Consider the following 54,679-nt stretch of genomic DNA (forward strand, 5'->3'; position numbering starts at 1 on the left):
CTTAGGTGCTGAAATTGGTATTTCGAATGACAAGCTCCATGCCCGCGGCCCTGTTGGTCTAGATGGCTTAACCTCCCTTAAATATGTCGTGATGGGTCATGGCGAAATTCGTACTTAACTTCATCGCATCTAATACACCATTATGAACGCTTACCTCTGGATAAAAACCTTACACATTGTGTTGATCACTTCATGGTTTGCAGGCTTGTTTTATCTCCCGAGAATTTATGTGAACTTGGCTGATGAAAAAAATCCCGAGACTTATGCGCGTCTCTTGGGAATGGCTAATCGCCTCTTTCGCTTTATGACCATATTGGCAGTGCCAGCGGTATTACTAGGCTTAACACTTTGGCTTGTTTTTGAAGTTGGTGCTGGCGATATATGGATGCACGCTAAATTATTTTTTGTAATCCTGGTGATTGCTTATCACCATGTCTGCCTCAGCTTATTAAAGAAGTTTCGTGCTGGTCTAAATACCAAGTCTGGAGTGTGGTATCGCTGGTTTAATGAAGTCCCAGTCATCTTGCTATTGGTAATTGTGGCTTTAGTCATTTTTAAACCATAAGTTCAAAAACTATTCCAAATTTCTTTTTCTACTCTTTTTTCTATTTAAGACTGTTAGCCCCATGAGATTTTTTGTTGTTTGCCCAGGCGGTTTAGAAGTACCGCTTGCACAGGAGCTTTCAGCAATTTCCCAGCGCCCAGATTCCAAAGCATTGGGTGCATGGGTGATTGATCCAACACCGACCAGCCCTACCGGCGGAATTGGTCTTGCGGGTCCGCTTTCTGCAGCAATGGCATTGAATCTTCATTCCAGAATTGCTAGCCGAGTTTTACTGCAGATGGCGCAAGCGCCCTATCGACAAGAAGATGACTTGTATAAGTTAGCCAGTGGTTTGGCTTGGGAAGATTGGTTTACCAGTAAGCAAACTTTACGGGTAGATGTAACAGCGCATCGTTCGCCATTAAAGAGTTTAAATTTTGCGACTCTGAAAATTAAAGATGCGATTGTGGACCGCTTGCGCGATGTCACAGGTGACCGACCAAGTATTGATACGGCCTTTCCGGATATTCGGGTGCAGGCACATTTAACGGCAACTCAAGTCACCATTTATTTAGACACCTCTGGTGAGGCACTTTTTAAACGAGGTTGGCGAGATGAAAAGGGCGACGCTCCTTTAAAAGAAAATTTGGCCGCAGGGATCTTGTCTATTACAGGCTGGAAGCCTGGGCAGACTTTATTTGATCCGATGTGCGGCAGTGGCACTTTCTTGATTGAGGCTGCGCAAATAGCCTTGGCTATCCCGCCAGGCGGGATTCGTGCGGGGATGTATGGTGATGATGCTAAGCCCAGTAGGCTTGCGTATCGCCCATTAGTGAGCTCAGCACATGGTTTTGGTTTTCAGAGGCTAAAGCCGTTTAACGAAGCAGCTGAACAAAAGTGTTGGCTTACTCTAAAAGACTCATCTCTAAACGAGATATTCGAGAGGCGTAAGCAACACCCTCATGCAGAGTCTCTTGGTATTAGTGGTAGCGATATTAATGAGAAGTTAGTTTCTATGTTTCGGGGAAATTGGCAAAGAGCTCAATTACCTGATCAACCAGTAGTGCGTCAGATTGATGCGATGGCAAGTAAGCCACCAACCAATACCAAAGAGGGCGTCATGCTATTGAACCCTCCTTATGGAGAGCGTTTGGTAATCAAAGGAGGTAGAGGTCAGGAAAGAGCTGTGCCCGATGCTAGTTATGAAACTGCAGAACCTGAAAATCGTTTTGAACTCAATCTAGAAACGGGGCGTCAAAGTGCTAAACGCTCAAGCCGTGAGTCTCTCAAGAAACTTCAGGCTCAGGAGGAACAAGACCCCAAGTTTGTAGAGTTCTTGCGTCAGTTTGGGCAACACCTCAAAGATGCATTTAGTGGTTGGAATGTCTTTGTATTGACTGCGGATATGGCTTTGCCTGGGCAGTTACGCATTAAAGAGTCAAAACGAACACCTTTATTTAATGGTCCTCTAGAATGTCGGTTATTCAAGTTTGAGATGCATGCAAAGCGTCCAGCGACCAAAAATATAGACGATGATTTAGAGGATTGATGCGCTTTAAAATAGAAGTTGTTCCTCTAAATGCGTGATTACTGCGGAGATTAGGTAAATGGAATTTAAAACGTATATGTGTCTAATTTGTGGATGGGTCTATGACGAGGCTGCTGGTTTGCCTGATGAAGGGATTGCGCCAGGAACACTCTGGAAAGATGTACCAATGAATTGGACTTGCCCAGAGTGTGGAGCACGCAAAGACGATTTTGAAATGATGGCAATTTAATTGGCTGATAACAGCTAAAAATAGATAAAAGCGATTGAGATAAACATGAGTCAAAACGACGTTTTATTTGAACGGGCACAGAAGACAATTCCAGGTGGAGTGAACTCGCCAGTTCGGGCATTCCGTCAGGTTGGGGGTACTCCACGATTTGTAACCAAAGCCAAAGGCCCCTATTTTTGGGATGCTGACAATAAGCGTTATATCGATTTAATTATGTCTTGGGGTCCCATGATTGTCGGTCATGCGAATCCAGAAGTGGTTGAGGCTGTTCAAAAAGCTGCTGAAACGAGTTTTAGTTACGGCGCCCCAACCGAAGGCGAAATTGAATTAGCAGAGCGTATTTGCGCTGTGATGCCAAGTGTTGAGCAAGTACGTATGGTCTCTAGCGGCACTGAAGCAACGATGAGCGCCTTACGTCTCGCTCGTGGCTACACAGGTCGTGATCTCATCATTAAGTTTGAAGGTTGCTACCACGGACATGCGGATAGCTTATTAGTGAAGGCTGGCTCAGGCCTGTTGACCTTTGCAGACTCAACCCAGAATGCGCCATCTTCTGGTGGTGTACCTCAAGATTTAGTCAAGCACACATTGGTTTTGCCATACAACGATGTTGAAGCGATCGAGGCGGTATTTAAAAAGCAGGGCGATCAAATTGCTGCAGTCATCATCGAGCCGATTGCTGGCAATATGAATTTGATTCAGCCTTCAAAAGCATTTTTGACTGCGATTCGTAATCTCACGAGCAAGCATGGTAGCGTTTTAATTTATGACGAAGTCATGACCGGCTTTAGAGTGGCTCTTGGAGGTGCTCAGTCACTGCAAGGTATTGTTCCCGACTTAACTTGTCTTGGAAAAGTCATGGGTGGTGGTATGCCAATGGCAGCCTTTGGCGGAAAAAAAGAAATCATGTCTAAGTTAGCACCTTTAGGTAGTGTGTACCAGGCTGGCACTTTGTCGGGTAATCCAGTTGCTGTGGCCGCTGGCTTAAAGACTCTGGAGATTATTTCGAGAGAAGGTTTCTATGAGTGCCTGACTGGTCAAACTCAAAAACTCATGGCTGGTTTAAAACAAGCCGCCGACAAAGCAGGCATTCCATTTGCGGTTGATAACGTTGGCGGTATGTTTGGCTTCTATTTTGCCAATGCCGTTCCAAGCTCTTATGAGGCTGTCACGAAAACTGATATTGAAGCTTTTAAGAAGTTTTTTCACTTGATGTTAGATGAAGGTGTTTATCTAGCACCGTCAGCATACGAAGCAGGCTTTACATCCATTGCGCATGACAATGATGTACTTGATGCGATTATTACTGCTGCTGAAAAATCATTCCAAAAACTGAAATAAAGCAGTTGCTTTAATTACATTCGCAAGGGATGGTCATAGCCATCCACTTGAATAATCTCAGACTTCTTCATATCTTTATTGTTGTCTGAGATTTGCATGGCGGTGAGTTTTCCTCCCCACACGCAGCCAGTATCTAATCCTACAACGTTTTGCTGACGCAGTAAGCCCAGAGTGGACCAGTGGCCAAAGTAAATCAAGGTATCTCGGGTTTTTCTCTTGGGAACTTTGAACCAGGGGATATAGCCTTTTGGACCATTCTCTAGACCTTCTTTGCTTTCAAACTCCATTTGCCCGCCTGGGGTGCAAAAGCGCATTCTGGTCAATGCATTGGTAATGACTCGTAGGCGCTCGTAGCCTTTTAGGGAGTTACTCCATTTATTGGGCGTATTGCCATACATATTTCCCAGAAATTCTTTATAGGATTTGCTACGTAAAGCCTTCTCCACTTCTTGCGCACATTCGATCGCTTGCTGTAAATCCCATTGTGGGAGAACACCAGCATGCACGGCCAGTAGTTTTCCATTGCTGAGCGCCATAGGGCGCTTGCGTACCCAATTAATGAGCTCTCTGCGGTCTGGTGCTTTGAGAATTGCTTCCACTGTATCAAGGCTTTTGGTTTTGCGAATTCCAGCATCAATTGCCAGAAGGTGAAGATCGTGATTGCCCAGAATGCATTCAGCCCGACCGGATTCTTGAAGTTTTTTGAGTTGACGCAACGCGCTAAGTGAGTTCGGACCGCGATTGACTAAGTCACCCAAAAAAATCATTTTCGACTGTTTGGGAAGCTTCTTAACGAGGGCTTTGAGTGATGGTGCACATCCTTGAACGTCACCAACAGCATAGATCTTGCTCATACCCTATCTTAAAGCGGATTGATAAGTTATTAGCCGACTTTTTTAACAACGCTATAACGTACCAAGGTCTTCTTGCGTGCCTCGTCGTGATCGACTACAGGTATCGGATAGTCTCGCCCCAGTACGATGCCTGCAGCCTCAAGCTCAATATGACCTGCTTTCCATGGTGCATGAATCGATTTCTTAGAAAGTTTTTCCAATTGCGGCAAGTAACGGCGTATAAATTTTCCTTCTGGATCAAATTTTTCTGATTGAGTAATGGGGTTAAAGATCCGGAAGTAGGGTTGGGCATCGCAACCTGAAGAAGACGCCCATTGCCAGCCACCATTATTGGATGAGAGCTCAAAGTCATTGAGATGTGCTGCAAAATAGGCTTCACCCCAACGCCAATCAATTCCTAAGTCTTTGGTTAGAAAGCTCGCCACTACCATGCGCAGGCGATTGTGCATATAACCACTTTGATTGAGTTGATGCATTGCTGCATCAACTAATGGGTAGCCAGTTTTACCTTCGCACCAGGCTTTATATAATTTTTTAGCATGAGCACCTTCTTCCCAAACAATATTGTCATAGTCTGGTTTGAATGAAGCACCATCAGCCAGACGTGGGTGATTGGCCAGAATCATGAAATAAAAATCCCGCCAAATGAGCTCACTCAGCCAAATGGTAGCGCCCATGCTGCCTGCCAACATTCTGCGATGGGCCTCGCGTACTAGACCCCGAATCGAAAGCATGCCAAAGCGTAAATGGCTAGAGAGGTAGCTCACGCCCTTGATTGCTGGAAAATCTCTCCCCATTTGGTACTGATCAATTCGCGAGAGAAAGTCTTCCAAGAATGCCTGTCCGCCTTCAGATCCGGGTGGAAGATAAGTTTCAATGCCGGTAGGGCAAAAGCCCATAGATTCTAGCGAGGGGAATGGCAAGTCTAATTTTTTAGGAATAGCAGCAATTTGCCCTGGCTTAGGGCTACATTCATAAGAGGCAAGATCTTTTTGTTGAAGCGTTTTTAGCCAATTGTTTTTATAGGGTGTAAAGATAGAAAAAACAGTATTTGAATTGGTGAGAATTTCTTTTTTCTCAAAAATGACTTGGTCTTTAAAGCTGGCAAACTGAATATTTATTTTTTGTAACGAAGTCTTGATAATTTCATCTCGAGCGATGGCAGAGGGCTCATAGTCATGATTAGTCAGTACAGCTTCAACACCTAATTCTTGAGCAATTTGAGGAATACATTCAGCTGGCTTACCAAAGCACACAATGAGGCCGCCACCCAATTGCCGAAGTTCATCATCAATTTGCTTTAGCCCTTGCCAGATGAAATCGACTCGACGGTCATGTTTCAAGCCTCTAGCATCGAGTTCACCTTGCATCAGAGGTCTGAGAATATCTGTATCAAAGATAAAAGTCAGCCAGACTTGCTTACTTTCTTTTAAGGCGTGATGAAGCGCCGCATTGTCATATAAGCGGAGATCACGTCGGAGCCAAACAAGAGCTTTTTGCATAGCTCCTATATTAGGGGTAATTGGAACAATTTGTTGAGGGGGCTTTAGTTAAAAGGGTTAAGATCTTGATTAATGATGGATTCGATCTTTTTTATTCTTTCGAAGGTGGTGCAGCTCTGCATAGAGCCACTGAATTGGGTCATCACTTTTGTTTTTCTGAGCTTACTATTTCTAGCCCTCAGAAAGCTCGACTTGTGTAAACGCTTCTTGATACTGGCTTTACTGGATCTCCTGATAGTGGGGTGGCTACCGACCTCTGAGTTAGGCTTAAGGAGTCTTGAGGATGCCGTTCCTAAAACGTCTTTAGTAAATCTTGCGGGAAATGATATTGGCGGGATCATCATTTTAGGTGGTGCGATTGAGGGTGGAGAAATCGCACTTGATCGCGGAGAAGTATCTATTGGCTCTGCTGCAGAACGTGTCACCAAAGCTTTTGAGCTCATTCGAAAGTATCCAGACCTACCTTTTATTTTCAGCGGTTACTCAGGTCGCATTAATCCAAGAGGGCCTTCTGAGGCTGAGGCATTTAAGCAGTTGGTTGCCGAGCAGGGATTGAGTGAAAAGATGGCGCACTACGAAAATCAGTCGCGAAATACCTATGAGAATGTTCTTTATGTGAAGCCCATGATTGAAGAATTGGGCCTAAAGAATGCGGCTGGAGCTTCAAAGCCTTGGCTACTGATTACCTCTGCTAGTCATATGTATCGATCGGTCAAGATATTTGAAAAACAAGGTATTGATGTCTTGCCTTTACCAGTGGATTACCAAACAGCAAATAGCATTCCATGGACATCATTTAATCTGGGTGGAGGCGCTGATAATTGGAATAACTTGCTACATGAGCTAGTTGGTATATTTGCCTACTGGATTACCGGAAAAATCTAGATATTCGGTAAAATAAGTTTATATGACTACGGCCAAAAAAGCCCCCCGTGATTTAGACCCAGGGTCTTTGATTTCCTATTCTGCCGATCACTTAGCTAATCAGTTTCTCATCTCTATGCCGGGCATGGTAGACCCTAACTTTGCAAACTCTGTCATCTATTTGTTTGAGCATAACGAACGAGGTGCGATGGGTTTGGTGGTGAACAAACCCACTGAAGTTGATTTGGCAACTTTGTTTGACAAGATTGAACTTAAACTTGAAATTGCACCCTTACTCGAGCAGCCTGTCTATTTCGGCGGTCCTGTTCAGGTTGAGCGTGGATTTGTACTTCATGAGTCCAACCCTCATCTTGCTTATAGCTCCTCCTTAATTATTCCGGGTGGACTTACGATGACCACATCTAAGGATGTTCTAGAGGCAGTAGCTATCGGCAATGGCCCCAGAAAATTTTTGATGACGCTTGGTTATGCGGGTTGGGGGGCTGGTCAGCTAGAAGAAGAGATTATCTTGAATGGTTGGATGAACGTCCCTTTGTCACGCGAGCAAATGATGGAAATTATTTTCAATACACCATCGACTCAGCGCTATGAAAAAACTATGAGTCATCTCGGATTTGATTTGGCATCTTTTTCCGGTGAAGCGGGGCATGCCTAATATGACCAACGCTTCACTCACTGAGCCAATTACAGTAATGGCCTTTGATTATGGAACACGTAGAGTTGGTGTCGCAGTCGGAAATTCAGTAACGCAAGCGGGGCAAGCCTTAAAAATAATTGCTGCGCCTAATATTGATGCACTTTTTCAAGAAATCCAGGTGCTGACTAGGGAGTGGCAACCCCAGCAGCTTGTGGTCGGACGCCCAGTCTATCCTGATGGGGCTGAGCATGAGATGACGGCTAAGGCGACTCGATTTGGTAATCAATTACATGGCAGGCTGAATTTGCCGGTTGCTTGGGTTGATGAGCGCTATACGTCCGTTATTTTGGAGGGGGGCTCCAAGATGCGGGACAATCTAGATGCACACTCTGCTGCTTTGATTTTGGAGCAGTATTTTGCGGAACGACCGCTGACTTAAACTGAGAAGTGTTGGAAAACGAATGAACGCTGAACTGTTATACGGAAAATTACTCGAAGAGCTTCACAAAAAGTTGCAGCAAGGCTCTTTTGAGCTTGCTGGCTTAGCAATGGGCGGCGCCTGGATTGCTGAGCGCTTAGCTAAAGATTTGGGCTTGCCTCACTATGGCGTAATTAATGTTGCTTTTCATCGCGATGATTATGCTGAGAAAGGAATGACTGCTCTGCGTACCGCTAGCACCATGACGACTCATTTACCTTTTGATGTGAATGGTGCCAACATTATTTTGATTGATGATGTTTTGCTCACCGGTAGAACAGTGCGCGCAGCCTTGAATGAGTTATTTGACTTTGGTCGTCCTGCACAAGTTGAATTAATGGTGCTTGCAGATCGTGGTAATCGTGAGCTTCCGGTTTGCGCAAACTTTGTAAGTGAACAAGTCCACATCTCCGAAAAGCAAATCTTAGTTTTAGAAAAAGATACCGCTGGTAAATTTAACTTTCAGCTTGAGGAGCATGAATAATGGGCTCGGAGAGTAACTTAGTGAATCAATTTAATTCTGCTGGAGAGCTCACCCACCTCTTAACCTTAGAGGGTTTACCAAAAGAGCAGATCCTTCATATACTCGATACTGCTCAGCAGTTTGTGAGCATTACCGATCCATCAAGAGAGGTAAAAAAAGTTCCTCTATTACGAGGTAAGAGTGTCTTTAATCTCTTCTTTGAAAATTCTACACGTACTAGAACGACTTTTGAGATTGCCGCCAAGCGTTTATCGGCTGATGTGATTAATTTAGATATCTCCACCTCTTCTACTGCGAAGGGTGAGAGTCTTCTCGACACAATTGATAACTTAGTTGCAATGCAGGCAGATATATTTGTAGTGCGCCACAGTGTTTCAAAAGCACCAATTGAAATAGCCAACCATGTGCCAGCACATGTACATGTGGTTAATGCCGGAGATGGAAGTCATCAGCATCCAACTCAAGGCTTGTTAGATATGTATACGATGCGTCACTTCAAGCAGAATTTCAGAGGCTTAAAAGTGGCGATTGTTGGTGACATCGTCCATAGCCGCGTTGCTAAATCGAATATTAATGCCCTGACAACTTTGGGCTGTGAAGACATTAGGGCAATTGGTCCTGAGAGTTTATTGCCTAGCGATCTCAATATGTTGGGCGTAAAGGTCTTTCATAGCATGGAAGAGGGCTTAAAAGATGTTGATGTAGTTATGACTTTACGTATTCAAAAGGAGCGCATGGAAGCTGGTCAAGTCCCAGAGGGTGAGGCCTTCTTTAAGCAGTATGGTTTAACGCCTTCACGCCTAGCACTTGCTAAGACTGATGCAATCGTCATGCACCCTGGCCCTATGAATCGTGGAGTCGAGATTGATTCTGTTGTAGCTGATGGGCCACAATCAGTCATTTTGAATCAAGTTACCTTTGGCATTGCAGTGCGTATGGCTGTAATGTCGATAGTTGCTGGTAATTAGTTAGGCCAAATGGAATCGCTAGTGAGCATTGAAATTCCTGCAGTCACTGAAAAAAGGCGTTGGTTGATTTTGTCTCACGCTTTCAATATGGATGGCCGTGCTGCTAGTCTTACGATTACCGATAAGATCCCTTATTTTCTAGATGCCGGTGTAGAGCCAATCGTATTGAGTGCGATCACAGGCCTAAAGGATGATCGTTTCCCTCATTTCCAATACATAGCTTGGGGGCCATCTGGCTTTCGTTTCGATTTTCGACACTGGATTGCTAACAAATATGGTCGCGGCTGGTTTTATAAGCTGACAACCAGAACAGTTTCTATTTTTCTTGCCCCATTGATCGCAATTGAAAAGCTTTGCTTGGGCTATTCGAGTCAATGGTCGTGGTCTCTGCCAGCTTTTTTTAATGGTTACAGGTTAATTCGTGCTGGCAAGGTGGATGTTGTGCTTTCTGTTGGCAGCGCGTGGTCCGCTCACTTAGCTGGTGTTTGGCTTAAAAAGGCAACAGGAATCGAGCTTATTTCAGAGGTTCATGATCCTTTAGTTATTCGCAAAGATCCAAACGATCAAGGTTTTAATAGGCCAAAGAATCGTGATGCTCGCTTTAGGCACTATTTAGAAAATCAACTCACTCGTTTTCCAGATAAGGTTTGGTGGTTTACCGATGGTGCATTGCATTACGCTAAGGTACGTAATCCCAATTTAAATACTCCAAACAATGCCTATGGTTTCGTAGTGACGCCAGGTGCTCAGCCTCCTGGTAGTCTTAATAATAATCAAGCCCACCAATATGCTGATACATTAAATTTATGTCATTTTGGTTCGTTGGCGAATGATCGCTCCCTATCAACTATTCTTAGGGCTTTGATCCCTTTATTTCAAAAGTATCCTAAGGCGCGGGATTTAATACGCGTACATGCTTACGGAGCACCATTAGATTCGCTATCAGTGGATGCTATTGAGCAATTTGGATTTAGTGATGTGCTATTAGCGCATGGCCGCTTAGAGATTGACCCTCTCACTGGCAAGTCTGGTCGTCAGCGTGTGGCCGAAAAAATGCAAGAGGCCGATATATTGATATTGCTTCACGGCAATGATGAGTGGTGCGCTGAGTATATTCCTTCGAAGTTTTATGACTACCTGTGGACGGGTAGACCTATTTGGGGAATAACCCACCGTAACCCCCAGCTTGATCAGATGCTGCTTGATCGGGGCGCTTATTTAAGCGCTGAAGGCGATTCCGAGGGTATTGCTATGGCGTTAGAGAGAATTTGGTTAGACTGGCAAGCGAAGCAATTAATTGAACCTATTTGGAAACCGATTGGCGTGGATCAAGCAGTAAAAACCATATTGACTCAAGTCCAAGTTCGCGCAAAATAATCACTGGAAAATAGTTTGAAAGATTTCGTTCTCTACTGCAAATCCTATTCTCGGGATTTTCTTCGTCTAAAGCGTTTATTGGGGTCTATAAATCAATTCAATGCTGACCGCTTAAACTTTTATATTTCCACTCCAAAAGCAGATAAAAATTTATTAGAGAAATCGCTTGGTAAGAATGGTTACATTTGGGTTGCGGATGATGATATTGTTGCTGCCAACCCCGATGCAGATCTAGAGAAATACAAGGCCATGCATGGAGGCTTATCTCAGCAAATTATTAAATCAGAATTTTGGCGATTAGGTTTCTCTGAAAACTATTTATGCTTAGATTCAGATAGTTTATTTATTCGAAACTTCTATAAGTCTGACTTCTTATCAAGTGATGGTGTGCCCTATACGGTACTGCATCAAAACAAAGAGTTGTTTCAACTTGCCGCTGATCGTGGACATGAAAAGGTTGGAAGAGATCTAAGGCTAGAAGCTGAGCGTGTAAAAGCCTTATTTGATCGTAAGGGGCCAAATTTTTATTGCGCTCCGGCGCCATTCATTTGGTCGGCTAGAGTATGGCAATCATTGGTCACAGAGTGTCTAGAGCCTAAGGGCATTAGCTTATGGGACTTTATTAGCCCAGATCATCCAGAGACTTTAATTTATGGCGAAACCCTTCTAAGGTATCGCGCTATTCCATTGATTGCAATTGAACCCCTGTTTCGTACCTATCACTATGATTGGCAGTATTTTTTGATGAAACGTTTGGGTGAGACTAAGGCTAAAGTAGCTCAGAATTATTTGGGGATCATTTATCAATCTGCTTGGGAGTCCGAATTGAATTTAGGGTCAACTCAAAAGTCTCTACCCTCTAGATTGCTAAAGCGTATTAAGCGTTTTGGTCGATATCTGCAAAGTTTTATTTAATGTTGCAAACTACTTCAAAATCGATACTAAAGCCAATAGTTAGTGTTTTAATGCCGGCATACAATGTTGAAAAATATATTGCCATTGCTATTGAAAGCATTCTCAATCAATCTTTTACAAATTTTGAGTTCATCATCTTAGACGATGGCTCTAGCGATAGTACAGCTAGAATTATTGACTCATATGCAGATCGAAGGATTAGAAAAGTATTTCTGCCTCAGAATATAGGCTTAGTCAATGCTCGAAATACTCTTGTCACTATGGCTGAGGGTAGGTTCATTGCATTTTTAGACGCTGATGATATTGCAATGACCGATCGTCTAGAAACACAAGTTCAAGTGCTAGAGGCGGACTTAGCAGACATTTGTGGCGCAAGCTATTTCTCCCTGTATGAGGAAATGGGTAAAAAGAAGAGTTCTAGGCAAAGATATTCTGATTCAGATATACGTGCATTGATGGTTATAACAAGCCCGCTTTGTAATCCTACCGTGATGGTAAAAGCTGAAATTTTAAAAAAATATCCATATCAGATTGGAAAAAATTATGCTGAAGACTACTCTTTATGGGTTAAATTAGCTTTGGAGGGGTATCGATTTTTGAATTTACGACAAAAGTTGATTATTTATCGCATTTATGCTGCACAAACTAGCCAGGTTCAGCAGAACGGAATCAATTCAGTATTTTCGCAAAGTCGCAAAGAATATATTGATAGTTTAGGTATACCCTTAAGTATGATTCCAGGGCCTATTAGTATTAAGCATCGAATTACTTTAGCTATTCCGTTTATGGTTATTTTGAATAAAAGAATAGAGGGTATTTCAGTGGCGGCAAATTCTGAAATCTATTCTCGTTATCAATTTCGAAGTAATGGTATGTTAACTCCATTTACTAGAATGGAGAGATGGCTAATTGCGATTTTCGTTTCTTTGATAAGATTTTAAATCTGAGTCCATTCGGCTGGTATTAGATCATCCCAGCTCATATTTAAGTTATTTGTCCATCTTTTGGGGCATATCGTAGTACCTCCTGAATGTTTTTTTAACCATGCACCCCACCAGCTAAGCGAGCTGTTGGCAATTAGATGGTTTTGGCAGTGAGTCATTAATTCTAGCTCTTGTACTGGAGCTGTAATATCTCTCGAAGATTCAATCAGGGTGAGACAATCCTGGTGAGGTAAAAATTTTTTAGCCCAAATAATATCGTCTGAAAATACGAAGAATTGAGTCTTTGGATTTTTGGATAAGAGCCTGAGCATCCCTTCTTGGTAATACTCTAACCCTATAAAGCCGTGAACTTTTGCTGCACTATTAAGTGTAATGTAGTCTCCACGACGTATGTGAATCATCGCAGAGTTTGTGCTTTGAATTTTTTCTAAGTAGTTATGGTAGTGATGGTTTAGAGGATTTCTTGGGGTAACTTCCTGCTTTAGAGTAGATCTTATATGCTCAAAATAGCGAAAAGATTGCCAATAGCCCATTATGTGGAGATTTTGTTTCTTAAAAGGCGGAGGTTTGAGTAGGTTTAAGTCAAATTGATAAGGTAGATTCTCTTTGTAGATATAGGGATTTATAGGGTACAAGCTCTGTATAAGTCGTCGGATTCTTTTGGGAGAAAGAGTGGGTTTAGTTAATGGTAGCTGCCCAGCTTGTATGTTTAGATTAAATGCAAGTAATTCTCTCGGGGTTACGTCATTATAAGTACGCGCGAACCATGTTGAGTCCAGAAGTAGGTTGGCACGATGCTTTAAAGCTAATGCTTTTCCAGTTGCATATTGGAATAATTGATTTCCAAGGCCACCTTGTAGCTGTACGATGATATCCATAATCATATAATTAGAACACTAGACTGCTTCTAAGAGAAATTTTGTTTTTCAACCCCCTTTGCCGACCTTAAACTAATAATGACTTTAAGTAATTTATTTTGTTTTTTAGAAAAACGTAAAATTAAGCTCAGGCGTTCAATTAAAAAGCATCAGTTTAATTTTCTATTTAATGCTAAGACTATTACTAATCATGATACTGTTTTGGCTGAGGCAGAATTTGCATTGCGTAATAAATTTGCCCATGAAAATCTCGAAGCTTGTTTAAATTCTCAAGATCCATTGGTACGCCAGGGCACCCAATTAAAGCGCACTTTAGAGTTGGAATTCAGAGATTCTTTATTGGGATTAAGCCCTGAGCGAATTCTTATTCAAATTCCAAGTCCTGAATTTTCACCAGCAGGTTTTTCGCTATTTTCAAATTTGTTAGAAAGTCTTAATTACATTGGCATTCCAGCTGAGCCATTGGATTGGGATAAAAATACAGAAGATAAGTTGATGCGTTTTTGTCCAACAGTCTTACTTTCAAGTGATCATGAAGATTATCTTGATCGAATAGATTGGCGTGTCATTAGTCAATATAAGAGGAAGCACAATCTTAGGGTTGGCTTAACTGCTGCTCTGGAGGAGTATGGCAATAAGTCATTGTTACCACGTTTAGCTTGGGCTAGACGCCACGAAATTGATTTTTACTACAGCTTTCGTGACGAGGCTTATTTAAAAAACAGAAAAGAATATGAACCCTTCTTTAGTGCAGGCTACAAAATTTTGCACATACCATTTGGTGCTAACATCTTGCACTATTTCCCTGTCGATGGGTTTAGTCGCGATCTTAATTATGTACTGATAGCATCTCGTAAGCGTGAGCATATTCAGTATCTAAAAAATATATGCCACCAATATTCAGGATTTATAGATGGGCCTGGCTGGAAACATGTCAAGAATTTTCAATTTAATCGCGCACGTGATCGATATATATATGCTCGCGCAAAAGTAGCTTTAAATATTCATTTGCCAGAGCAAATTGATTCGGCATGTGAATTGAACGAGCGGACCTATCAATTGGCGGCATGTGGCGTCCCTCAGTTGATAGACAATCCTGGTCTTCTAAGGAAGGTATTTGGGCACAAGTCTTTTTTTATTGCTAAGAATCCAGATGAATATGAAACATTATTCAAAGAGCTTATTCATAATCCACAGTTCGGCGTGGAGAGAGCGCTGTATGCACAACAAGAGGTATTTGCTTCGCACACTACATTCCATAGAGCCAAGTCCCTGATTGATCAGTTAAAATTTCTAGATTAGCTCGCTCGTAGGTGAGTTCTCTCTAATTGTGGAAGGTATCTTTGAGGTGAAAAATCAATGATTTTAGTGACTGGGGGCGCAGGATTTATAGGGTCTAATTTTGTGTTGGATTGGCTCTCTTCATCGAGTGCTGAAGGCGTAGTGAATTTGGATAAACTAACCTATGCGGGAAATCTAACAAATTTACAGTCACTCAAAAACGATTCTAGACATACTTTTGTCCATGGCGATATCGGCAATAAATCCCTAGTTGAAAAAATATTAAATGACTATTGTCCAAGAGCTATTGTGAATTTTGCTGCAGAGAGTCACGTAGATAGATCTATTCATGGCCCTGCTGAATTTATTCAAACTAATGTTATGGGAACCTTCAATTTATTGGAGTGTGCCAGAGAATATTGGACTTCTCTGGAGGGTGCCGAAAAAGAGCAGTTTCGTTTTCATCATGTATCTACCGATGAAGTCTATGGGTCTTTATCTTCATCCGATCCAGCTTTTAAGGAGACAAATCCTTATGAGCCCAATAGCCCCTACTCAGCCTCTAAGGCCGCTTCGGATCATCTGGTTCGAGCTTGGTTTCATACTTATGGATTTCCAGTTATAACTACTAACTGCTCCAATAATTACGGCCCTTATCATTTTCCTGAAAAGCTGATACCGTTAGTTATTCTGAATGCATTAAATAGTAAGCCATTACCTATTTATGGCGATGGCCAGCAAATTCGTGACTGGCTCTATGTTGGAGACCATTGCTCGGCGATTCGCAAAGTATTGGCTAGCGGGCAATTGGGGGAAACATACAACATAGGTGGCTGGAATGAAAAAGCCAATTTGGATATAGTTAATACAATCTGCTCAATTTTGGATGAACTTAGGCCTCGATCTAATGGCAAGTCTTATGCAGAGCAGATTACTTTTGTAAAGGATCGCCCTGGGCATGATCGTCGCTATGCTATTGATGCAACTAAAATACAAAAAGAGTTGGGATGGCGTCCAGCCGAAACCTTTGATACCGGAATTCGAAAAACAGTTCAATGGTATCTGGAAAATCCAGTCTGGGTTGAGGGCGTGTTCACGGGCTCCTATAGAGATTGGCTTGATAAGCAATACCGAAACTAATTTAATTTGCTGATGAATATTCTGGTCTTTGGAAAAGATGGTCAGCTCGGCCGTGCCTTTCAGAACCACTTTAAGCATTCCCAATTTGGGATTGGGAACACCATTTGCTTTGTAGGGCGAAGTGATTGTGATCTTTGTAGCACCACTCAAATTACTCAATTGCTTGAGGATTTCGGACCGCATTTAATTATCAATGCAGCTGCATATACTGCGGTAGATAGGGCAGAGTCAGAGTCTAATATTGCATTTGCTGTTAATGCGATAGCTCCTCAGGTGATGGCTAAATATGCCGTGCAGCATGGGGGAACGCTTCTTCATTTTTCTACCGATTATGTGTTTGACGGAGTTAAGGGCGGTACATATAGTGAGGTAGATAAAACCAATCCTTTGAGCGTCTACGGAAAGTCTAAAGAGGCTGGTGAGATTGCAATTGCCAATGCTTTTTCTGGGACAGCCAACCAAAGAGGTCAATATGCCATTCTGAGAACCAGTTGGGTATATGGCGTTGGCGGTAATTTTATTCGGACTATTTTGCGTTTAGCAAAAGAACGCTCCGCACTTCGCGTAATTGATGATCAATACGGTGTGCCAACTAGTACAGCTTGGTTAGCGGAATTAGCATGTAATTTAACGCTTGAAGATGGCCGACTAAGGAAGTTTACCTCTGGTATTTATCATGCTATTCCGCCCGGGGAAACTAATTGGTATGGCGTTGCACGCCTGGCAATTCAGGCCGCTATCGATTTTGGCTGGCAATTGAAAGCCTCCCCTAATGAAATTACTCCGATTCCTACATCAGAGTACCCGTTGCCGGCTCCGCGGCCAATGAATTCTCGTTTATCTAGAAATAAGCTTCAAATTGAGCTTGAACGTTTAGCTCTTGTGTCAAAATTACCCCATTGGAATACGCCATGGGATGAGCAAGTTCGCGCTTATGTCAAGCATTTAGATGCAAATTAATGTTTTGCTTCATTCTGTTGAATAAGGGTAAAGATGGCAAATAGTCTTGCAAAAAATCGGAAGGGTATTATTTTGGCTGGTGGTTCTGGTACTCGTCTGTATCCAGTTACCCAAGCAGTATCTAAGCAACTAATGCCTGTTTATGACAAACCGATGGTGTATTACCCATTAACCACCTTAATGTTGGCTGGCATTCGTGACATTCTACTAATTTCAACTCCTCATGACACTCCACGTTTTGTAGAATTGCTTGGCGATGGCTCTCAATGGGGTTTAAATATTGAGCACTGCGTTCAGCCTTCACCAGATGGATTGGCCCAAGCATTTACACTTGGCAAGACCTTTATCAATAACCATCCTAGCGCTTTAGTTCTTGGGGATAATATTTTCTATGGGCACGAGCTAGTTGCTAATCTTGAGAGTGCGGATGAGCGCGACACTGGGGCGACAGTCTTCGCCTATCACGTGACTGATCCAGAGCGTTATGGCGTGGTAGAGTTTGATAAAAATCATAAGGCTATTTCGATTGAGGAGAAGCCTCTGCTGCCACGAAGCAATTATGCAGTCACGGGCCTCTATTTTTATGACAATCAGGTTTGCGATTTTGCCGATTCAATTAAACCAAGTGCACGTGGAGAATTAGAAATCACAGATGTAAATCGTATTTATCTAGAAAAAGATCAGTTAAGTGTTGAAATTATGGGTCGGGGTTTTGCATGGTTGGATACTGGAACGCATGATTCTTTATTGGATGCAGCTGGTTTTATTGCTACCCTTCAAAAGCGTCAAGGTCTAATGGTTGCTTGCCCCGAAGAAATTGCGTTTCGTCAGGGTTGGATTGGCGCTGAGGCCTTAGAAAGAGTTGCTTACCAGTTAAGTAAGAATAGTTACGGCCAGTACTTAACTAAGATACTTAGCGAGATGAGGGGCGGCTCGCAGCCAATCTTGTTATCCCCCAAGAGTACTGGCTGATGACGACTCAGAAGCGGCATCCTAAAATTTTAGTTAGCCCAACATCGATTGCGGATGTACTGATAATTGAGCCAAAAGTATTTGGGGATGATCGTGGCTGGTTTACTGAGTCATTTAATGCTCAAGATTTTTCAGAGGCAACAGGTCTTAGTGTCAATTTTGTGCAGGACAATCACTCCTTCTCTCATCAATCTACCCTTCGTGGACTACATTACCAGTTAGAGAAAACGCAAGGCAAGCTATTGCGTGTGGTATCAGGTAGTGTTTTTGATGTTGCTGTTGATTTGAGAAAGAGCTCTCCAACTTATGGTCAGTGGGTAGGTTTGGAGTTAAGCGCAGAAAATCATAAGCAGTTGTGGATTCCAGCAGGTTTTGCTCATGGATTTTTGGTACTTTCTCCAACTGCTGAGTTTTTATATAAAACTACTGACTACTATCATCCACAAAGTGAAGTTTGCTTAGCTTGGGATGATTCATCTGTCGCAATCAAATGGCCTCTAGCGGTAGGAGTCACGCCTAACCTTAATGCTAAGGACTCTGCAGGCCTTTCCTGGGAGCGGACCCCAAAGTTTTAATGGCTAATTTTGGTACAACTCCGAAAATATTATTAGTGAAGCTCTCTTCTTTGGGAGATGTGCTCCATAACATTCCCATTCTTTGGGATATTCGGTCAAGATTTCCTAATGCTCAGATTGATTGGGTGGTTGAGGAAGGCTATGTTCACCTCCTGACTCCACTCCTTGGCCGCGATGGCTTTCGAGGAATTGATCGAATTATTCCTTTTGGTCTACGGCGCTGGAAAAAATCCTTGTTTAGCGGTAAATCTTGGAGCGAGTTCTTTGCGTTCAAGGCTGTGCTACAGGAGGTAAATTATGATGTTGTTATTGAGACGCAAGGTCTATTAAAGTCTGCCTTAGTTTGTACTTTGGTCAAAAAGAATCATGGTGCTGTTGTAGCTGGGCTCGCTAATGCTACTGAATTTTCTGGATACGAACCGCTAGCCCGAGCATTTTATAATCATTTAGTTCAGGTTCCATTCAGGTGTCACGCGGTAGACCGTTCACGTTACGTGACCTGCTCCGCTCTCAATTTACCGCTGATCGATAGATCTGAAAAGGTGCAGTTTTACCCTGTCAGTTACGTAGACGAAATTGGTATTGGCAAAGCGTTGAAATTGCAAAAGCCCTACATTTTATTTTTTCACTCAACTGCACGCGAGGCTAAGCGCTGGGCTAATACTAATTGGGTTTTGCTGGGTAAAAAACTTTCAGACCTTGGTTATCTAATTGTTTTGCCTTGGGGGAGCACCCCCGAGAAAAATATTAGTAATGAGCTCTCAGTGCAAATTCCGGGATCCTTGGTTCCCTCTGCATTCTCTATTGAGGAGGCATTTTCGGTGATTGCAAATTCTGCTCTAGTGGTGGGTGTAGATACAGGACTTACACATATGGCTGCTGTGCTCAATAAACCTACTGTGGAGATTTATTCCGATTCTCCACGATGGAAAACGGAAGGCTACTGGTCAGAAAATATTCGAAACGTTGGGGATATTCAGAAGCCACCAACAGTAGAGGATGTTACAAAAGCAGGCTTAGATTTACTCGCTTAATCAAATTAGCGTAATAAGGAATTTATTGCAACCAAGTCTTCATCAGTTAATGCTGCAGCATGTGCTTTTAATTTGATTGCATTCAGAATGGTACTATAGCGAGCTTGTTGCAATTGAGATCTAGTGGTAATCAAAGTATCGAGAGCTATTAAGACGTCAATATTAATTAAAGTGCCAACTTGGAATCCTAGCTTACTAGATTCGAGTGCTGAGTTGGAAGATCGTTCGGCCGCCTCATAAGCTTTAACGCTGGCAAGACCACCATAGAAACCTGTGAAAGCTGCACGCGTATTTTGCGCCGCAGTACGACGCACATTGTCATAGTTTGCTTTAGCCTGATCTACTAAGGCAGCATTTTGACGGATAACAGAGCTATTGAAGCCGCCTGATACCAATGGTATTGTCATTTGTAGAGCAACTGTATTGTTGTAAACATTAGTGTTAGCTGGAGTGTAGCTAGTTGGTGTTCCGTTAGATGTGTTGTAACCGCTTGTACCAACAAAGTTAATCGAAGGATAGTTCAATGCCTGAGAGGCGCGATAGGTACTCTCAGCAAGACTAACTGTTAGCTGACCCGCAAGGACATTAAAGTTTGCTGCTTCCGCTTGATTAATCCAGTCATCTAAGGTTTGTCCTGGTGGCAACTGTGGGTTCACGCTTTCAGCAATCGGAATCCCTTTGACATCTTTATTTTTAGAGCGCGGATCTTTCAGCACGCCATCAATTTTTGCTTCCTTAATTAATGGGCGAAGAGGGCCAACCGGCCGTCCTACGAGCTGCTCTAGAACCCCACGCTTCACCACCAAATCTGCTTGAGCGGCAATTTCTTGAGAATTGGCTAAATCTAGTGCAGCTTGCGCAGTATTGACATCGACAATGGTTACTAAGCCGGCATCAAATTTTGCTTGTGCAATTTCTAGTTGCTGCTTAATGAGTCCTTTTTTATTGCGATATAGCTCAACATTATCCTGACTAGTCAGAGCATCAAAATAAGCTTGAGAGACGCGAATAATCAAATCTTGTTGCGCTAAATAAAAGCGCATATCTGCAATCTTGGTGTTTAAGTCTCCTTGTTTAAAGGCTTCTAGCGCGCTCACATTGAAAACGGGTTGAGTTAGTGTAACGGTGTAACTTTTTTGATCAAAGACCCTAGAATTTCCTGGTCCAGTAGCAACAACGGTTGTTCCAGCGCCGTGTTGATAGTAGCGCGTTCCGCCCGGAGTTGCATTTGCTTGTGGCAGCAATAAGGACAGACCTTGCCAGAATAGTTCTTTACTGGCTTGGTAATTAAAGCGTGCTGCATTTAATACTGGATCGCTAAATGCCGCCTCTTGGTATAGCTGAATCAAATCAGTCAATTGCCCTTTTTGATCGCCGCTATTAGTGCTATTAACGCTTGATGGCGCAGAATTGCTAGGTAAAGCACTTTTACTTGGTACCGGTGCAATTTGAGGTGGCTGCTCCAAGCCTATTAATGTTGAGGCGCTGATTGAGGTCGGCAAAGCAGGCCTTACCGCACTATTAGGGCTTTGGGCAAAGGTCAAAGAGCTCCAAGAATTTAGGCCGAGCGCCTGACTCAGGATAAGACCTAAGACGGTCAGTCGAGAAAGGCGAAAGCGGGCTGGGTTCATCTAAATCATCTACTATTTAAGGTGCATGAAGTTTAAGGCTAAATCGCTTTAGAAGGGTATTTACCCTCAATTTTGCCAAATAAGCTTTGGTAACTTCATATCCCTATAAAATTTGTTCCATGGATCTTATATTGTTACTAAAAGCAGTTATTTTGGGTGTAGTTGAAGGATTTACAGAGTTTTTACCCATCTCTAGTACCGGACACCTTATCTTGGTCGGAGATTTGCTTGATTTCAATGACGAGCGGGGTAAAGCCTTTGAGGTCATTATTCAGTTTGGCGCTATTTTGGCGGTCTGCTGGGAATTTCGAGAAAAGCTTCTTAAGGTTGCCTTGTCTTTAAGTGATAGTGCTAGCTCCCGTCGTTTTGTTTTGAACCTCTTGATTGCTTCAGCTCCAGCGATGGGTTTAGCTTTTGTATTTGGCAAACACATTAAAGCAGTATTGTTTTCGCCAATCCCAGTTGCCAGTGCTTTTATTGTTGGTGCATTGATTATTTTCTGGGCAGAGCGTTGTCAGGAAAAAACCAGTAATACCAATGGTCAAATATATACAGTCGATGATCTCTCCTACTTCGATGCTTTGAAAGTTGGCATAGCTCAATGTGCTGCATTGATTCCAGGCACATCTCGTTCTGGCGCTACGATTATTGGAGGAATGTTATTTGGCTTGCCACGAGCTGTAGCTACAGAGTTTTCTTTTTTCTTAGCTATTCCTGTTATTGGGGGTGCAACTGCCTATGAATTGCTAAAGCTTTGGAAAAATCCTGTCGCTATCTCTGGAGAATTTAGCCTTGCTGTTGCTATTGGTTTTGTGGCTGCATTTATTTCTGCTTTTATTTGTGTGCGCTGGTTAATTCATTATGTCGCGCATCACAATTTCATTCCATTCGCTTGGTATCGGATTATCTTCGGACTATTGGTCTTGCTGACTTCCTATAGCGGCTTAATTGCCTGGTCAAAATAATTACTGAAAGAATTTAGAAAGCTCAATATGGATGTTTCAATAGACGCAATCACAAATAATATTCAACTGGCTTTAGCACCAGTATTTTTGTTGACTGCAGTAGCTACTCTGATTAACGCCATCTCTGGTCGTTTAGCGAGAACGGTTGATCGTATGCGCACAATTCAGAATGCGTTATATGAGAGTAAATTCAAGGATCAAGAGTCTTTAAAGCATATGGAAGTTGAGGCTAATGAGGCTAAGATTCGTGGACGCCTCTGTACCGCCGCTATCTTTTTTGACGTCTTAAGTGGTATTTTTATCTCTCTTACCGTTCTTGAGTTATTTTTCTTTCAGGCAGGTGCTGTACGTTCCTTGCAAGCAACCTATGTCATTTGGACATTTGTATTGGGTCTAGTTTCTTTTATGACATCATTATCAATTGTTTTAGCTGAAATTGTGTATGCCTATCGCTCAGCTGGTTGGAATACTCCATTTCCAAAATAAATCAGGATCTTGTGACCATTTTTAAAGTCGACCGTATTCGCTCATTTGTACTGAGGGCTGGAAGAACTACTGCAGGACAGCAACGCGCAATCGATGATCTAGGTCCGCGTTTTTTGATTCCCTACCAAGAAAAGATACTGGATTTAGCAGGTGCTTTTGAAGGGTCTACAAAACCCAAGATTCTAGAAATTGGTTTTGGTATGGGCGAGACCACTGCCAAGATCGCTGCCTTAAGAAGTGAAGATGACTTTTTGGCAATTGAGGTACACCCTCCGGGAGTAGGCGCACTATTGAAGCTGATTGGAGAAAACAATCTCGCCAATCTGCGACTCATTCGCCACGATGCTGTTGAAGTTCTGGAGAATATGATTGCTCCAAATGCTTTGGATGGCATTCATATTTACTTTGCAGACCCTTGGCACAAGAGGCGCCATCATAAGCGTCGCCTCATACAAGCAGAATTTGCAAGATTGCTGATATCTCGTTTAAAAGTTGGCGGATATTTGCATCTGGCAACCGATTGGCATAACTACGCAGAGCAAATGCTCTTGGTACTCAATGCCGAACCAATTCTTCAAAATACTTCCAGCCAACTGATCAAAGTTGAAACTTTTGGAGCAGAAGATCTCGCTCAACTAGAAGAGGCTGGAAAACAATTAAATGAATTTAAACCCACTGCTGAGCAATTAAGTGCGCCGCATCTAGGTTATGTTGAGCGTCCAAGCTATCGCCCAGTAACGAAATTTGAAAACCGTGGCATCAAGCTGGGCCACGGCGTGTGGGACTTGGTTTATAAAAAGAAATAAAGCCCTAGGTGTTATAGACCAACGCAGACGTATTTCATTTCTAGGTATTCATCCATTCCGTAGACGCTGCCTTCGCGACCAAGGCCGGATTGTTTAACACCACCAAACGGGGCAACTTCATTAGAAATGATTCCGGTGTTGACCCCAACCATTCCATATTCTAGGGCTTCTGCAACTTTCCAGATGCGCCCAATGTCCCGGCTATAAAAATAGGAAGCCAGGCCAAATTGACTATTGTTGGCTAATGCAATCACTTCTTCGTCTGTTTCAAAAGGAATAATCGGGGCAACAGGGCCAAAGGTTTCTTCATAGGTAATCAACATCTGATTATTGACATTGGATAGGATGGTGGGCTCATAGAAGTTCTTTGAAGCAATACTTCTCTTGCCTCCTGTAACAAGTTTGGCACCTTTACTAATAGCATCAGCTACATGCTTTTCGACTTTCTCTAAGGCCGCCGCTTCAATCAGTGGTCCTTGAGTAATGCCTGGCTCCATACCGTTACCCACTTTGATCGCTGTAATCGCTTTGGCAAATTTTTCAACGAATTGATCTTGAACTTTTTTATGGACATAAAAGCGATTGGCGCAAACACAGGTCTGCCCAGAGTTGCGGAACTTGGAGGAAATGGCGCCAATGACTGCAGCATCAATATCGGCATCTTCAAACACAATGAAGGGAGCATGACCACCTAGTTCTAAGGCTATTTTTTTAACCGTTGGAGCGCATTGCTCCATCAGAATACGTCCAACTTCTGTAGAACCTGTAAAGGAGAGGTGGCGCACTGTTGGAGAAGTGCACAGTGTTTTGCCAATCACAACAGATTGATTGGCATCAGCGGTAATGATATTGATGACCCCATCAGGAATCCCAGCGCGCACTGCTAGTTCTGCCAAAGCTAAAGCTGATAAGGGCGTAAGTTCTGCTGGTTTGATCACAATCGTACATCCCGCCGCTAAAGCAGGCGCAATCTTGCGTGTAATCATCGCAATCGGAAAATTCCAAGGGGTGATAGCTACACATACGCCGATAGGCTGCTTAAGCACCATCATACGTTTATCGCCCCAAGTGGTTGTAGGAATAGAGCCGGCAACACGTTTTGCTTCTTCAGCAAACCACTCAACAAAAGAAGCGCCATAGACTACTTCGCCAGAAGCTTCTGCTAAAGGTTTACCTTGCTCCAATGTCATGAGGGTGGCGAGATCTTTTGTGTTCTCAATAATGAGATCGAACCACTTGCGCATGATGTGGGCGCGCTCTTTGCCAATCTTATTACGCCAAGCAGGAAGTGCTTGCTCAGCAGTTTTGATAGCCAGCTCTGCATCCTTGCTACCCAGGTTGCTTACCGATGCGATTAATTCGTCGGTAGCTGGATTGGTGACTGCAAATGTTTCTTTGGAGTCAATCCATTTGCCATTAATAAAGGCCTGCTCTTTAAATAGGCTAGGATCTTTTAGAAGGCTGCGAATATCAATTTTTTGCATGATGAACTTTTCCGATCAAAAGGGGTATGCACTGTTCAGAATGATTTTATCCCTAGAAGTAAAAAAGCCCCACAAGCTAAGGCTTATGGGGCAGATATCGCCAACTAACTCAATGAGCTGATTTATTTCGCTTGGGTTTCAGCTACCCGTAGTTTTTGAGCTAAGAGGTCTAGGACCCCATTGACATATTTGTGGCCATCAGTACCGCCAAATGTTTTAGCAAGTTCTACGGCCTCATTAATGGCGACTTTGTAAGGCACAGATAGGTCGGCAGATAATTCGTAGGTGCCAATTAAAAGAGCGGCATGCTCTACTGGCGATAGCTCATTGATGGGTCTATCAAGCGCAGGCGTAATGATGGCCTCAAGTTCGTCAGTACGCTCTAATACGCCTTGAAAAATACCATTAAATAAATCAAGTTGACAACGCTTAAAAGCAGGATCTTCAGACAATTGCTTTGAGATTGCTGCACCATTAGGGAGGCTACCTGCACGACGCACAACTAAGCTTTGATACACGCCTTGGAGGGCGTATTCACGAGCGCGACGACGTGGCGTCAGGGAGCGTTTTGGGGCTGCAGACTTGGTATCACCATCCTTAGCAGGGTTTGCTTGAGAAGAGTTAAGAGTCGATTTATTCATATGAATCATTACTCTTCACTAGCATTCATTTCGATATCAATGTCTGGAGTCAACGCTAAAGCAAGGTTAGCCATTTCTATAACTGCCTTAGCGCAATCTGCGCCTTTCACATGCACGCGCACCTTTGCTTGTTCATCGGTATCGCAGGTGAGTACTCCGTTAGCAATTGGTAAACCAGAGTCAATGGAGATGCGCGTAATTCCAGCAGCAGATTCATTAGAGACCAGTTCAAAGTGGTAGGTTTCACCACGAATCACCGCACCTAATGCTACCAGCCCATCAAACTCTCCTGTTTCAGCAAGCTTTTGAAGGGCAAATGGAATCTCTAGGGCGCCTGGTACGGTAACTAAATTAATGTCTGATTGGGAAACGCCCAAGGAAATTAATTCACTAATGCAAGCATTTGTGAGGGCAACACAATGATCTTCATTGAAGCGTGCTTGCACAATACCAATGCGTAAATCTTGGCCATTGAGATCTGCTTCTAAAACGCCTACAAAGTCATTATTTGAATCGGTCATGATCATATTCCAATAGGATAAATACAGATTACTTGGGCTGATACGGGGTACAGCCAGTAACCTCTAGCTTATAGCCCGAAAGACTGGGTACAGGATTTGGGTTTGCTAATAAGCGCATTTTACCGACGCCAATATCTTTCAAAATCTGTGCACCGATTCCGTAACTTCTGAAATCTGTTTTACGAGACAAAGGTTTTTTTACATCATCTGTTGATTGATTCAGTTTCTGAAACTGCGCCAACCAATCTTCGTTGTTGGGTGAGGCAATACCAGCAGCATTCAAAAGAACAGCAACTCCGCTAGGGGCGGCAGCTATCTGCTGCAGGGCTTGTGCTAGCGGCCAAGAGTGATTGCTGACCTTAGCATCTAGAAAATCGAGAACGGTGACGGGTTCATGGACACGTACAAGGGTTTCTAGTCCTTCGGATGGCTTACCGTGAACAAGTGCAATATGAATGCAAGAGCTTGGTGTGTCGCGATAAATGATGCCTTCAAACTTGCCCCATGGAGTAATAAATTCGCGAACGCCTTCGCGCACCACAATGCTTTCATGTTGGCTGCGATACTGAATGAGATCAGCGATGCTGCCAATCTTCAGTTGATGTTCTTTTGCGAATTCTAGTAAGTCTGGCAAACGTGCCATGCTGCCATCATCTTTCATGATTTCGCAAATCACAGATGTTGGTGAGCAACCGGCCATTGCAGCAAGATCGCAGCCAGCTTCAGTATGGCCAGAGCGAATCAGTACGCCACCTGGTTGGGCCATCAAGGGAAAAATATGGCCAGGCTGAACCAAGTCATTAGGTTTAGCATGAGGTGCAACCGCAGTCTTAATAGTGAGGGCGCGATCTGAGGCAGAAATACCTGTAGTGACGCCACTTGCAGCTTCAATCGAGACTGTGAAATTGGTGCCCATTGAAGTACCGTTATCACGCACCATCAGTGGTAAATTCAGTTGCTGGCAGCGTTCACGGGTTAAGGTCAGACAAATGAGTCCACGACCATGTTTGGCCATGAAATTCACCGCTTCAGCACTGACGTGATCTGCTGCTAAGACCAAATCACCTTCATTCTCACGATCTTCTTCATCAACGAGAATGACCATTCGGCCAGCACGTATCTCAGCGATGATGTCTTCTGTAGAGGCAAGGGTGTTTGGCATAGCCCTCTATTTTAAGCTGAGCAGGCGCCCGTCGTTATCCTCTAGCAGTAATCTTCCACTTTTCTGACAGCAAGAGCCTCTAAACGCTGTTTCGGCGTCTATCGAAGCCCTAGAAAATGGTATATGCGCTCAGAATCACCGAATGGATTCATCCTGCTAGAAGTTTTGGTAGCAATGAGCCTCATTTTGGGGGTTTGGATGACTTCCATTGGCGCTTATCAGGGTTTGGCTCTTCGGCTCAATCAGCAAGAAAGCAAGCGTTCACAACTGAGGCAGGATTTAGACGTGTATGAGCTCGCTGAGCAAGTGAGAGCCAATAGCAGTCAAACCAAATCTCCTAGTATCTCTAAAACTTCTTCTAAGGGCTTGAAGAATGAATCTTCTCGAGTGTCTAGTCGGAATCGCTCTTTGCGTTCTGTTGCTAAATCCACTTTTGAAAACGAGCGCTGATCTGTTCGTCAAACAAATTGAGTATGAAAAAACGCAAGCCTTGACTACTGAAGCAGAGCGCGCCCTAGAGTTAATTGGCCGCGCAATTCGAATGGCTGGTTACCAAAATATTAAATCCATCCATCAAAAAATGAATAAGAAAAATTTAAACCTAGTAATTGAAGTTCAGAAAAGAAGTGGTTACCAAGGATCAGATTCTTTAATGATCAGGCATCAGTTATCTGATGGTGTTGATTTTGATTGCATTGGGAATGTTTTAACGAGTGATCGAACAAAAAATAACTTAGCTCTTCAAGGTTTTCTAGTAGATAGACAGGCTAGTTTGCCTAAGGGCGCAAAGACTAATGGCGGCTCACTCCTGTGCCAGTCATTGGATCGTCAAGGACGTATTCAAAATACAACTTTGATGAATGGCATCAATTCCTTTAGGGTTGAGGAGTTAGGAAGCCATTCAAGGCTAGGGCAGCGGGCTTTTAAGATCAAGCTTCAAATGACTGATGGCGCTTCAATTCAGAAGGATTTTGAGCGAATCTTCACCACCAGAAATCTTCCATGATTTTGGCTTGGGTTATTTCATTATTACTTTTGTGTTCGTCTTTGATTGTGTATCTAGAGCGATTGACAGTCTTACGCATGATTGAGGTGCAGACTATCGAGCATGCGCATGAAAGATTTATAGCAGCAGAAAAATCAGTTTTAGAGTGTCAAAGCAATATCACTAACATATCTGCATTAACTGAAAATAATTGCTTCATTCAACCTGCAGGAAAAAACCAATGGTTAATTTCTAGTAAAGAGAAGCCAACTATTCAGGTGCACGTCTTAGTGAATGAAAAATCAGGTGTGGTGATACGACTAAATTGGCGTCAAGCATTTGAATAAAGATCATCACCTTGAATCAGGAGCAAGCTTGCTGGAGTTAATGGCGGTAGTTTTAATCCTTGCCATCTCCGCAACAATCACGATGCCACTGTTACAGGAGCAAATTGCTATTCGTGAAATTGAATCAGTGGCCAGAAGATTTATTGCCTATGCCCAATTTGCTCGTCAGCAAGCCTTACATCTCGGTGAGCCTGTAAAAATAGAGCCTATCTCGAATAGGTCTTGGGAGGACGGGTGGAGTATTAATAGTAGCTGCATTGGTAGGAGCCCCAAATCCACTTGTGTCGATAAAACATGGATCTTGCATGGCAAGACTGATCCTATTTTTTTTAAGGGTGGGGCTAGGCACTTTATTGATCCACATACAAGCAAGATAGGGATTCTTTTTAATGCTGCCGGAGCCGCCAAGACGGCTCAAGGTGGATTTGTTGCTAATCGTCTGATCTTGGGTCATCAGAGGGTTTCTGGCTTAGAGCGCCAGCTGATACTGGGTAGTGGTGGTCGATGGCGTATCTGTGACCCAACTAGGGATGCAAAGCGCTGCCATTGAATGGTTTAATAGACCCATGTATACCGCTGTTGATTACCAATGGATGGGCGAGGCTTTAGCCGAGGCTCAAAAAGCACTTTATTTGGCTAACCCCAATCCGCGGGTGGGTTGTGTCATTGTTAAGGATGGGCAAGTCATTGGTCGAGGTTTTACTCAACGCGTTGGCGGCTCTCATGCGGAGGTTCAAGCTCTAGCTGATGCTAAGGCAAACGTAAAAGATCCTGCAGGCTCAACGATCTATGTCACTTTAGAGCCATGCAGTCACACTGGACGCACGCCGCCATGTGTTGATGCGCTGATTGCTGCAAAGCCAGCTAAAGTGATTGCTGCAATGGGTGATCCAAATCCATTAGTCGCAGGAAATGGTTTGAAAAGGCTGACAGCGGCTGGCATTGAAGTGCAATGTGGATTGATGGAATCGGAAGCCAAAGTCTTAAATCGTGGATTCATATCCAGGATGACTCGTGGTCTGCCATGGGTGCGTTTAAAGATTGCCGCAAGTCTGGATGGAAAAACGGCCTTGCCGAGTGGTGAGAGTCAATGGATTACTGGGCCGCTCGCGAGGGCTGATGGTCACCACTGGCGTGCGCAAGCTTGCGCCATTGTTACAGGCGTTGGTACGGTTAAAGAAGATGATCCCGCCCTGAATGTGCGAGATGTTGAAACCCAACGTCAGCCATGGCGGGTTATTGTTGACTCCAAATTGGAAACACCGTCTCAAGCCAAGATTCTGAATAAGGTAGATCAGTCTGGTGTCATCATTGTTTGCGCAAATCTAGATACACCAGAGGCACAAGAGAAGGTAAAAGCATTTAATGTAAGAGGAATTGAGGTAATTGCTATACCTAATGCTCATGGAAAAGTGGATTTACCAAAGCTCTTTGCTTTTCTTGCGCAAGAGCGTGAGATGAATGAAATCCATGTGGAGTCAGGTTTTAAGCTCAATGGTTCCATGCTCAGAGAAAACTGTGTAGATGAGCTCTTGCTTTATTACGCTCCATTCTTGATGGGTGAAGGTGTTGGTATGGCAAATATCCCTGCTTTATCTTCGTTGAAATCACGACAAGATTGGCACATCATGGATCAGAGTTTGATTGGCTCTAATCTCAGGCTCAGATTAATCAAGTCCTAATTAAGACCTCAATCAGAAGAACTAAAATCACTCTTATGTTTACTGGAATCATCACTGCCGTTGGTCAAATCAAAAGTGCTCAATCTAAGGGCGATGGTCTTCATCTAATCGTTGAAGCTCCATCGGGATACTTAGATGATGTAGTGCTAGGCGATAGTATTGCTATTCAGGGTGCTTGCATGACGGCAACCCATTTAGAGGGTAATACTTTTGCTTTGGATATCTCTCGAGAGTCCTTAAATAAAACGGTTGGCTTAGATAAAGTAGGCCCAGTTAATTTGGAAAAGGCACTCCGAGTCAATGATCGTCTTGGCGGTCACCTAGTCAGTGGTCACGTTGATGGAGTTGGCAAAGTCGCATACTTTGCGCAAGTCGCTCAAGATGCATATGGGTCTTGGTTATTGCAAATTGAGGCACCAAAAGAATTAGCCCCGTTCTTAGCTTACAAGGGCTCTATCGTTGTTAATGGCGCATCACTTACTGTAAATAAAACGAAAGATAGTGCCAATGCTTGTGTTGTTGATATCAACTTGATTCCACATACCTTACAAAGTACAACTCTTGGAAACTTAAAGCAAGGCGATGCAGTGAATTTGGAGATTGATCTGATTGCGCGTTATGTTGCGCGTATGCTTGAGAGTCAATCTCAATAGGCTTAAACAAGCCTATTTTGTTTTTATTTAGTTTTGCGATAGCGCGTTGGGTCGACAACATTAGCCTGCTTAAAGCCCTCTTGTCTTAGACGACAAGACTCACATTCACCACAGGCTTCACCCAAATCATTAGCTTGATAACAGGATACTGTTTGTGAGTAATCTACGCCAAGAGTGCTTCCTAGTTGAATAATTTCTGCTTTAGTGAGCTTGATGATGGGTGCATGAACTCGAAAGCGATTTTCATTATTGATTGACTCTACACCAGCCTTAGTCGCTAGGTTGGCCATCATTTCGAAAGAGGCAACGTATTCAGGGCGGCAATCGGGGTAACCTGAGTAGTCGACTGAATTTGCACCATAGAAGACATCCAAGCCACCAAGTGATTCTGCCCAGCCTAAAGCGAGAGACAGCAAAATCGTATTGCGTGCTGGCACATAGGTAATGGGGATTTCTAAATCTTTGCCTGGAGTAGTTGGTATAGCAATGGATGAGTCGGTTAGGGCTGAACCACCAAAACGGGTTAAATCTAGATTTACTACTTCATGACGAGCGACCCCAATTTGCTTGGCAATATGTTTTGCTGCAGCCAATTCAGAAGAGTGACGCTGACCATATCCTACTGATAGAGCATAGGGTGAGTATCCTAAGTCCTTGGCTAATGCGAGCACTGTAGTGGAGTCTAGGCCACCAGAAAATAAGATAACTGCAGGGGCGCCAGACTTGCGTGGCGCGAGACTCTCAAATGCCGCAGACAACTTAGACATGAAGCTTAGGCATTGGGTTATTTAGTAGCAGCGAGCAGTTGCTGCGCATCCTTGGCTGCATCGCTATCAGGATACTTTGCAATAATCTCGCTAAAGGTTTTCTTGGCCGCTGCTTTGTTGCCACTCTCTAATTGAGAGTTGCCCAATGTCACCATTGCAGCGGGAACACGCGGATGGTTGGGATATCGTTTAATCAGACTTTGAAGTTGGCTAATAGCACCCGCGTAGTTTTTATTTGCGTATTTGCTATTGCCGCTCCAGTACAGCATAAGGGGAAGGAAAGGGCTTTGTGGATATTTAGCGCTAAATACAGAAAATCCCTCATCCGCTTTTTTAAGGTTGCCTGTCTGGAATGCTTTTAGAGCATCGTCATACGCTTTTTTCTCACCAGGTTGCACTGTGCCACTTACACCTTCAATTGTGACTGTACGTGGCTCAAAATTACCTAAGCGGGTATCTAAATCTTGGTAGTAAGTTTTTTGGCTAGATGAGATGTCATCACCTTGCTTTTCAAGCACTTCCACTTTGCCGCGTAGTTCTGCATTCTCAGCCTTGAGCTTATCAATTTGACTTTGAAGTTCAAGTTGCGTCGTAGCTAGAGATTTACGTAGGTCCAGAATTGCTTTACGAGCCTCATCATCTGAGAATAGGGCCCAAACGTTATTAGAAGCACCTAAGCAAACTAGCGCGGCACTTAAACAAAACGCTCGTAAGAGCGTTTGTTTAAAAGTATGTGAAGAGTGAATCATTTAGTTCGTAATGTAAATAATGTCAGCACGACGGTTTTCTGCCCAGGCTGCTTCTGTATCGCCTTCAGCTTTCGGCTTCTCTTTACCAAAACTAACGGCTTCCATTTGATTGTCAGATACGCCCATTAAATTGAGTGATTTACGAACAGCATCGGAACGACGTTGACCTAATGCTAGGTTGTATTCAGCGGTGCCGCGATCATCTGTATTGCCTTGAATAATGATCTTTTGATTTAGATTGGCCTTTAAGTATCCAGCGTGTGCAGACAACATCTTCTGATATTTGGTCTGAATGGTGAACTCGTCAAAGCCAAAGTAAACGCTTTTATCAAAAAGCGGACTCTTAGGATCATTCCAAGGTTGGGAGCCAAAGTTACCACTGCCGCTACCGTTGGCACTATCAACATCATCTAATTTCACGCTCGAGCAAGCTGCCATCAAAAATGCAGTTGCACCAATTAGGGCAAATGTGGCTGCACGGCGTGCGATAGAAACGTTCATGATTTTCCTTTTTCTACAAACTTGGTAATGAATTTGATACGTAATTTAGTTGGCACATAGCCTATAGTTAATATTATGCTCCCAAGAGCATCAAAAGTGCCTATTTCACCCTGAAAAGGGCGTTTTAGTCCATGAAAGGACCCCAGGAAGGCTGACGTACATCAGACCCCGGGATGCTTAAAACTTGCTTAGAATTGCCGTCTACTGAAACGGCTGCAAGGACACGTTTGCCATTGACCTTGGTTGAATAAAGGACATAGCGACCGTTGGCTGCAAATGATGGGGATTCATCGCTCGTACCATCGGTTAATGCTTGGGCATCCCCTGTCGCCAGGTTCAGAATATAGAGTCGATAGGCTCCACCAATATTGGCGATGTAAGCTAAATATTTTCCGTCAGGAGATATTCTGGGCGAAGTCACAAAGCCTTGCTTGAAGGTAACGCGTTTGGCGCCTTCTACTTGTTCACCATCTGCACTCATACGATAGATCTGGGGATTGCCACCTCGGTCGCTAGTGAAATAAATATAACGACCATCCGTTGAGTACTGCGGCTCAGTATCAATCGTGCTGCCACGAGTTAAGCGATGCAGTCCAGTGCCGTCGGCATTGATGCCATAGATTTGGGTATTACCATCCTTAGAAAGTGAGATAGCCAATCTTCTGCCGTCAGGCGACCAAGCTGGGGCGCTGTTATTTCCTTTTTGATTTGAAAGTGAAATACGTCGACCAGTAGCAAGTTCATGAACATAAATCACTGGCTTGCGATCTTCAAAAGAAACATAGGCGACTTTCTTGCCATCGGGTGACCATGATGGAGAAATAATCGGTTCGCTACTATTCATGGCATTACGAATATTTTGACCATCTGCATCAGAGATGACTAAGCGATAGCGCTTGCCATCTTTGATGACATAAGACAGGCGAGTAGAGAAGACGCCACGTTCGCCTAAGAGTTTGAAAATAATGTCATCTGCAATTTTGTGTGCTACTGCGCGTAGATTATCTGCGCTAGAGTTTAGATTCAAGCCACCAAGACTTTGCGACTTGCGAATATCAAATAGCCTATAACGAATCTCAAATTGCTCGTTACCAGTCTGTGTGACTGAACCAACTACGAGGGCATCAGCACCACGCGCTGCCCAAGATTTGTAGTTTGGCGTATCGTCAGCACTTTCTGCAGCATTACCGTTCTCGGTATTTTTAAAGTAACCACTACGTGCCAAGTCTTGGCGAATAATTTCAGTAACGCTAGTAGGTAATTTGTTTTCATCTTTAAAGCGCATCACGGCAATAGGGTAAAGCGATTGTCCAACGCCAGTGATTTCAATATTCATTTGCGCAAATGCTGGGCTCGTCAAAGTCATCAGTAAGGCAGTTACTGCAATACACAAAGATTGCAATTTCAAAATCATTTTTTTCATCAACTGCAACATGCTTTAGTCCTTGGGTTTAAAGGTCAACTTGACTTCGCGTTGTGGAATTTTGCCATTGTCATCTTTCGGCAGACTTTCTGCGCGAGAAAGTGCCAAGAGCACGGCGCGATCCCAGCTAGGATTGCCGCTGGAAGTTAAAACACTCGTACTGAGAATGGCCCCATCTGGAGCAAGGTTCACCTGAATGACGGCTGCAGGATTACCGCTGACTGATTCGGGGTTAAAGACGATGAGTGGCTTTACTTTCTTAATGACCTTATCTGTCCAGCCTGGGGGAGCGCTGCCACCGCCACCAACACCGCTTCCGACCTTGCCACCACTACCCCCTTCAGCGCCAGCGGCAGCTCGTAGCCTTGCTAATTGATCAGCGCGAACTTTTTCTGCAGCAGCATTGGCTTTAGTTTCGGCAGGCGAGGGAGCTTTAGGTGCTTCTGCTTTTTTAGGCGGCTCTTCTTTCTTCGGTGGAGGAGGCTTCACCACTTTTGGTATTTCTTTAACTGCATCTTTTTTAGGCGGCTCTTTTTCTACTTCCTTTTTCTTGACTGCAATATCAGCAGCCTCTTCTTTCATGGCTGTTTTGAGCTCAGGTTCAGGCTTAGTTACTACTTGAGGTGCGGAGTCCCATAACTCGACCTCAACCCCAGAAGGGGTGGAGTTGTTCCAACTAATGCCGATGACTAAAAAAGCAAGCAAGCCTAGATGCGCAATTAAAGAAAACGTAAATGCACGCTTAGTGCTTTCCTCTTTAGTAAAGCGTCCCCGCTTAAATGAAGAATGGGGTGATTGAAAAGTAGATGCGCTATTCATGAAGAAATAGAGTTTAGATCTGCGTCTTACTGACTCTTGACTGCTAGACCAACACGCTTGACGCCATTTTCTTTGAGCTTAGACATGACATTCATCACAGTTTCATATTTGATGGACTTATCTGCAGCCAGTACTACTGGTTGCTCAGCAGATTTCTCAGCTTGCGCTCTTGCAAATGCCCCAAGCTCAAATGGGTTCAGTGTCTGAACAGGCTCACCATCTTTGCGAACAATGACATTTTCGCTGGCATCAATCGTCAGAAAGACAGGTGGTAGTGATTGGACTTTAGCGCCACCCACGGTTGGTAGATTGACTACGCCTGGATTTACCATGGGTGCGGTGACCATAAAGATCACTAGCAAGACCAACATCACATCAATGTAAGGAACGACATTGATATCAGACATTGCCCGACGTTTTGATTTACGTAAAGAAGATCCGGCCATAGCTGATTAGCGACCTGCTGTTTGTCGTTGCAAAATATTTGTGAACTCTTCGATGAAAGTTTCAAAGCGAATTGCAAGGCGATCTACATCAGTCGCTGCGCGGTTGTATGCAACTACCGCAGGAATCGCTGCGAATAAACCAATAGCAGTTGCAACGAGCGCTTCAGCAATGCCAGGAGCTACTGCAGCTAAGGTCGCGTTCTGTACATTCGCTAAACCACGGAATGCATGCATGATTCCCCAGACTGTTCCAAAAAGACCAATGTAAGGAGAGACGGAGCCCACAGATGCCAAAAATGGCAAATTAGCTTCTAGTGTATCCATTTCGCGCTGGTAAGTAGCCTTCATCGCACGACGGGCGGCATCGATTTCACGAACTTTCATGAACTCTTGCATCCCAGCCTCAAAGATATGTTCCAGGACTGCGTCACTACGAGTATTGCGCTGTGATGCCTCTAAAAGGGTTTTGAGATCACCGCCAGACCAAAAATCACGTTCAAAGCGTTCGGTATCTCGTCTTACCCCTCGTAAAACTGCTGTTTTCTTGAAAATAATGGTCCAAGAGGCAATAGACATCCCAAGCAATAACAACATTACCAACTGTACTAATAGGCTGGCATTGAGGACGAGGGAAAGGAATGAGAGGTCTTGTGTGGTGGTCATGATGGATTTTGTATGATGTAGGTTGATTTTACTAAGTTAATTCACTCAACAATCCAACTTCTTCAGGATTATTACCATGTTTGACCGCCAGAACACTTTAGCCAAAACCGACCCCCAGTTGTGGGAAGCCATCCAGAACGAAAATAAGCGTCAAGAAGACCATATCGAGCTCATTGCCTCTGAGAATTACGCCTCACCCGCAGTGATGGCAGCTCAGGGTTCCCAATTGACGAATAAATATGCTGAGGGATATCCAGGCAAGCGTTATTACGGTGGCTGTGAATTTGTCGACGTTGCTGAGCAGTTAGCAATTGATCGTGTCAAAGTTCTGTATGGTGCTGAGGCTGCTAACGTTCAACCCCATTGCGGTGCATCTGCTAATCAAGCTGTTTTTTTGGCTTTCTTAAAGCCGGGCGATACCTTTATGGGGATGAGTCTGGCAGAGGGCGGGCATTTGACTCACGGCATGGCACTCAATATGAGCGGCAAGTGGTTCAACCCTATTTCCTATGGTCTCGATAAAAACGAAGTAATTGACTATGAGCAAATGGAGCGTTTGGCACGCGAGCACAAACCTAAATTGATTATTGCTGGTGCATCTGCCTACTCTCTGGTAATCGATTGGGAACGCATTGGTAAATTAGCAAAAGAGGTTGGCGCGATTTTTATGGTGGACATGGCACATTACTCTGGTCTGATTGCTGCTGGTGTTTATCCAAACCCAGTACCCCATGCTGACATCGTGACTTCCACTACGCACAAGAGTTTACGTGGCCCGCGTGGCGGCATCATCTTAATGAAGGCTGAGCACGAGAAAGCGATTAACTCTGCTGTCTTCCCAGGCCTTCAAGGAGGCCCTTTGATGCACGTGATCGCTGCTAAGGCAACAGCATTCAAAGAGGCGCAAGAGCCAGGATTTAAGGAATATCAAAAGCAAGTGATAGCCAACGCTAGAGCATTAGCTGAAACATTAATCTCTCGTGGGCTTCGCATTGTTTCTGGTGGTACGGATTCTCATGTGATGTTGGTGGATTTACGTGCGAAGAAAATGACTGGTAAGGAAGCGGAGCGTGTTTTGGGTGAAGCCCATATCACCTGCAATAAGAATGGCATTCCGAATGATCCAGAAAAACCCATGGTGACCAGTGGCATCCGTTTAGGTTCGCCAGCGATGACAACGCGGGGCTTTAAAGAAGCTGAAGCCAGACAGGTAGGTAATTTCATTGCAGATGTTTTAGATAACCCAACCGACCCAGAAAATATCGCCAAGGTTCGCGCACAAGTTTCTGAGTTAACGAAGCGCTTCCCGGTTTACGGTTAATCCAACCATTAAAGAAAAGAGTTCACATTGCGCTGCCCTTTTTGTCATAACGAAGATACCCAAGTTCTAGATACTCGGGTATCTGATGAGGGCGATACCATTCGCCGCCGCCGCCGTTGTGCCAAATGCGATAAGCGCTTTACAACCTACGAGCGGGTAGAGCTAGCCTTACCCGCCATTGTGAAAAAGAATGGTAGCCGAGTTGAGTACAGCCATGACAAGCTAGTAAGCTCAATTAAGCTGGCCTTACGTAAGCGCCCAGTATCTTCAGATTCAGTTGACGAATCGATTGCGCGTATTGAAGAAAAGCTACTCAGTTTGGGTGAAAAAGAAATCCCTAGCGAGCGCGTAGGTGAGCTTGTAATGCGTGAGCTGAAGCGTCTCGATAAAGTGGCCTACATTCGCTTTGCCTCTGTCTATCGAAGCTTTGCCGATATTGAATCTTTTGAAAGCGCTCTCAAAGAGCTCAAGTAGTAGATTAAAGCCATAAAGCTCCAGGCTATTGCTGGTATTTTTTTGCTTGCTCGGCACACATCATCTTGATGACGCCGTCAATATCAGTCGGCTTACTCCAGTCTAATGTTTTGATTGCTTTCTCAGGATTACCGACGTTAGAAATGATTTCGTTAGGTCGAAAGAAGCCGGGCTCGATCTCGACATACTTTTGCCAATCTAAATCAAAATATTCAAAGGATTTAGCTACAAAGTATTTGAGCGATTCTTTTCTACCAGTCGCAATCACAAAGTCATCTGGTTGATCTAGTTGCATCATGAGCCACATCGCTTGAACATACTCAGGAGCCCAGCCCCAGTCGCGAGAAATATCTAAATTACCTAGCTGTAATTTATCGAGTTGACCTGTTTTGATTTTTGCTGCACCAGTAATGATCTTTTGGGTGACAAAGCGCTCAGGGCGTAATGGCGACTCATGGTTAAACAAGATCCCAGTACATGCATAAAGTCCGTAGGATTCGCGATAGCTATTAATGAGCCACTTGGCAGTAGATTTAGCTACGGCATAAGGACTGCGAGGTGCAAATGGCGTTTGCTCGTTGGCCGGCATATCTCCAGTGTCACCAAAACATTCACTTGAACCGGCATTATAAAAACGTACAGGCTTATTGAGAAGGCGAATCACTTCTAAAATATTGAGGGTGCCAATCGCAATACTCTCAATGGCTTCGACTGGTTGATCAAATGAGAGCCCTACAGAGGTTTGACCAGCAAGATTGTAGATCTCATCAGGAGTTGATTCTTGAATGGCATTGAAAACGCTTCTAAAGTCATTAATGGATACCGAAATCAATTTGACTTGGGAGCGAATACCAAGGGTATTAAGATTACTAAAAGATGAAGCCATCACATCGCGTGATGAACCGGTAACTTCATATCCCTTAGATAAGAGGTGTTTGGCTAAATAAGCACCATCTTGCCCGGTAATACCGATGATTAGCGCTTTTTTGGATGCCAATTTACTTTAGAACAGAAAAGATTGAGATAGTAATGTCTTCAACGCTTCCAGTACCTCTGACTTTGCGATAGGCTGGCGCTTTTACTTTATCGCTCGAGTTGGCTTGCGTTGCCCAAGAAGAATAGTACTCAACCAGCGGGCGAGTTTGATCATCGTAGACTTGCAAACGTCTGCGGACTGTCTCTTCTTTGTCATCATCACGTTGAATCAAAGCATCACCAGTCACATCATCTTTGCCTTCAAGCTTGGGTGGATTGTATTTAATGTGATAAGTACGACCTGAAGCAGGGTGAACACGACGACCAGCCATACGATCAATAATCGCGTCAAATGGAACATCGATTTCTAAAACATAGTCGATTGGAACACCGGCATCTTTCATGGCCTGCGCTTGAGGAATAGTTCTTGGGAAGCCATCGAACAAATATCCTTTGCTGCAATCAGGTTGAGTCAGGCGATCTTTCACCAAGCCAATGATGATGTCGTCAGAAACTAGGCCGCCGGCATCCATAATTTTTTTAGCAGCAAGACCCAGTTCAGTTCCAGCTTTCACAGCTGCGCGCAACATATCGCCAGTAGAGATTTGTGGAATTGCAAATTTTTCACAAATAAACTGAGCTTGGGTGCCTTTTCCGGCACCAGGTGCACCGAGCAGAATTAAGCGCATTGTCTTTCCCCTTAGATGATCTGTAATTGTCCCGTATTTTGTCGGGATCTTTTGTATCTAATGCTTAGGATTATCCCCGAGAAACAGTAATCGACTCTTGAATTCTTAAGCCTTAGCTAGGAGGACTCTTGCTCGTTCTAGATCTTCAGGGGTATCCACGCCTGCTGGTGGGGCCTCAGTGGCAGTATGAACCGCAATTCGATAGCCATTCCAGAGGGCGCGAAGCTGCTCTAATGCCTCTGCTTGCTCTGGGGGCGCTGATTCAAGGCGCGTATAGGCCTGTAAAAAATCAGCGCGATAGGCGTAAATGCCCAAATGACGCAAGTGTTTGGTTGTTCCCGCTAACTGCGAATCTCGAACAAAGGGAATGGGTGCCCTTGAAAAGTAGAGTGCTTCCCCAGTGCGATTGAGAACTACTTTAACGACATTTGGATTTTGAATTTCAGCAACATCATGAATTGGAACAGCAACAGTGGAGATCGCGCATTCCGCATGATCAGCCAAAGTTTGCGCAACTTGATTAATGAGCTCTGGCGGTATGAGGGGTTCGTCACCTTGAACATTGACTACCAATGCATCATTAGGAAGTTTGAGTAATTGCACCACTTCTGCAAGACGATCAGTCCCCGTTGGGTGATTCGCACTCGTCAATAAACATTCGATATGATGCTCATTACATGCCACTTGAATCTCGGTCGAATCAGTCGCTACTACTACGCTATGCGCCAAAGATTTTTTGGCCTGCTCTGCAACTCGCACCACCATGGGTTTTCCGCCAATATCGGCAAGTGGTTTACGGGGCAAACGGGTAGAGCCTAACCTTGCAGGTATGACAACTAAAAAATCTGGAGTTTTAGAGTCACTCATGCTGATTTAATTAGAGAACTTCGTCAGCGTTTAAGCTGCGTGCTTCTTCAACCAACATCACTGGTACATCATCACGAATTGGATAGGCTAGACGATCCGCTTTGCATATCAGCTCATGTTTATCGATATCCAATTGCAGTTGGCTTTTGCACAAAGGGCAAACTAAGATATTGAGTAGGCGTTTATCCATAATGATTTAAATGAAGGGTATGAGAAAGGAGTGTAGCGCTTAATGTACTTACTGGACCTACAAATTGTATCGACGAGGATCTGGTCTTTGTAAAATGGATTGCAACCAGTCCATAAGATTATCAGGTAGATGGAGTGACAGCGGTATAACCCAAATACGCTCATCCTGGATAGCCGCACATTTAACTGCATCCTTCTCTGTAATGAGAATGCATTCTGTTTTGATGGCACTGAAAAAGTCTGGGCTGAAGGTGGCATGGTCTGGTAGTGGAATACATTTCCCGGTGATGCCATGCTTTACTAAGTCATCAAAAAATCGCTGTGGGTTACCAAGGCCTGCAAGTGCCGTAATATTCTTTGATAAGAATTGTTTAGCAATTTGCTCAAGCGACTGGGTATTCGAGACATTAATGAGTTGATAGGCTGTGCCCAAGCGACTGGCCAAATTGAAACATCGACGACCCAGAAAGTATTCATCAAGGATGCCACTTTTTTGATTCTTGGGGGTGCCGGTAAATAAAGTGGCATCACGCTCACGGGTAGCTGGTTCACGTAGTGGACCAGCGGGAAGTAGAAAGCGATTGCCCTCACCTCGATCATCACGTACTACGAGCTCTATATCGCGGCCACCTTCACGTGCAGGCCAACGAATCAAGCTACGATGTTGTAAACCATCATCGCTAATGATGACATTTACATCAGGGGAATGTTTGAGCAATGCCTTGATACTTTGCTGGCGCTTTGGAAAAACCCAGATCGGAAATTGGTCGCTAGTACGGTTTGCAATCAAGACTGGTTCATCACCAACTACAGCAGGATCAGAGTTGCTCTTCACATGCAGTGGCGTTGTCTGTACAGATGAGTCATAACCTCGACTAATGATTCCAGGCTTCCAGCCTAGTTGAGATAGTTGTTGCGCTAAGGCAATCACGATAGGAGTTTTGCCGGTGCCGCCCACCCGAATATTGCCAACAATGATGATGGGGACTGGAGCAGGTTCAGCCCTGCCAATATCTAAGTCATGAATTAACTTGCGAATGCGTAAGATCACGCTATATAGCCAAGAGAGTGGCCACAGCATAAGACTTGTTGGACCACGCCTTTCCCAAAACTTAGGGGCATTACGAAAAATAGATAACGCCATAGCTATTTTTTCTACTTACTTTTTTGTCTGACTGCTGAAAACGATGTTACTTAGATCGGCATCACGCGCCGCCTCTAGCGCTGTCATGACAGATTGATGAGGTGCTTTAGCGTCCGCATCGATATTAATCTGCAGATTATTGTTGGCTTGCTTATTTGCTTCAGTGCTTAACTGTATCAAGACATTGCTTAATTGAGATGGGTCTGTCAATTTGCCATTGATTGCAAAGCGGCCATCACGGCTGACTGCAATATGAACTTGTTTGCTCTCCACTTGGGTTTCATTGCCGCTTGCAGTTGGTAAAGTAATCGCCAACTCTTGATAACGCGTAAAAGTGGTAGAGATCATGAGAAAGATCAGGACCACCAGTAGCACATCGATAAAGGGAATCAGATTAATTTCTGGCTCAGTAGAAACTGATATCGCTCCTAGGGAAAATTGCTTTCCTGATTTTGAATAGGTGTCTAACCAACTCATTACGCAGATTCTGTTGGATACAGTTTTTTAAATAATTGGCGTGTGAACTCTTCGCATTCACGCTGACGTTGATTGGCGATTGCACGCAATGTTCGCCAGGCTGCCAGTGCAGGTATCGCAATCAATAAACCAAATGCAGTGTTATAGAGTGCCACGGAGATTCCATGTGCAAGCTGTTGGGGGCTGCCAGCACCATTGATAGCGCCTTGACTACCAAAGATTTCAATCATGCCCACCACGGTGCCAAATAAGCCTAATAAAGGGGCTATGGTGGCGATCGTTGCCAATGCTCCTAAATAGCGGTCAAACTTTAACCAAGTGGCTTGTGCAACCGCCTGTAGTTCTTCTAAGGTTGATTGAGTGTTATTGCCCGCAGATTTTTCGCGCAAGACGCAGGCAAGCAATGGACTTGCTGGGGATAACTGGGCTAACTGAGTGATTTGCTCACTCGCCAGTGTTTTATGGCTAACTACTTGATTGGCAAGGGTAAAAGCAGTTTCTAAGCACCCTTTTGGGAAAATATGAACCTGGCGCAGATACCAGCTCCGTTCTATAAGAATGGCCAGGCCAATAATAGAAATGATCAAAAGAGGCCAAATAGGCCAGCCAGCGGATAATAGGATGGAGTACATATGACCAGTACTTTAGCTGAATTAATAAGCCTCTTTCAGAAAGCTTGCCTGTGGATAACACTGTGCAAAACTTTTTTGTAAGGCTGCTCTAAGTCCTTGATTGATCTTCGGCTGGGTGTAATTCTCCTAAAAGTACTATGAGATGCCGGGGTAAATTAAGCTTATAAATCATATGCTTATCATTTAACTGTAGTATTTATGAGACGTTTCGGGTCAGTAATTACTTACTTATGCGCATTAAACAAGAGCCAGTAGGCTTCTGTGGATATTTATTACCGTCTAGGCCAGATAGCTTAGGGAGCGAAGAGAAAAAATGTCGGAAATATCAAGGGAAATTCTGTCTGTCGGCGATCTAAACCGCGCCATTGCTCAATCTCTAGAGGATCGCTTCGATACCGTTTGGGTTGCCGGGGAGATTTCCAACTTTAAGGCCTATGACAGTGGGCACTGGTATTTCTCATTAAAGGATGAAGAAGGTCAAATTCGCTGCGTGATGTTCCGTGGCCGCAATGGCCAAGTTGGCTTTATGCCGCAATCGGGAGATTTGGTGGAAGTCAGCGCCAGCTTAGGCATGTATGTTCCTAGAGGCGATATTCAACTGACGATCCAAACTTTACGGCTCGCTGGGATGGGCGGTTTGTATGAGGCATTTTTAAAGCTCAAAGCCAAACTCGCAAAAGAAGGTTTATTTGATGAGGATCGCAAACGAGAGATCCCAGCACACCCAAGAGTCATTGGCATTATTACTTCGCCACAAGCAGCCGCATTAAAAGATGTTCTAAGCACCTTGGCAAGACGCGCGCCGCATATTCCGATTGTGATTTACCCAACCTTGGTGCAGGGCGCTGATGCGTCTGCAGGAATGATTACTGCACTCAAGGCTGCTGAAAAAGAACAAGTAGTAGATGTAATCTTATTAGTGCGTGGCGGCGGTAGCATTGAAGACCTATGGGCATTTAATGATGAACAGTTAGCGTATGCAATAGCAGGCTCCTCCATTCCGGTGGTCAGCGGTGTTGGTCATGAAACAGATTTCACGATCGCGGACTTTGTGGCTGACCTTCGTGCACCAACCCCGACCGGGGCTGCTGAGCTGGCCGCTCCACGCAGAGATCAAATGCTTCAAGAGCTTGATGCCATCATGCAAGCCTTGTTACAACGCATCAATCAACGGGTAGAGCGTGAGGCACAAACATTAGATCAATTAGCGTTGAGATTAAGCCATGCATTGCCCAATCCTGATCGCATGCGAGAGCAAATGACAAGCTGGCAACAGCGCCTTAATCAAGCCTGGGCTGTACGCATGGAAAACTGGAAACGTAATCAAATGCACTATCAATCCCAGTTAGAAATGCTGAATCCTCAAAGAACTTTAGAGCGTGGTTATGCCGTTATCCTGAATGTCAATGAAGGTCTTTACGTAGCTCGTAAGCCCGGAGATCTCCACACTACAACCGAATATGAAATACGTTTAGCGGAGGGCGCGGCAGCAGTACAGTTTGAAAAAGTATCTCCTCTGAAAGATTAGATAAAACTCATAGAAGAATTAAAGGATATTGGGCTCAATATCGAGACTCACACCAAACTCTTTTTGAACTTTATCTTGAATGCATTTTGCAAACCTCAAAATATCTTGCGCTGTGCCATTACCGTGATTCACTAGTACTAAGGCTTGCTTTTCATATACGCCCACATTGCCCATGCGCTGCCCTTTAAAGCCACATTGATCAATGAGCCAGCCAGCAGCTAATTTGCGCTTACCCGTAGCATCAGGGTAGGAAACTAAGCCAGGATGTTTCTGAAGCAAAGTATCGTATTGCTTGCCAGGAACAATCGGGTTTTGAAAGAAGCTACCTGCATTACCAATCACCTTGGGGTCAGGCAACTTATGTGTGCGAATCTTACAAACCGCCAAAAAGATATCTTCTGGGCTTGGTGAAGATTGCCTAAAAAATTGCTTTGCCAAATCGGCATAATGAATGCGTGCTTGCCATTGCTTGGGGATTTTAAAAACGACCTTTGTCACAATATAGCGATGGGGATTTTTCTTGAAGTAGCTATCGCGATATGCGAACTGGCAGGCATCTTTTGTAAGCGTGACAAAGACATGGCTTTTAGAATCAAAAGCTTCAACAGAGTCAATGTACTCGCCAATCTCAACACCATAAGCACCAATGTTCTGAATGGGCGCTGCACCAACCGTGCCCGGAATGAGAGCTAAGTTTTCTAGCCCGGGCAAATCCTTGTCTAAGGTCCAAGCAACAAAGTCATGCCAATTCACTCCACCACCAACCGCTATCAGCGTTGAATCAGCATTAGAAGCAATAATTTCCTGGCCGACGATGTTCATTAGCAAGGTTACCCCAGGCAACACTTTCGGCAAAATGACATTGCTGCCACCACCCAATACACGCCAAGGCAATTTCTTCTGTGTTATTTGCTCAATTACCGCTGGAATTTGGTTTGCAGCAGTAATGTCGTAGGCTAATTCAGCGCTTGCATCAAACCCAAAGGTATTCCGATCCTGAAGACTGAGGTTTAGGCTCGATTTTGGACTGGCGGACGTATTTTGGTCAGAGTTCATGACACAATCTTATTCGAATGTTTGCTAAGTGCGCAGATAATTAAATATCTTACGTAATTGAATAAATAGGGAGTAAAAAATGCCTTCATTTGACGTGGTTTGCGAACCAGACATGGTTGAGCTGAAAAATGCGATTGAGCAATCCAATAAAGAGATTAGCAATCGCTTTGACTTTAAGGGTTCTGATAGTCGCGTTGAGCAAAAAGATGAAACTCTCATCTTATTTGGTGATGATGACTTTAAATTGGGTCAAGTACGGGATGTGCTCTTTGGCAAGATGGCTAAGCGCAATGTAGATGTGCGTTATCTGAAAGATGATAAAAAAGAGACTATTGGTAGCGATAAGCGTAAGCAAACCATGAAGATTCAAAAAGGCATCACTTCAGAGCTTGCTAAAAAAGTAGTCCGCATTATTAAAGATAGCAAAATCAAAGTGCAAGCGAGTATTCAGGGTGATGCGGTTCGTGTTACTGGTGCAAAGCGAGATGATCTGCAAGCAACAATGGCTCTACTTAAAAAAGACGTGACCGAAGCGCCATTGGGCTTTAATAATTTCCGTGACTAACGCTAGGCTGGCGAGCCTCTAAAGACCATTTGCTAGTTAAGTTAATGTATATTATGATAATATACATTCAATGATAGATCTTCATCAAATAGCGGGGTTTCAGTGGGATGCAGGAAATGCCTATAAGAGCCAAGATAAGCATGGAGTTACTCAGGTTGAAGCTGAAGAAATATTTTTTAATCAGCCTTTATTAATTTTGGGTGATGAAAAGCATAGCGAGGAAGAGCGGCGATATCTTGCACTTGGAGTCACTGGCGCAAAAGTGTCGTTATCTGTAGTGTTTACTTTGCGTAAAAAGGGAACCTTAATTAGAGTGGTTTCTGCAAGACTAATGAGCAAAAAAGAAAGGGCGTTTTATGAAAAAGCCTAATAAGATTATTCCTAAATTCAAGAACGAAAAAGAAGAGCGTGCTTTTTGGGAAAAAAATGATGTCTCAGATTATTTTGATCTGTCCAAGGCAACAAAAGTGACGATGCCAAATCTTAAGCCTTCAACGACCTCAATTTCTTTGCGCCTATCCCAGAGCGTTCTAGAGAATATTAAATTACAGGCAAATAAGTTGGATGTGCCTTATCAGTCCCTGATGAAAGTTTGGCTAGCTGAAAAGTTGGAAAAGGCTACTAAGTAATCGGGAGATGCCCCTTTGCTTTTTGCCAAAAAATCTCATCTACTATGACCCCTAAAGGTCAAATACACCCAGCAAGCGAAGAGGCGATCGAGCGCTTTTGTGATGCTTGCTGGCTAGAGGATGGTCTGGCAAAGAACAGTCTGTCTGCTTATAGAAGGGATTTGTTGCTATTAGCGCAATGGCTATATCAGCAATCTGGCGCTGATTTATACTCGGTTCAAGAAAAAGATCTCGCTGCCTACATAGCGCATCGTAGAGCAGACAAGGCAACTACCGCCAATCGACGACTTACGGTTTTCAAACGTTTTTATCGTCACGCCTTACGCATCAACTTAGTCAAGAGCGATCCATGTATTGGATTGCGCGCTGCAAAGCAAGCATTACGTTTTCCAAAGACGCTGAGCGAAGATCAGGTCACCGCTTTGCTTAATGCACCCGATATAGAAACTCCGCTGGGTGTACGTGATCGTACGATGCTCGAGTTAATGTATGCCAGTGGCCTGCGTGTTTCAGAGATTGTTTCTCTGAAAACGGTAGCCCTAGGCTTAAATGAGGGCGTAGTGCGAGTCGTTAACGGCAAAGGGGGCAAAGAGCGCTTGGTGCCATTTGGCGGTGAAGCAGGACAGTGGTTGAGGCGATATCTTGCTGATGCCCGCACGCTGCTTCTAGAAGGGAAAACAACGGATGCAGTTTTTGTGGGACGCCATACTGGCTCAGGTCTCACAAGACAGGCTTTCTGGGCAATCATTAAACGTTATGCCACAGTAGCCGATATTCCCGTAGCGCTATCTCCCCATACTCTTCGGCATGCTTTTGCAACCCATTTGCTAAATCATGGTGCTGATTTAAGGGTAGTTCAGTTGCTCTTGGGTCACGCAGACATATCTACCACGCAGATCTATACTCACGTCGCCAGAGAGCGGCTTAAATCAATTCATCAACACCATCATCCACGTGGCACATGAATGGAATACTAAAAGTGTTTAAGATGACGATATGATTTTCACTCTAGATATTTTGTTGATTCCACTTGCCTATATGATTGGCTCGATTTCATTTGCAGTAGTGGTGAGTAAGTGCATGAATTTGCCTAATCCTCACTCCTATGGCTCAGGTAATCCTGGAGCAACAAATGTGCTGCGTACAGGGAATAAATTGGCCGCAGCGCTCACTTTTTTGGGTGATGCGCTCAAGGGTTATTTTGCAGTCATGCTTGTGCGTGTTTTATTGGGAGATCAATCTCTCACTACCTCGCTCAGTTCTTGGGTTTTATGTGGTGTAGTTCTGGCAGTATTTTTGGGTCACTTGTTCCCCATCTTTCATGGGTTTAAAGGTGGTAAAGGCGTTGCTACTGCATGCGGTATTTTATTTGGTGTGAATGCTATTCTTGGTATCGCCACCTTAAGTACTTGGATAATTGTGGCTGCCTTCTTGCGATATTCCTCTTTAGCTGCTCTGGCTGCTGCAGTATTTGGCCCCATCTATTTTGTTTTTCTGTTTGGCTTTCAGCCCATGGGGATTGCACTCTTAACTGTTTGTTCGTTATTGATTTGGCGTCATCGTAGCAATATTCAAAATTTGCTCAATGGCACCGAAAGTCGTATTGGCTCTAAAAAGACTAAAAGCTAAAACTGCTTAAAAGAAAAGAAAAATCATTATGACAATCGCTTACGCCTGTATTCTATTTATGGGCTTGCTGCCTTATATTGCTGCAGGCATTGCCAAGAAAGGCTTTGAAGAGTACGACAACAGCATGCCTAGGCAATGGTTGGCCAAACAAACTGGTTTTAGAGCAAGGGCAAATGCCGCTCAAGCAAATCTCTTTGAGTCTTTGCCGCTCTTTTTTGCGGCAGTCATTATTGCCCATATACAGCACGCACCCCAGGAAAGAATTGATTTTCTTGCTATTGGTTTTGTCATTGCTCGTATTGCTTACCTCATTTGTTATATCGCTAATTGGCCCACTACTAGATCAATAGTTTGGTTGCTTGGTTTGATTTGCGTTATTACTATCTTTTGTCAGATCTAAATAAAATGCCACCACTATGACAGCTAAAAAAATATTTAACGCAGCACCGACTAAGACGACTGCAAAGAAATCTCTACCCCCTAAAGCTTCAGTAAAAAAAGCGATAAATAAAAAAGAGGATGTCGGGCTACCTCTCTCGGTAGTGATTCGACGTCGTATTGAGGCACAGAAAGCGCGTTTTCATGCCAATGACAATATTGCTGCTTTTATTAAACCTGGTGAATTAGATGCGCTAGTTGATGAGGTATCTGAAAAGATGCAAGCAGTATTAGAGAGTTTGGTGATTGATACTCGGAATGATCACAACACCAGAAACACTAGCCGTCGCGTTGCGAAGATGTATGTACAGGAAGTTTTTAATGGCCGCTATGTAGATCAGCCTGCCTTAACGAAATTTCCAAATGTGAGCCGCCTCAATGAACTCATGATCATTGGGCCGATAACAGTGCGTAGTGCATGCTCACACCACCTTTGCCCAATCATGGGTCGCATTTGGATTGGAGTTTTGCCAAGTAAAGAGTCGGCATTAATTGGTTTGTCTAAGTACTCAAGGCTCACTGAGTGGGTCATGTGCAGACCGCAAATTCAGGAAGAGGCAGTTGTCGAGTTAGCTGATATGCTTGAAAAAAAGATTAAGCCAATTGGTGTTGCGGTTGTTATGGAGGCAGATCACTTTTGCATGCAATGGCGCGGCGTCAAAGATCGCGACTCCAAGATGATTAATAGCGTTATGCGCGGTTCTTTCTTAAAGGATTCCAATTTACGGCGTGAGTTTTTGGCGCTGATTGATCGGAAATAATGTATTGAAAATGTGGAAGATCTGTTTACCCTTGGTTATGCCCCTCATTTGTTTAGTATCTTGTGCAGCCATACCTGAAACAAACCAAGATCGAGCTAAAAACAATCGGGCAACTTTTCGCAAGGATTTGATGGAGTGCAAAGAGGACTATCCCGAGGCTGGATCCGGAGTTCATATCCGTGAATGGGAGGGTTGCATGAAACTCAAAGGATGGCGGTAATCCTGGCTGAAGCCGCTTTATTTGCTGAGAATAATTCTCATCTATATTTGTATATAAATCAGTGAGTTATGAGTTCCATAGCAAGCTAAATTGATCTCCACTATGATCACTTCAGTTTTTACAGATTTTTATCGCTGATCGTTTTACTTTTTGGAGAACCCATGAAAAATAGTCGTCGCCAATTTATGATTTTGTCCGCTGCTGGTGCTTGCACTTTGGCGTTGAACGGTAAAGTTCAAGCCCAAGCGATGGTTGCAGAAACTGATCCACAAGCTGCTGCATTGGGTTACAAGGCTGATGCCTCCAAAGTGGACAAAACGAAGTATGCAAAGTACGCTGCTGGTCAAGCGTGCGGTAATTGTGCCCTGTATCAAGGTAAGCCAGACTCTGCTGCTGGTGGTTGCTCATTGTTCGCGGGCAAGCAAGTTGCTGCTAAAGGCTGGTGCTCTGCTTACGCTAAGAAGGCTTAATTAAGTACCTGTTTTAAGGCTGAAGCGCACTGTGTTTCGGTAATTAAAAAAGACTGCCTTAGGTAGTCTTTTTTATTTCGTCCAAAAGATTCCTGTGATTGTAGTTTCATCATGAAGGCTTATTGGAATACGCTAGCTAAGGTTTGCCCAATCTGTATAAACCTATCCCCCCAAAACTCTAAATATATTTATTTAAATTTAGTGGCAGCAATTGAAGCAATACAGTCATTGATGCCGTAATTCTGATACTTACCAATATTTTCTTTTTTTAAGGATTGGGCACACTCATTTACTGAGTTACGAATATGAATTTTTGGGGGACTGATAGCTGTCACTATGGCTCCTATCGTTTGGTTATTAATCTTGTTTAAACTGCTATAGCGCTATCTAGCGCCTTTATTGGCTTCAAAGCCGATTTTATAAAAGATTATGACTTCCCATAAAGCGATAAAATCTACACTAATGATTTAAATGTCGCGTAATTGCACAATATATTCAAAAGGTTAGCTATTTGCCCATGACACAAGTTTTGCCCGTAATTCTCTGTGGGGGTTCTGGAACTCGTCTATGGCCGCTTTCCCGCTCAGGTTTCCCTAAGCAATTTTTAGTTCTCTCCGGTGATGGCGCAAATGAAAGCCTTTTTCAGCAGGCCATCACACGCATTCATTCTATAGCGGGCAAAGATATTTCATTGGGCAAAACAATCATTGTTACCAATGAAGAGCATCGTTTTTTAGCCCTGGACCAACTGCGTGAGTTGAAAAATATTTCCGCCACACTCTTGCTTGAACCTTCGGGTCGCAATACTGCGCCAGCATTAACTCTTGCAGCACTTTATGCGCGGGAGCAAGGTGATGACCCAATTCTTGTGGTTACCCCTGCAGACCAAACGGTTAAAAATCTAACCGCGTTTACTGATGCGTTGTCTCGGGCAGTTGCCATTGCAGGTGACGGAGCAATAGCTATTTTAGGTATTACTCCTAGCGCTCCTGAGACTGGTTATGGGTATATCAAAGTTCAATCCGATGAAAGCGAAAAGCAATTCTCAGAATATATTGTGGAGCGCTTTGTTGAAAAGCCAAACGAACAGACTGCAACAAACTATTTGGCTGAAGGCGGGTATTTTTGGAACGGCGGTATGTTTGTTGTAAAAGCAAGTGTATGGCTAGCTGCTCTAGGGGCATATCGACCAGATATCTTATTAGCTACCCAAAAATCATGGGGTGCTAGATCAAGCGATTCCTCTGGCGATGCAGTCTTTATTCGCCCTGAGAAGGATATTTTCAATGCCATCCCGGCCGAGTCTATTGACTATGCAGTGATTGAAAAATGCCCCCACTCAAGTTTTCCGATCAAGATGGTGGAGCTTGATGCTGGTTGGAATGATCTGGGTGCCTGGGATGCAGTCTGGCAAGTAGGTAAACAAGATGAGCAAGGCAATGTGACTCATGGCGATATCTTGCTAACGAATTCTAAAAACTCACTAGTTCACGCGAACAATCGTTTAGTGAGCGTTGTTGGTGTTGAAAATTTAATCATTATTGAAACCGCTGATGCAGTATTGGTGGCCGATCGTAAAAATAGTCAGGATGTTAAAGATATTGTTGGTCAATTGGCGGCACAAAAGCGTGAGGAGAAAAACCTTCACCGTAAGGTATCGCGCCCTTGGGGTTGGTACGATAGTGTCGATGAAGGTGAGCGCTTTAAGGTCAAACGTATTCAGGTAAAGCCTGGGGCTAGCCTATCCTTGCAAATGCATCATCATCGTGCTGAGCACTGGATTGTGGTTAAGGGTATTGCTGAAATAACTAACGGCGATCAAGTCATCACCCTGACTGAGAATCAGAGCACTTATATCGCTCAGGGGCAAAAGCATCGACTTTCTAATCCTGGTAGCACCCCGCTAGAGATTATTGAGGTGCAGTCAGGTAGTTATCTGGGTGAGGATGATATCGTTCGATTTGAAGATACCTACGGCAGAAGTTAATTTATAAAGCAACAACAGATATAAACAAAAGAAACATAAAAGTAGAGAGTTCAATTTATGAGCAAACAAAAAGTAGCCCTCATTACAGGTATTACCGGCCAAGATGGTTCTTATTTAGCAGAATTCCTATTGGAAAAGGGCTACATTGTTCACGGGATTAAGCGGCGCGCTTCTTCTTTTAATACCGAGCGCATTGATCACCTCTATCAAGATCCTCACGTTAACCATCCCGACTTAGTTTTGCATTATGGCGATTTAACGGATACCAGTAATTTAGTGCGCATTATTCAAGAGTGCCAGCCTGATGAAATTTATAACTTGGGCGCTCAGTCTCATGTTGCCGTTTCTTTTGAGTCTCCCGAGTACACGGCTGATGTTGATGCTATCGGCCCACTACGTATGCTAGAGGCCATTCGCATTCTGGGCTTAGAAAAGAAGACACGTTTTTATCAAGCATCCACTTCTGAGCTATACGGTTTGGTGCAGGAAATTCCTCAAAAAGAAACTACACCGTTTTATCCAAGAAGCCCTTATGCGGTGGCTAAACTTTACGCCTATTGGATTACAGTGAACTATCGCGAAGCTTATGGCATCTATGCCTGCAATGGCATTTTGTTTAATCATGAGTCTAAGCGTCGTGGGGAAACTTTTGTAACGCGTAAGGTAACCCGAGGTTTGGCAAATATTGCTCAAGGTTTGGAGAAATACCTTTTCATGGGCAATATCGATGCATTACGAGATTGGGGTCATGCTAAAGATTATGTGCGCATGCAATGGCTCATGCTTCAGCAAGATAAGCCTGAAGATTTCGTGATTGCTTCGGGAGTGCAATTTACTGTTCGCGAATTTATTATTCGCAGCGCTAAACAACTAGGCATCACCTTAAAGTTCGAGGGCGTAGCTGAAAATGAAAAAGCTATCGTAGCTTCTATTGAGGGCGATAAAGCGCTAGCCCTAAAAGTGGGCGATGTCATTGTTCAGATTGATCCACGCTACTACCGCCCCACCGAAGTTGAGACCCTATTAGGCGACCCAACTAAAGCTAAAGAAAAATTAGGTTGGGTTCCTGAAATTACCTTAGATCAAATGATCGTAGAAATGGTAGCTAGCGATCTTGAGAAAGCCAAACAGCATGCGCTACTGACAAAGCATGGCTACTCTGTATCCGTTGGCAAAGAAAACTAATTGCAAGGTAGGGCAAAGAAAAGCATGAGTTCAGATTTAGATCAAAAGAATCAAAAAATCTATGTAGCTGGTCATCGTGGAATGGTGGGGTCCGCGATTGTGCGCAATCTGGAATCTTTGGGGTATAAAAATATTATTGCTAGGACCCACGTAGAGTTAGATTTAACTGATCAAGGGGCGGTAAAACATTTTTTTGAGCAAGAAAAGCCCGATCAAGTTTACTTAGCTGCTGCTAAGGTGGGTGGGATACATGCTAACCATACCTATCCTGCAGAATTTATTTATAACAATCTGATGGTGCAGTCAAACGTTATTCATCAGGCGTTTTTAAGTGGCGTTAAGAGGTTGCTTTTTTTGGGATCTAGTTGCATCTACCCTAAATTAGCACAGCAGCCAATGTCTGAAGATTCTCTTTTGACCGGTAAGTTAGAGCCTACTAATGAGCCGTATGCAGTAGCAAAAATTGCCGGCATTAAGATGTGTGAAAGTTACAACCGTCAGTATGGATTGAGCCACCACATTGATTACCGTTCTGTTATGCCAACTAATTTATACGGGCCTGGTGATAACTATCATCCTGAGAATAGCCATGTGGTTCCAGCGCTCATTCGCAGATTTCATGAGGCAAAAATCACCAATGCTCCAGAGGTGCTGATATGGGGCACTGGTACCCCAAAAAGAGAATTCCTTTATGTAGATGACATGGCTGCCGCCTCAGTGTTTGTGATGCAGCTTGATAAAAAAATCTATGATCAACATATCGACCCAATGCAAAGTCATATTAATGTTGGTTTTGGCAGTGATGTGACCATTGCAGAATTGGCATCAGTTGTGGCTACAGCTACCGGGTACCAGGGTAAGATTGGCTTTGACTCTACTAAGCCCGATGGAGCGCCTAGAAAGTGGATGAATTCATCAAAACTCAATCGCTTGGGATGGGAGCCAAAAACCAATTTATTGGATGGTTTAAGGTCAGCTTATCAAGAGTTTCTATCTCGCACATGAGCCAATTGAGCCATTTGATTAAAGCACGCATGAGTAATTGATATGAATGCGATGCTTGATATGGCTAAGCACTATTTTTCTGTAAGAGGGCATTCAGATTTTCAGGTGGTGAGGATGCCAAGCGGGGATATCCAAAAGCTAGCCCATTCACACAATATGC

The 54,679-nt window shown here is 43.7% G+C and carries 67 protein-coding genes (2 of these 67 only partly in view); 43 read left to right on the plus strand and 24 right to left on the minus strand.

Annotated elements, in window-relative coordinates:
- The 5 genes from ICN21_RS05550 to hemL all read left to right on the plus strand — a co-directional run.
- A protein-coding gene (locus tag ICN21_RS05550; RefSeq protein ID WP_216177323.1) for a glutamate-5-semialdehyde dehydrogenase crosses the window boundary here: on the plus strand, positions 1–118 show its 3' portion. It extends 1,160 nt beyond the left edge of the window; the window shows 118 of its 1,278 coding nt (coding positions 1,161–1,278); its start codon lies beyond the left edge, outside the window; it ends in the stop codon at positions 116–118.
- Positions 119–142: 24 nt separating this feature from the next.
- Entirely contained in the window at positions 143–565 is a 423-nt protein-coding gene (locus tag ICN21_RS05555) for a CopD family protein (protein ID WP_216177326.1), read from the plus strand.
- A gap of 61 nt (positions 566–626) precedes the next feature.
- A complete protein-coding gene (locus tag ICN21_RS05560) occupies positions 627–2,093 on the plus strand; it encodes a class I SAM-dependent RNA methyltransferase (protein WP_216177328.1) in 1,467 nt (488 codons plus the stop codon).
- Positions 2,094–2,151: 58 nt separating this feature from the next.
- Entirely contained in the window at positions 2,152–2,322 is a 171-nt protein-coding gene (locus ICN21_RS05565; RefSeq protein ID WP_068947854.1) for a rubredoxin, read from the plus strand.
- Positions 2,323–2,367: 45 nt separating this feature from the next.
- Positions 2,368–3,663: a glutamate-1-semialdehyde 2,1-aminomutase gene (gene hemL, locus ICN21_RS05570; RefSeq protein WP_216177331.1), complete on the plus strand. Its 1,296-nt coding sequence runs from the start codon at positions 2,368–2,370 to the stop codon at positions 3,661–3,663.
- Between the two features lie 14 nt (positions 3,664–3,677).
- On the opposite strand, the gene ICN21_RS05575 is transcribed toward hemL, so the two are convergent.
- Both ICN21_RS05575 and ICN21_RS05580 read right to left on the minus strand, forming a co-directional pair.
- Positions 3,678–4,517: a symmetrical bis(5'-nucleosyl)-tetraphosphatase gene (locus tag ICN21_RS05575; RefSeq protein WP_216177334.1), complete on the minus strand. Its 840-nt coding sequence runs from the start codon at positions 4,515–4,517 to the stop codon at positions 3,678–3,680.
- Positions 4,518–4,546: 29 nt separating this feature from the next.
- Positions 4,547–6,019, minus strand: coding sequence for a deoxyribodipyrimidine photo-lyase (locus tag ICN21_RS05580; protein WP_216177337.1), 1,473 nt, complete (start codon positions 6,017–6,019; stop codon positions 4,547–4,549).
- 72 nt (positions 6,020–6,091) lie between these two features.
- Between ICN21_RS05580 and ICN21_RS05585 the strand changes: the two genes are divergently transcribed.
- The 8 genes from ICN21_RS05585 to ICN21_RS05620 are packed head-to-tail and all read left to right on the plus strand — an operon-like array spanning position 6,092 to position 12,704.
- Positions 6,092–6,904 (plus strand): YdcF family protein, encoded by an 813-nt coding sequence (locus ICN21_RS05585; RefSeq protein ID WP_255534221.1) that lies wholly within the window; start codon positions 6,092–6,094, stop codon positions 6,902–6,904.
- Positions 6,905–6,926: 22 nt separating this feature from the next.
- Entirely contained in the window at positions 6,927–7,559 is a 633-nt protein-coding gene (locus ICN21_RS05590; RefSeq protein WP_216177339.1) for a YqgE/AlgH family protein, read from the plus strand.
- Position 7,560: 1 nt separating this feature from the next.
- The gene (gene ruvX, locus ICN21_RS05595) at positions 7,561–7,980 is read left to right on the plus strand and encodes a Holliday junction resolvase RuvX (protein WP_216177342.1); all 420 of its coding nucleotides are present in this window, start codon (positions 7,561–7,563) and stop codon (positions 7,978–7,980) included.
- A gap of 22 nt (positions 7,981–8,002) precedes the next feature.
- Positions 8,003–8,503, plus strand: a complete 501-nt coding sequence (gene pyrR / locus ICN21_RS05600; RefSeq protein WP_216177345.1) for a bifunctional pyr operon transcriptional regulator/uracil phosphoribosyltransferase PyrR — start codon at positions 8,003–8,005, stop codon at positions 8,501–8,503.
- Positions 8,503–9,471, plus strand: a complete 969-nt coding sequence (locus ICN21_RS05605; RefSeq protein WP_216177347.1) for an aspartate carbamoyltransferase catalytic subunit — start codon at positions 8,503–8,505, stop codon at positions 9,469–9,471. The genes pyrR and ICN21_RS05605 overlap by 1 nt, the downstream gene beginning before the upstream one ends.
- A gap of 21 nt (positions 9,472–9,492) precedes the next feature.
- On the plus strand, positions 9,493–10,848 hold the full coding sequence (locus ICN21_RS05610) for a hypothetical protein (protein ID WP_370624054.1): 1,356 nt from the start codon (positions 9,493–9,495) through the stop codon (positions 10,846–10,848).
- Positions 10,849–10,863: 15 nt separating this feature from the next.
- Positions 10,864–11,763: a DUF6492 family protein gene (locus tag ICN21_RS05615; protein ID WP_255534222.1), complete on the plus strand. Its 900-nt coding sequence runs from the start codon at positions 10,864–10,866 to the stop codon at positions 11,761–11,763.
- Entirely contained in the window at positions 11,763–12,704 is a 942-nt protein-coding gene (locus ICN21_RS05620; RefSeq protein WP_216177353.1) for a glycosyltransferase family A protein, read from the plus strand. The genes ICN21_RS05615 and ICN21_RS05620 overlap by 1 nt, the downstream gene beginning before the upstream one ends.
- Here ICN21_RS05620 and ICN21_RS05625 read toward each other — a convergent pair.
- On the minus strand, positions 12,701–13,585 hold the full coding sequence (locus ICN21_RS05625) for an alpha-1,2-fucosyltransferase (protein ID WP_216177356.1): 885 nt from the start codon (positions 13,583–13,585) through the stop codon (positions 12,701–12,703). The two genes, ICN21_RS05620 and ICN21_RS05625, sit on opposite strands and share 4 nt — an antisense overlap.
- Before the next feature lie 78 nt (positions 13,586–13,663).
- Between ICN21_RS05625 and ICN21_RS05630 the strand changes: the two genes are divergently transcribed.
- From ICN21_RS05630 to waaC, 6 genes are read left to right on the plus strand one after another with little or no spacing between them, the layout of a single operon-like run.
- Positions 13,664–14,887 carry a glycosyltransferase gene (locus ICN21_RS05630; protein WP_216177359.1) on the plus strand — a complete coding sequence of 408 codons (1,224 nt, stop codon included), beginning with the start codon at positions 13,664–13,666 and terminating at the stop codon, positions 14,885–14,887.
- A gap of 57 nt (positions 14,888–14,944) precedes the next feature.
- Positions 14,945–16,006: a dTDP-glucose 4,6-dehydratase gene (gene rfbB, locus ICN21_RS05635; protein ID WP_216177362.1), complete on the plus strand. Its 1,062-nt coding sequence runs from the start codon at positions 14,945–14,947 to the stop codon at positions 16,004–16,006.
- Between the two features lie 12 nt (positions 16,007–16,018).
- Positions 16,019–16,966 (plus strand): dTDP-4-dehydrorhamnose reductase, encoded by a 948-nt coding sequence (rfbD, locus tag ICN21_RS05640; protein ID WP_216177365.1) that lies wholly within the window; start codon positions 16,019–16,021, stop codon positions 16,964–16,966.
- Between the two features lie 33 nt (positions 16,967–16,999).
- Positions 17,000–17,938 carry a glucose-1-phosphate thymidylyltransferase RfbA gene (gene rfbA / locus ICN21_RS05645; RefSeq protein WP_216177368.1) on the plus strand — a complete coding sequence of 313 codons (939 nt, stop codon included), beginning with the start codon at positions 17,000–17,002 and terminating at the stop codon, positions 17,936–17,938.
- Entirely contained in the window at positions 17,938–18,513 is a 576-nt protein-coding gene (gene rfbC / locus ICN21_RS05650; RefSeq protein WP_216177372.1) for a dTDP-4-dehydrorhamnose 3,5-epimerase, read from the plus strand. Before rfbA ends, rfbC begins: the two co-directional genes overlap by 1 nt.
- 35 nt (positions 18,514–18,548) lie before the next feature.
- Positions 18,549–19,547, plus strand: coding sequence for a lipopolysaccharide heptosyltransferase I (gene waaC / locus ICN21_RS05655; RefSeq protein ID WP_370624055.1), 999 nt, complete (start codon positions 18,549–18,551; stop codon positions 19,545–19,547).
- Between the two features lie 5 nt (positions 19,548–19,552).
- Here the strand turns inward: waaC and ICN21_RS05660 are convergent, their stop codons facing one another.
- Entirely contained in the window at positions 19,553–21,178 is a 1,626-nt protein-coding gene (locus ICN21_RS05660) for a TolC family protein (RefSeq protein ID WP_216177380.1), read from the minus strand.
- A gap of 119 nt (positions 21,179–21,297) precedes the next feature.
- Here ICN21_RS05660 and ICN21_RS05665 point away from each other — a divergent pair, with 119 nt between their 5' ends.
- From ICN21_RS05665 to trmB, 3 genes are read left to right on the plus strand one after another with little or no spacing between them, the layout of a single operon-like run.
- The gene (locus ICN21_RS05665; RefSeq protein ID WP_216177383.1) at positions 21,298–22,143 is read left to right on the plus strand and encodes an undecaprenyl-diphosphate phosphatase; all 846 of its coding nucleotides are present in this window, start codon (positions 21,298–21,300) and stop codon (positions 22,141–22,143) included.
- 27 nt (positions 22,144–22,170) lie between these two features.
- The gene (locus ICN21_RS05670; protein ID WP_216177386.1) at positions 22,171–22,629 is read left to right on the plus strand and encodes a DUF2721 domain-containing protein; all 459 of its coding nucleotides are present in this window, start codon (positions 22,171–22,173) and stop codon (positions 22,627–22,629) included.
- 11 nt (positions 22,630–22,640) lie between these two features.
- On the plus strand, positions 22,641–23,435 hold the full coding sequence (gene trmB, locus ICN21_RS05675; protein ID WP_370624056.1) for a tRNA (guanosine(46)-N7)-methyltransferase TrmB: 795 nt from the start codon (positions 22,641–22,643) through the stop codon (positions 23,433–23,435).
- Between the two features lie 11 nt (positions 23,436–23,446).
- Here trmB and ICN21_RS05680 read toward each other — a convergent pair whose 3' ends face one another.
- The 4 genes from ICN21_RS05680 to ribBA all read right to left on the minus strand — a co-directional run bounded on the left by ICN21_RS05680 (position 23,447) and on the right by ribBA (position 27,243).
- Positions 23,447–24,919, minus strand: coding sequence for an NAD-dependent succinate-semialdehyde dehydrogenase (locus tag ICN21_RS05680; RefSeq protein WP_216177389.1), 1,473 nt, complete (start codon positions 24,917–24,919; stop codon positions 23,447–23,449).
- Between the two features lie 122 nt (positions 24,920–25,041).
- Positions 25,042–25,560, minus strand: coding sequence for a transcription antitermination factor NusB (gene nusB, locus ICN21_RS05685; protein WP_255534223.1), 519 nt, complete (start codon positions 25,558–25,560; stop codon positions 25,042–25,044).
- 8 nt (positions 25,561–25,568) lie between these two features.
- Positions 25,569–26,081: a 6,7-dimethyl-8-ribityllumazine synthase gene (gene ribH / locus ICN21_RS05690; RefSeq protein WP_216177391.1), complete on the minus strand. Its 513-nt coding sequence runs from the start codon at positions 26,079–26,081 to the stop codon at positions 25,569–25,571.
- A gap of 28 nt (positions 26,082–26,109) precedes the next feature.
- A complete protein-coding gene (gene ribBA / locus ICN21_RS05695; RefSeq protein ID WP_216177394.1) occupies positions 26,110–27,243 on the minus strand; it encodes a bifunctional 3,4-dihydroxy-2-butanone-4-phosphate synthase/GTP cyclohydrolase II in 1,134 nt (377 codons plus the stop codon).
- A gap of 123 nt (positions 27,244–27,366) precedes the next feature.
- Here ribBA and ICN21_RS05700 point away from each other — a divergent pair, with 123 nt between their 5' ends.
- From ICN21_RS05700 to ICN21_RS05725, 6 genes are read left to right on the plus strand one after another with little or no spacing between them, the layout of a single operon-like run.
- Positions 27,367–27,693: a hypothetical protein gene (locus ICN21_RS05700; protein WP_216177397.1), complete on the plus strand. Its 327-nt coding sequence runs from the start codon at positions 27,367–27,369 to the stop codon at positions 27,691–27,693.
- Complete coding sequence (locus tag ICN21_RS05705; RefSeq protein WP_216177400.1) at positions 27,677–28,249, plus strand: hypothetical protein; 573 nt, start codon at positions 27,677–27,679, stop codon at positions 28,247–28,249. The genes ICN21_RS05700 and ICN21_RS05705 overlap by 17 nt, the downstream gene beginning before the upstream one ends.
- Entirely contained in the window at positions 28,246–28,575 is a 330-nt protein-coding gene (locus ICN21_RS05710; RefSeq protein ID WP_216177403.1) for a hypothetical protein, read from the plus strand. Before ICN21_RS05705 ends, ICN21_RS05710 begins: the two co-directional genes overlap by 4 nt.
- Positions 28,568–29,125 carry a Tfp pilus assembly protein FimT/FimU gene (locus ICN21_RS05715; RefSeq protein ID WP_255534224.1) on the plus strand — a complete coding sequence of 186 codons (558 nt, stop codon included), beginning with the start codon at positions 28,568–28,570 and terminating at the stop codon, positions 29,123–29,125. The genes ICN21_RS05710 and ICN21_RS05715 overlap by 8 nt, the downstream gene beginning before the upstream one ends.
- A 16-nt stretch (positions 29,126–29,141) precedes the next feature.
- Positions 29,142–30,257 (plus strand): bifunctional diaminohydroxyphosphoribosylaminopyrimidine deaminase/5-amino-6-(5-phosphoribosylamino)uracil reductase RibD, encoded by a 1,116-nt coding sequence (gene ribD / locus ICN21_RS05720; RefSeq protein ID WP_216177406.1) that lies wholly within the window; start codon positions 29,142–29,144, stop codon positions 30,255–30,257.
- 35 nt (positions 30,258–30,292) lie between these two features.
- Positions 30,293–30,910 (plus strand): riboflavin synthase, encoded by a 618-nt coding sequence (locus tag ICN21_RS05725; RefSeq protein WP_216177411.1) that lies wholly within the window; start codon positions 30,293–30,295, stop codon positions 30,908–30,910.
- Positions 30,911–30,933: 23 nt separating this feature from the next.
- Here the strand turns inward: ICN21_RS05725 and queC are convergent, their stop codons facing one another.
- The 7 genes from queC to tolQ all read right to left on the minus strand — a co-directional run bounded on the left by queC (position 30,934) and on the right by tolQ (position 36,278).
- Positions 30,934–31,677, minus strand: coding sequence for a 7-cyano-7-deazaguanine synthase QueC (queC, locus tag ICN21_RS05730; protein ID WP_216177413.1), 744 nt, complete (start codon positions 31,675–31,677; stop codon positions 30,934–30,936).
- Between the two features lie 17 nt (positions 31,678–31,694).
- On the minus strand, positions 31,695–32,426 hold the full coding sequence (gene ybgF, locus ICN21_RS05735) for a tol-pal system protein YbgF (RefSeq protein WP_216177417.1): 732 nt from the start codon (positions 32,424–32,426) through the stop codon (positions 31,695–31,697).
- Positions 32,427–32,927: a peptidoglycan-associated lipoprotein Pal gene (pal, locus tag ICN21_RS05740; protein ID WP_216177420.1), complete on the minus strand. Its 501-nt coding sequence runs from the start codon at positions 32,925–32,927 to the stop codon at positions 32,427–32,429.
- Positions 32,928–33,051: 124 nt separating this feature from the next.
- On the minus strand, positions 33,052–34,362 hold the full coding sequence (gene tolB / locus ICN21_RS05745; protein WP_216177423.1) for a Tol-Pal system beta propeller repeat protein TolB: 1,311 nt from the start codon (positions 34,360–34,362) through the stop codon (positions 33,052–33,054).
- Positions 34,363–34,365: 3 nt separating this feature from the next.
- Positions 34,366–35,169, minus strand: a complete 804-nt coding sequence (gene tolA / locus ICN21_RS05750) for a cell envelope integrity protein TolA (protein ID WP_216177426.1) — start codon at positions 35,167–35,169, stop codon at positions 34,366–34,368.
- Positions 35,170–35,195: 26 nt separating this feature from the next.
- Positions 35,196–35,615: a protein TolR gene (gene tolR, locus ICN21_RS05755; protein WP_215319615.1), complete on the minus strand. Its 420-nt coding sequence runs from the start codon at positions 35,613–35,615 to the stop codon at positions 35,196–35,198.
- Between the two features lie 6 nt (positions 35,616–35,621).
- A complete protein-coding gene (gene tolQ / locus ICN21_RS05760) occupies positions 35,622–36,278 on the minus strand; it encodes a protein TolQ (RefSeq protein WP_215319616.1) in 657 nt (218 codons plus the stop codon).
- 76 nt (positions 36,279–36,354) lie between these two features.
- Between tolQ and glyA the strand changes: the two genes are divergently transcribed.
- Both glyA and nrdR read left to right on the plus strand, forming a co-directional pair.
- Entirely contained in the window at positions 36,355–37,599 is a 1,245-nt protein-coding gene (gene glyA / locus ICN21_RS05765) for a serine hydroxymethyltransferase (protein ID WP_215296291.1), read from the plus strand.
- Between the two features lie 27 nt (positions 37,600–37,626).
- Positions 37,627–38,073, plus strand: coding sequence for a transcriptional regulator NrdR (nrdR, locus tag ICN21_RS05770; protein WP_216177429.1), 447 nt, complete (start codon positions 37,627–37,629; stop codon positions 38,071–38,073).
- Positions 38,074–38,098: 25 nt separating this feature from the next.
- On the opposite strand, the gene ICN21_RS05775 is transcribed toward nrdR, so the two are convergent.
- The 7 genes from ICN21_RS05775 to ICN21_RS05805 all read right to left on the minus strand — a co-directional run bounded on the left by ICN21_RS05775 (position 38,099) and on the right by ICN21_RS05805 (position 43,046).
- Positions 38,099–39,070, minus strand: coding sequence for a GDP-mannose 4,6-dehydratase (locus ICN21_RS05775; RefSeq protein WP_216177432.1), 972 nt, complete (start codon positions 39,068–39,070; stop codon positions 38,099–38,101).
- 1 nt (position 39,071) lies between these two features.
- Complete coding sequence (gene adk, locus ICN21_RS05780; protein ID WP_216177436.1) at positions 39,072–39,737, minus strand: adenylate kinase; 666 nt, start codon at positions 39,735–39,737, stop codon at positions 39,072–39,074.
- A 105-nt stretch (positions 39,738–39,842) separates the two neighbouring features.
- A complete protein-coding gene (kdsB, locus tag ICN21_RS05785; protein WP_216177438.1) occupies positions 39,843–40,604 on the minus strand; it encodes a 3-deoxy-manno-octulosonate cytidylyltransferase in 762 nt (253 codons plus the stop codon).
- 10 nt (positions 40,605–40,614) lie between these two features.
- On the minus strand, positions 40,615–40,794 hold the full coding sequence (locus tag ICN21_RS05790; protein ID WP_216177440.1) for a Trm112 family protein: 180 nt from the start codon (positions 40,792–40,794) through the stop codon (positions 40,615–40,617).
- A 57-nt stretch (positions 40,795–40,851) separates the two neighbouring features.
- On the minus strand, positions 40,852–41,937 hold the full coding sequence (gene lpxK / locus ICN21_RS05795) for a tetraacyldisaccharide 4'-kinase (protein ID WP_216177442.1): 1,086 nt from the start codon (positions 41,935–41,937) through the stop codon (positions 40,852–40,854).
- A gap of 15 nt (positions 41,938–41,952) precedes the next feature.
- Positions 41,953–42,414 carry a biopolymer transporter ExbD gene (locus ICN21_RS05800; RefSeq protein WP_216177443.1) on the minus strand — a complete coding sequence of 154 codons (462 nt, stop codon included), beginning with the start codon at positions 42,412–42,414 and terminating at the stop codon, positions 41,953–41,955.
- A complete protein-coding gene (locus ICN21_RS05805) occupies positions 42,414–43,046 on the minus strand; it encodes a MotA/TolQ/ExbB proton channel family protein (protein WP_216177444.1) in 633 nt (210 codons plus the stop codon). Before ICN21_RS05805 ends, ICN21_RS05800 begins: the two co-directional genes overlap by 1 nt.
- A 313-nt stretch (positions 43,047–43,359) precedes the next feature.
- Here ICN21_RS05805 and xseA point away from each other — a divergent pair, with 313 nt between their 5' ends.
- Entirely contained in the window at positions 43,360–44,574 is a 1,215-nt protein-coding gene (gene xseA, locus ICN21_RS05810; RefSeq protein ID WP_216177445.1) for an exodeoxyribonuclease VII large subunit, read from the plus strand.
- Positions 44,575–44,592: 18 nt separating this feature from the next.
- Here xseA and murB read toward each other — a convergent pair whose 3' ends face one another.
- Entirely contained in the window at positions 44,593–45,630 is a 1,038-nt protein-coding gene (murB, locus tag ICN21_RS05815) for a UDP-N-acetylmuramate dehydrogenase (RefSeq protein WP_216177447.1), read from the minus strand.
- Between the two features lie 79 nt (positions 45,631–45,709).
- On the opposite strand from murB, the gene ICN21_RS05820 reads away from it, so the two are divergent.
- The 8 genes from ICN21_RS05820 to ICN21_RS05855 all read left to right on the plus strand — a co-directional run bounded on the left by ICN21_RS05820 (position 45,710) and on the right by ICN21_RS05855 (position 50,342).
- Positions 45,710–46,195, plus strand: coding sequence for a YajQ family cyclic di-GMP-binding protein (locus ICN21_RS05820; RefSeq protein ID WP_068947903.1), 486 nt, complete (start codon positions 45,710–45,712; stop codon positions 46,193–46,195).
- 70 nt (positions 46,196–46,265) lie between these two features.
- Positions 46,266–46,565, plus strand: a complete 300-nt coding sequence (locus ICN21_RS05825) for a BrnT family toxin (protein ID WP_216177449.1) — start codon at positions 46,266–46,268, stop codon at positions 46,563–46,565.
- Positions 46,552–46,824 (plus strand): type II toxin-antitoxin system BrnA family antitoxin, encoded by a 273-nt coding sequence (gene brnA / locus ICN21_RS05830; RefSeq protein ID WP_216177451.1) that lies wholly within the window; start codon positions 46,552–46,554, stop codon positions 46,822–46,824. The genes ICN21_RS05825 and brnA overlap by 14 nt, the downstream gene beginning before the upstream one ends.
- Positions 46,825–46,868: 44 nt before the next feature.
- Positions 46,869–47,789, plus strand: a complete 921-nt coding sequence (xerD, locus tag ICN21_RS05835; RefSeq protein ID WP_216177453.1) for a site-specific tyrosine recombinase XerD — start codon at positions 46,869–46,871, stop codon at positions 47,787–47,789.
- A 31-nt stretch (positions 47,790–47,820) separates the two neighbouring features.
- Positions 47,821–48,453 (plus strand): glycerol-3-phosphate 1-O-acyltransferase PlsY, encoded by a 633-nt coding sequence (gene plsY / locus ICN21_RS05840; RefSeq protein WP_216177455.1) that lies wholly within the window; start codon positions 47,821–47,823, stop codon positions 48,451–48,453.
- Positions 48,454–48,481: 28 nt separating this feature from the next.
- Positions 48,482–48,853, plus strand: a complete 372-nt coding sequence (locus tag ICN21_RS05845) for an MAPEG family protein (RefSeq protein ID WP_216177457.1) — start codon at positions 48,482–48,484, stop codon at positions 48,851–48,853.
- Positions 48,854–48,869: 16 nt separating this feature from the next.
- Entirely contained in the window at positions 48,870–49,652 is a 783-nt protein-coding gene (gene folE, locus ICN21_RS05850; RefSeq protein ID WP_216177459.1) for a GTP cyclohydrolase I, read from the plus strand.
- 381 nt (positions 49,653–50,033) lie between these two features.
- Complete coding sequence (locus ICN21_RS05855) at positions 50,034–50,342, plus strand: high-potential iron-sulfur protein (RefSeq protein ID WP_216177461.1); 309 nt, start codon at positions 50,034–50,036, stop codon at positions 50,340–50,342.
- A gap of 188 nt (positions 50,343–50,530) precedes the next feature.
- Here the strand turns inward: ICN21_RS05855 and ICN21_RS05860 are convergent, their stop codons facing one another.
- On the minus strand, positions 50,531–50,677 hold the full coding sequence (locus ICN21_RS05860) for a hypothetical protein (protein WP_216177463.1): 147 nt from the start codon (positions 50,675–50,677) through the stop codon (positions 50,531–50,533).
- Between the two features lie 182 nt (positions 50,678–50,859).
- On the opposite strand from ICN21_RS05860, the gene ICN21_RS05865 reads away from it, so the two are divergent.
- The 4 genes in view from ICN21_RS05865 to ICN21_RS05880 are tightly spaced (at most 57 nt apart) and all read left to right on the plus strand, a layout consistent with a single transcriptional unit that may run on beyond the window.
- Positions 50,860–52,329 (plus strand): mannose-1-phosphate guanylyltransferase/mannose-6-phosphate isomerase, encoded by a 1,470-nt coding sequence (locus tag ICN21_RS05865; protein WP_216177465.1) that lies wholly within the window; start codon positions 50,860–50,862, stop codon positions 52,327–52,329.
- 57 nt (positions 52,330–52,386) lie between these two features.
- A complete protein-coding gene (gmd, locus tag ICN21_RS05870; protein WP_216177467.1) occupies positions 52,387–53,514 on the plus strand; it encodes a GDP-mannose 4,6-dehydratase in 1,128 nt (375 codons plus the stop codon).
- Positions 53,515–53,538: 24 nt separating this feature from the next.
- Positions 53,539–54,519, plus strand: a complete 981-nt coding sequence (locus ICN21_RS05875; RefSeq protein ID WP_216177469.1) for a GDP-L-fucose synthase — start codon at positions 53,539–53,541, stop codon at positions 54,517–54,519.
- A gap of 42 nt (positions 54,520–54,561) precedes the next feature.
- A protein-coding gene (locus ICN21_RS05880; RefSeq protein ID WP_216177471.1) for a phosphotransferase crosses the window boundary here: on the plus strand, positions 54,562–54,679 show its 5' end (the start). It continues 755 nt past the right edge of the window; 118 of the gene's 873 nt are visible here — the first part of the coding sequence; it begins with the start codon at positions 54,562–54,564; its stop codon lies beyond the right edge, outside the window.

Origin of the sequence: Polynucleobacter sp. AP-Feld-500C-C5 (assembly GCF_018882265.1) — a bacterium.
Taxonomy (GTDB): Bacteria; Pseudomonadota; Gammaproteobacteria; order Burkholderiales; family Burkholderiaceae; genus Polynucleobacter.

What these genes read in the sequence shown, in the direction of transcription:
- ICN21_RS05555 (WP_216177326.1), top strand. Translation starts at nt 143, where the DNA reads ATGAACGCTTACCTCTGGATAAAAACCTTACACATTGTGTTGATCACT.
- ICN21_RS05560 (WP_216177328.1), top strand. Translation starts at nt 627, where the DNA reads ATGAGATTTTTTGTTGTTTGCCCAGGCGGTTTAGAAGTACCGCTTGCA.
- ICN21_RS05565 (WP_068947854.1), top strand. Translation starts at nt 2,152, where the DNA reads ATGGAATTTAAAACGTATATGTGTCTAATTTGTGGATGGGTCTATGAC.
- hemL (WP_216177331.1), top strand. Translation starts at nt 2,368, where the DNA reads ATGAGTCAAAACGACGTTTTATTTGAACGGGCACAGAAGACAATTCCA.
- ICN21_RS05575 (WP_216177334.1), bottom strand. Translation starts at nt 4,517, where the DNA reads ATGAGCAAGATCTATGCTGTTGGTGACGTTCAAGGATGTGCACCATCA.
- ICN21_RS05580 (WP_216177337.1), bottom strand. Translation starts at nt 6,019, where the DNA reads ATGCAAAAAGCTCTTGTTTGGCTCCGACGTGATCTCCGCTTATATGAC.
- ICN21_RS05585 (WP_255534221.1), top strand. Translation starts at nt 6,092, where the DNA reads ATGATGGATTCGATCTTTTTTATTCTTTCGAAGGTGGTGCAGCTCTGC.
- ICN21_RS05590 (WP_216177339.1), top strand. Translation starts at nt 6,927, where the DNA reads ATGACTACGGCCAAAAAAGCCCCCCGTGATTTAGACCCAGGGTCTTTG.
- ruvX (WP_216177342.1), top strand. Translation starts at nt 7,561, where the DNA reads ATGACCAACGCTTCACTCACTGAGCCAATTACAGTAATGGCCTTTGAT.
- pyrR (WP_216177345.1), top strand. Translation starts at nt 8,003, where the DNA reads ATGAACGCTGAACTGTTATACGGAAAATTACTCGAAGAGCTTCACAAA.
- ICN21_RS05605 (WP_216177347.1), top strand. Translation starts at nt 8,503, where the DNA reads ATGGGCTCGGAGAGTAACTTAGTGAATCAATTTAATTCTGCTGGAGAG.
- ICN21_RS05620 (WP_216177353.1), top strand. Translation starts at nt 11,763, where the DNA reads ATGTTGCAAACTACTTCAAAATCGATACTAAAGCCAATAGTTAGTGTT.
- ICN21_RS05625 (WP_216177356.1), bottom strand. Translation starts at nt 13,585, where the DNA reads ATGGATATCATCGTACAGCTACAAGGTGGCCTTGGAAATCAATTATTC.
- ICN21_RS05630 (WP_216177359.1), top strand. Translation starts at nt 13,664, where the DNA reads ATGACTTTAAGTAATTTATTTTGTTTTTTAGAAAAACGTAAAATTAAG.
- rfbB (WP_216177362.1), top strand. Translation starts at nt 14,945, where the DNA reads ATGATTTTAGTGACTGGGGGCGCAGGATTTATAGGGTCTAATTTTGTG.
- rfbD (WP_216177365.1), top strand. Translation starts at nt 16,019, where the DNA reads ATGAATATTCTGGTCTTTGGAAAAGATGGTCAGCTCGGCCGTGCCTTT.
- rfbA (WP_216177368.1), top strand. Translation starts at nt 17,000, where the DNA reads ATGGCAAATAGTCTTGCAAAAAATCGGAAGGGTATTATTTTGGCTGGT.
- rfbC (WP_216177372.1), top strand. Translation starts at nt 17,938, where the DNA reads ATGACGACTCAGAAGCGGCATCCTAAAATTTTAGTTAGCCCAACATCG.
- ICN21_RS05660 (WP_216177380.1), bottom strand. Translation starts at nt 21,178, where the DNA reads ATGAACCCAGCCCGCTTTCGCCTTTCTCGACTGACCGTCTTAGGTCTT.
- ICN21_RS05665 (WP_216177383.1), top strand. Translation starts at nt 21,298, where the DNA reads ATGGATCTTATATTGTTACTAAAAGCAGTTATTTTGGGTGTAGTTGAA.
- ICN21_RS05670 (WP_216177386.1), top strand. Translation starts at nt 22,171, where the DNA reads ATGGATGTTTCAATAGACGCAATCACAAATAATATTCAACTGGCTTTA.
- ICN21_RS05680 (WP_216177389.1), bottom strand. Translation starts at nt 24,919, where the DNA reads ATGCAAAAAATTGATATTCGCAGCCTTCTAAAAGATCCTAGCCTATTT.
- nusB (WP_255534223.1), bottom strand. Translation starts at nt 25,560, where the DNA reads ATGAATAAATCGACTCTTAACTCTTCTCAAGCAAACCCTGCTAAGGAT.
- ribH (WP_216177391.1), bottom strand. Translation starts at nt 26,081, where the DNA reads ATGACCGATTCAAATAATGACTTTGTAGGCGTTTTAGAAGCAGATCTC.
- ribBA (WP_216177394.1), bottom strand. Translation starts at nt 27,243, where the DNA reads ATGCCAAACACCCTTGCCTCTACAGAAGACATCATCGCTGAGATACGT.
- ICN21_RS05700 (WP_216177397.1), top strand. Translation starts at nt 27,367, where the DNA reads ATGCGCTCAGAATCACCGAATGGATTCATCCTGCTAGAAGTTTTGGTA.
- ICN21_RS05710 (WP_216177403.1), top strand. Translation starts at nt 28,246, where the DNA reads ATGATTTTGGCTTGGGTTATTTCATTATTACTTTTGTGTTCGTCTTTG.
- ribD (WP_216177406.1), top strand. Translation starts at nt 29,142, where the DNA reads ATGTATACCGCTGTTGATTACCAATGGATGGGCGAGGCTTTAGCCGAG.
- ICN21_RS05725 (WP_216177411.1), top strand. Translation starts at nt 30,293, where the DNA reads ATGTTTACTGGAATCATCACTGCCGTTGGTCAAATCAAAAGTGCTCAA.
- queC (WP_216177413.1), bottom strand. Translation starts at nt 31,677, where the DNA reads ATGTCTAAGTTGTCTGCGGCATTTGAGAGTCTCGCGCCACGCAAGTCT.
- ybgF (WP_216177417.1), bottom strand. Translation starts at nt 32,426, where the DNA reads ATGATTCACTCTTCACATACTTTTAAACAAACGCTCTTACGAGCGTTT.
- pal (WP_216177420.1), bottom strand. Translation starts at nt 32,927, where the DNA reads ATGAACGTTTCTATCGCACGCCGTGCAGCCACATTTGCCCTAATTGGT.
- tolB (WP_216177423.1), bottom strand. Translation starts at nt 34,362, where the DNA reads ATGTTGCAGTTGATGAAAAAAATGATTTTGAAATTGCAATCTTTGTGT.
- tolA (WP_216177426.1), bottom strand. Translation starts at nt 35,169, where the DNA reads ATGAATAGCGCATCTACTTTTCAATCACCCCATTCTTCATTTAAGCGG.
- tolR (WP_215319615.1), bottom strand. Translation starts at nt 35,615, where the DNA reads ATGGCCGGATCTTCTTTACGTAAATCAAAACGTCGGGCAATGTCTGAT.
- tolQ (WP_215319616.1), bottom strand. Translation starts at nt 36,278, where the DNA reads ATGACCACCACACAAGACCTCTCATTCCTTTCCCTCGTCCTCAATGCC.
- glyA (WP_215296291.1), top strand. Translation starts at nt 36,355, where the DNA reads ATGTTTGACCGCCAGAACACTTTAGCCAAAACCGACCCCCAGTTGTGG.
- adk (WP_216177436.1), bottom strand. Translation starts at nt 39,737, where the DNA reads ATGCGCTTAATTCTGCTCGGTGCACCTGGTGCCGGAAAAGGCACCCAA.
- kdsB (WP_216177438.1), bottom strand. Translation starts at nt 40,604, where the DNA reads ATGAGTGACTCTAAAACTCCAGATTTTTTAGTTGTCATACCTGCAAGG.
- ICN21_RS05790 (WP_216177440.1), bottom strand. Translation starts at nt 40,794, where the DNA reads ATGGATAAACGCCTACTCAATATCTTAGTTTGCCCTTTGTGCAAAAGC.
- lpxK (WP_216177442.1), bottom strand. Translation starts at nt 41,937, where the DNA reads ATGGCGTTATCTATTTTTCGTAATGCCCCTAAGTTTTGGGAAAGGCGT.
- ICN21_RS05800 (WP_216177443.1), bottom strand. Translation starts at nt 42,414, where the DNA reads ATGAGTTGGTTAGACACCTATTCAAAATCAGGAAAGCAATTTTCCCTA.
- ICN21_RS05805 (WP_216177444.1), bottom strand. Translation starts at nt 43,046, where the DNA reads ATGTACTCCATCCTATTATCCGCTGGCTGGCCTATTTGGCCTCTTTTG.
- xseA (WP_216177445.1), top strand. Translation starts at nt 43,360, where the DNA reads ATGTCGGAAATATCAAGGGAAATTCTGTCTGTCGGCGATCTAAACCGC.
- murB (WP_216177447.1), bottom strand. Translation starts at nt 45,630, where the DNA reads ATGAACTCTGACCAAAATACGTCCGCCAGTCCAAAATCGAGCCTAAAC.
- ICN21_RS05820 (WP_068947903.1), top strand. Translation starts at nt 45,710, where the DNA reads ATGCCTTCATTTGACGTGGTTTGCGAACCAGACATGGTTGAGCTGAAA.
- ICN21_RS05825 (WP_216177449.1), top strand. Translation starts at nt 46,266, where the DNA reads ATGATAGATCTTCATCAAATAGCGGGGTTTCAGTGGGATGCAGGAAAT.
- brnA (WP_216177451.1), top strand. Translation starts at nt 46,552, where the DNA reads ATGAAAAAGCCTAATAAGATTATTCCTAAATTCAAGAACGAAAAAGAA.
- xerD (WP_216177453.1), top strand. Translation starts at nt 46,869, where the DNA reads ATGACCCCTAAAGGTCAAATACACCCAGCAAGCGAAGAGGCGATCGAG.
- plsY (WP_216177455.1), top strand. Translation starts at nt 47,821, where the DNA reads ATGATTTTCACTCTAGATATTTTGTTGATTCCACTTGCCTATATGATT.
- ICN21_RS05845 (WP_216177457.1), top strand. Translation starts at nt 48,482, where the DNA reads ATGACAATCGCTTACGCCTGTATTCTATTTATGGGCTTGCTGCCTTAT.
- folE (WP_216177459.1), top strand. Translation starts at nt 48,870, where the DNA reads ATGACAGCTAAAAAAATATTTAACGCAGCACCGACTAAGACGACTGCA.
- ICN21_RS05855 (WP_216177461.1), top strand. Translation starts at nt 50,034, where the DNA reads ATGAAAAATAGTCGTCGCCAATTTATGATTTTGTCCGCTGCTGGTGCT.
- ICN21_RS05865 (WP_216177465.1), top strand. Translation starts at nt 50,860, where the DNA reads ATGACACAAGTTTTGCCCGTAATTCTCTGTGGGGGTTCTGGAACTCGT.
- gmd (WP_216177467.1), top strand. Translation starts at nt 52,387, where the DNA reads ATGAGCAAACAAAAAGTAGCCCTCATTACAGGTATTACCGGCCAAGAT.
- ICN21_RS05875 (WP_216177469.1), top strand. Translation starts at nt 53,539, where the DNA reads ATGAGTTCAGATTTAGATCAAAAGAATCAAAAAATCTATGTAGCTGGT.